The 56,999-nt window shown below is 62.6% G+C and carries 49 protein-coding genes and 1 tRNA gene (1 of these 50 running past the window's edge); 26 read left to right on the top strand and 24 right to left on the bottom strand.

The window, feature by feature from the left end:
* Nucleotides 1-84: 84 nt before the first annotated feature.
* Both AC0L3E_RS16930 and AC0L3E_RS16935 read right to left on the bottom strand, forming a co-directional pair.
* On the bottom strand, nt 85-591 hold the full coding sequence (locus AC0L3E_RS16930; RefSeq protein WP_127269415.1) for a DUF2380 domain-containing protein: 507 nt from the start codon (nt 589-591) through the stop codon (nt 85-87).
* A 154-nt stretch (nt 592-745) separates the two neighbouring features.
* Nucleotides 746-1,219, bottom strand: coding sequence for a MarR family winged helix-turn-helix transcriptional regulator (locus AC0L3E_RS16935; RefSeq protein WP_292334713.1), 474 nt, complete (start codon nt 1,217-1,219; stop codon nt 746-748).
* An 88-nt stretch (nt 1,220-1,307) separates the two neighbouring features.
* On the opposite strand from AC0L3E_RS16935, the gene hmgA reads away from it, so the two are divergent.
* The 5 genes from hmgA to AC0L3E_RS16960 all read left to right on the top strand — a co-directional run bounded on the left by hmgA (nt 1,308) and on the right by AC0L3E_RS16960 (nt 5,425).
* Entirely contained in the window at nt 1,308-2,621 is a 1,314-nt protein-coding gene (gene hmgA, locus AC0L3E_RS16940; protein ID WP_127269413.1) for a homogentisate 1,2-dioxygenase, read from the top strand.
* A gap of 11 nt (nt 2,622-2,632) precedes the next feature.
* Nucleotides 2,633-3,487, top strand: a complete 855-nt coding sequence (locus AC0L3E_RS16945; RefSeq protein ID WP_473605347.1) for an MBL fold metallo-hydrolase — start codon at nt 2,633-2,635, stop codon at nt 3,485-3,487.
* A gap of 91 nt (nt 3,488-3,578) precedes the next feature.
* On the top strand, nt 3,579-4,592 hold the full coding sequence (locus AC0L3E_RS16950) for a fumarylacetoacetate hydrolase family protein (protein WP_473605223.1): 1,014 nt from the start codon (nt 3,579-3,581) through the stop codon (nt 4,590-4,592).
* 4 nt (nt 4,593-4,596) lie between these two features.
* Nucleotides 4,597-4,884: a hypothetical protein gene (locus tag AC0L3E_RS16955; protein ID WP_128309104.1), complete on the top strand. Its 288-nt coding sequence runs from the start codon at nt 4,597-4,599 to the stop codon at nt 4,882-4,884.
* A gap of 4 nt (nt 4,885-4,888) precedes the next feature.
* Nucleotides 4,889-5,425, top strand: coding sequence for a DinB family protein (locus tag AC0L3E_RS16960; protein ID WP_473605224.1), 537 nt, complete (start codon nt 4,889-4,891; stop codon nt 5,423-5,425).
* Here AC0L3E_RS16960 and AC0L3E_RS16965 read toward each other — a convergent pair.
* Both AC0L3E_RS16965 and hppD read right to left on the bottom strand, forming a co-directional pair.
* On the bottom strand, nt 5,422-5,610 hold the full coding sequence (locus AC0L3E_RS16965; protein ID WP_127270132.1) for a type II toxin-antitoxin system Phd/YefM family antitoxin: 189 nt from the start codon (nt 5,608-5,610) through the stop codon (nt 5,422-5,424). The two genes, AC0L3E_RS16960 and AC0L3E_RS16965, sit on opposite strands and share 4 nt — an antisense overlap.
* 57 nt (nt 5,611-5,667) lie before the next feature.
* Complete coding sequence (gene hppD / locus AC0L3E_RS16970) at nt 5,668-6,783, bottom strand: 4-hydroxyphenylpyruvate dioxygenase (RefSeq protein WP_473605225.1); 1,116 nt, start codon at nt 6,781-6,783, stop codon at nt 5,668-5,670.
* 138 nt (nt 6,784-6,921) lie between these two features.
* Between hppD and AC0L3E_RS16975 the strand changes: the two genes are divergently transcribed.
* Complete coding sequence (locus AC0L3E_RS16975) at nt 6,922-7,389, top strand: Lrp/AsnC family transcriptional regulator (RefSeq protein WP_127270128.1); 468 nt, start codon at nt 6,922-6,924, stop codon at nt 7,387-7,389.
* Nucleotides 7,390-7,400: 11 nt separating this feature from the next.
* Here the strand turns inward: AC0L3E_RS16975 and AC0L3E_RS16980 are convergent, their stop codons facing one another.
* The 4 genes from AC0L3E_RS16980 to aztA all read right to left on the bottom strand — a co-directional run bounded on the left by AC0L3E_RS16980 (nt 7,401) and on the right by aztA (nt 10,540).
* Complete coding sequence (locus tag AC0L3E_RS16980) at nt 7,401-7,739, bottom strand: protein tyrosine phosphatase family protein (RefSeq protein ID WP_127321732.1); 339 nt, start codon at nt 7,737-7,739, stop codon at nt 7,401-7,403.
* A 151-nt stretch (nt 7,740-7,890) separates the two neighbouring features.
* Nucleotides 7,891-8,832, bottom strand: a complete 942-nt coding sequence (aztC, locus tag AC0L3E_RS16985) for a zinc ABC transporter substrate-binding protein AztC (RefSeq protein ID WP_127329847.1) — start codon at nt 8,830-8,832, stop codon at nt 7,891-7,893.
* A gap of 26 nt (nt 8,833-8,858) precedes the next feature.
* Nucleotides 8,859-9,734 carry a zinc ABC transporter permease AztB gene (gene aztB / locus AC0L3E_RS16990; protein ID WP_127322949.1) on the bottom strand — a complete coding sequence of 292 codons (876 nt, stop codon included), beginning with the start codon at nt 9,732-9,734 and terminating at the stop codon, nt 8,859-8,861.
* Entirely contained in the window at nt 9,734-10,540 is an 807-nt protein-coding gene (gene aztA / locus AC0L3E_RS16995; RefSeq protein ID WP_127273264.1) for a zinc ABC transporter ATP-binding protein AztA, read from the bottom strand. The genes aztB and aztA overlap by 1 nt, the downstream gene beginning before the upstream one ends.
* 226 nt (nt 10,541-10,766) lie before the next feature.
* On the opposite strand from aztA, the gene AC0L3E_RS17000 reads away from it, so the two are divergent.
* Nucleotides 10,767-11,111: a RidA family protein gene (locus AC0L3E_RS17000; RefSeq protein WP_127271894.1), complete on the top strand. Its 345-nt coding sequence runs from the start codon at nt 10,767-10,769 to the stop codon at nt 11,109-11,111.
* Between the two features lie 139 nt (nt 11,112-11,250).
* Here the strand turns inward: AC0L3E_RS17000 and hutC are convergent, their stop codons facing one another.
* Both hutC and AC0L3E_RS17010 read right to left on the bottom strand, forming a co-directional pair.
* On the bottom strand, nt 11,251-11,988 hold the full coding sequence (gene hutC / locus AC0L3E_RS17005; RefSeq protein ID WP_127329851.1) for a histidine utilization repressor: 738 nt from the start codon (nt 11,986-11,988) through the stop codon (nt 11,251-11,253).
* Nucleotides 11,985-13,337 (bottom strand): formimidoylglutamate deiminase, encoded by a 1,353-nt coding sequence (locus tag AC0L3E_RS17010; protein WP_473605227.1) that lies wholly within the window; start codon nt 13,335-13,337, stop codon nt 11,985-11,987. The genes hutC and AC0L3E_RS17010 overlap by 4 nt, the downstream gene beginning before the upstream one ends.
* A 98-nt stretch (nt 13,338-13,435) precedes the next feature.
* Here AC0L3E_RS17010 and hutI point away from each other — a divergent pair, with 98 nt between their 5' ends.
* The 8 genes from hutI (at nt 13,436) to AC0L3E_RS17050 (ending at nt 31,408) form a co-directional block, all read left to right on the top strand.
* On the top strand, nt 13,436-14,671 hold the full coding sequence (gene hutI / locus AC0L3E_RS17015) for an imidazolonepropionase (protein WP_256748364.1): 1,236 nt from the start codon (nt 13,436-13,438) through the stop codon (nt 14,669-14,671).
* Complete coding sequence (gene hutH / locus AC0L3E_RS17020; RefSeq protein ID WP_256748363.1) at nt 14,668-16,209, top strand: histidine ammonia-lyase; 1,542 nt, start codon at nt 14,668-14,670, stop codon at nt 16,207-16,209. Before hutI ends, hutH begins: the two co-directional genes overlap by 4 nt.
* Nucleotides 16,209-17,027 carry an N-formylglutamate deformylase gene (gene hutG, locus AC0L3E_RS17025; protein ID WP_256748362.1) on the top strand — a complete coding sequence of 273 codons (819 nt, stop codon included), beginning with the start codon at nt 16,209-16,211 and terminating at the stop codon, nt 17,025-17,027. Before hutH ends, hutG begins: the two co-directional genes overlap by 1 nt.
* A gap of 26 nt (nt 17,028-17,053) precedes the next feature.
* Nucleotides 17,054-18,724, top strand: a complete 1,671-nt coding sequence (gene hutU, locus AC0L3E_RS17030; protein WP_256748361.1) for a urocanate hydratase — start codon at nt 17,054-17,056, stop codon at nt 18,722-18,724.
* Nucleotides 18,725-18,736: 12 nt separating this feature from the next.
* Nucleotides 18,737-19,324: a HutD/Ves family protein gene (locus AC0L3E_RS17035; RefSeq protein ID WP_473605228.1), complete on the top strand. Its 588-nt coding sequence runs from the start codon at nt 18,737-18,739 to the stop codon at nt 19,322-19,324.
* Nucleotides 19,325-19,591: 267 nt separating this feature from the next.
* A complete protein-coding gene (locus AC0L3E_RS17040) occupies nt 19,592-28,174 on the top strand; it encodes a glycoside hydrolase family 94 protein (protein WP_473605229.1) in 8,583 nt (2,860 codons plus the stop codon).
* A gap of 510 nt (nt 28,175-28,684) precedes the next feature.
* Nucleotides 28,685-30,466, top strand: a complete 1,782-nt coding sequence (locus tag AC0L3E_RS17045) for a glucan ABC transporter ATP-binding protein/ permease (RefSeq protein WP_127267279.1) — start codon at nt 28,685-28,687, stop codon at nt 30,464-30,466.
* A gap of 138 nt (nt 30,467-30,604) precedes the next feature.
* Nucleotides 30,605-31,408 carry a heme ABC transporter permease gene (locus AC0L3E_RS17050; RefSeq protein WP_127322087.1) on the top strand — a complete coding sequence of 268 codons (804 nt, stop codon included), beginning with the start codon at nt 30,605-30,607 and terminating at the stop codon, nt 31,406-31,408.
* Between the two features lie 115 nt (nt 31,409-31,523).
* Here AC0L3E_RS17050 and AC0L3E_RS17055 read toward each other — a convergent pair whose 3' ends face one another.
* Nucleotides 31,524-32,582, bottom strand: a complete 1,059-nt coding sequence (locus tag AC0L3E_RS17055; RefSeq protein ID WP_473605348.1) for a D-TA family PLP-dependent enzyme — start codon at nt 32,580-32,582, stop codon at nt 31,524-31,526.
* A 190-nt stretch (nt 32,583-32,772) separates the two neighbouring features.
* On the opposite strand from AC0L3E_RS17055, the gene AC0L3E_RS17060 reads away from it, so the two are divergent.
* Nucleotides 32,773-33,459 (top strand): D-lyxose/D-mannose family sugar isomerase, encoded by a 687-nt coding sequence (locus AC0L3E_RS17060; RefSeq protein WP_127258087.1) that lies wholly within the window; start codon nt 32,773-32,775, stop codon nt 33,457-33,459.
* A 68-nt stretch (nt 33,460-33,527) separates the two neighbouring features.
* On the opposite strand, the gene AC0L3E_RS17065 is transcribed toward AC0L3E_RS17060, so the two are convergent.
* From AC0L3E_RS17065 to AC0L3E_RS17095, 7 genes are all read right to left on the bottom strand, one after another.
* On the bottom strand, nt 33,528-34,781 hold the full coding sequence (locus AC0L3E_RS17065) for a L,D-transpeptidase family protein (RefSeq protein WP_473605230.1): 1,254 nt from the start codon (nt 34,779-34,781) through the stop codon (nt 33,528-33,530).
* Between the two features lie 315 nt (nt 34,782-35,096).
* A complete protein-coding gene (locus tag AC0L3E_RS17070; RefSeq protein WP_473605231.1) occupies nt 35,097-36,776 on the bottom strand; it encodes a hypothetical protein in 1,680 nt (559 codons plus the stop codon).
* A 137-nt stretch (nt 36,777-36,913) separates the two neighbouring features.
* The gene (locus AC0L3E_RS17075; protein ID WP_473605232.1) at nt 36,914-37,546 is read right to left on the bottom strand and encodes a hypothetical protein; all 633 of its coding nucleotides are present in this window, start codon (nt 37,544-37,546) and stop codon (nt 36,914-36,916) included.
* Nucleotides 37,547-37,855: 309 nt separating this feature from the next.
* Entirely contained in the window at nt 37,856-38,635 is a 780-nt protein-coding gene (locus AC0L3E_RS17080) for a HEPN domain-containing protein (RefSeq protein WP_473605233.1), read from the bottom strand.
* Nucleotides 38,636-38,648: 13 nt separating this feature from the next.
* Nucleotides 38,649-39,848 (bottom strand): GmrSD restriction endonuclease domain-containing protein, encoded by a 1,200-nt coding sequence (locus AC0L3E_RS17085; RefSeq protein ID WP_473605234.1) that lies wholly within the window; start codon nt 39,846-39,848, stop codon nt 38,649-38,651.
* A gap of 428 nt (nt 39,849-40,276) precedes the next feature.
* Nucleotides 40,277-40,350, bottom strand: a tRNA-Gln gene (locus AC0L3E_RS17090).
* A gap of 176 nt (nt 40,351-40,526) precedes the next feature.
* Nucleotides 40,527-41,459, bottom strand: a complete 933-nt coding sequence (locus AC0L3E_RS17095) for a lysylphosphatidylglycerol synthase domain-containing protein (RefSeq protein WP_473605236.1) — start codon at nt 41,457-41,459, stop codon at nt 40,527-40,529.
* A 376-nt stretch (nt 41,460-41,835) separates the two neighbouring features.
* Between AC0L3E_RS17095 and AC0L3E_RS17100 the strand changes: the two genes are divergently transcribed.
* Nucleotides 41,836-43,194 (top strand): Ppx/GppA phosphatase family protein, encoded by a 1,359-nt coding sequence (locus AC0L3E_RS17100; RefSeq protein WP_292459018.1) that lies wholly within the window; start codon nt 41,836-41,838, stop codon nt 43,192-43,194.
* Between the two features lie 22 nt (nt 43,195-43,216).
* Complete coding sequence (locus AC0L3E_RS17105) at nt 43,217-44,014, top strand: RlmE family RNA methyltransferase (RefSeq protein WP_473605237.1); 798 nt, start codon at nt 43,217-43,219, stop codon at nt 44,012-44,014.
* A 69-nt stretch (nt 44,015-44,083) separates the two neighbouring features.
* Here AC0L3E_RS17105 and AC0L3E_RS17110 read toward each other — a convergent pair whose 3' ends face one another.
* The gene (locus tag AC0L3E_RS17110) at nt 44,084-45,505 is read right to left on the bottom strand and encodes an MFS transporter (protein WP_128363055.1); all 1,422 of its coding nucleotides are present in this window, start codon (nt 45,503-45,505) and stop codon (nt 44,084-44,086) included.
* A gap of 287 nt (nt 45,506-45,792) precedes the next feature.
* On the opposite strand from AC0L3E_RS17110, the gene AC0L3E_RS17115 reads away from it, so the two are divergent.
* The 5 genes from AC0L3E_RS17115 (at nt 45,793) to AC0L3E_RS17135 (ending at nt 49,180) form a co-directional block, all read left to right on the top strand.
* Nucleotides 45,793-46,038: a type II toxin-antitoxin system prevent-host-death family antitoxin gene (locus AC0L3E_RS17115; protein ID WP_127269485.1), complete on the top strand. Its 246-nt coding sequence runs from the start codon at nt 45,793-45,795 to the stop codon at nt 46,036-46,038.
* Nucleotides 46,035-46,490, top strand: coding sequence for a PIN domain-containing protein (locus AC0L3E_RS17120; RefSeq protein WP_473605238.1), 456 nt, complete (start codon nt 46,035-46,037; stop codon nt 46,488-46,490). The genes AC0L3E_RS17115 and AC0L3E_RS17120 overlap by 4 nt, the downstream gene beginning before the upstream one ends.
* 156 nt (nt 46,491-46,646) lie before the next feature.
* Nucleotides 46,647-48,149 (top strand): IMP dehydrogenase, encoded by a 1,503-nt coding sequence (guaB, locus tag AC0L3E_RS17125; RefSeq protein ID WP_127269487.1) that lies wholly within the window; start codon nt 46,647-46,649, stop codon nt 48,147-48,149.
* Entirely contained in the window at nt 48,100-48,723 is a 624-nt protein-coding gene (locus AC0L3E_RS17130) for a hypothetical protein (RefSeq protein ID WP_127269488.1), read from the top strand. The genes guaB and AC0L3E_RS17130 overlap by 50 nt, the downstream gene beginning before the upstream one ends.
* Nucleotides 48,724-48,760: 37 nt before the next feature.
* Complete coding sequence (locus tag AC0L3E_RS17135; protein ID WP_128309185.1) at nt 48,761-49,180, top strand: MAPEG family protein; 420 nt, start codon at nt 48,761-48,763, stop codon at nt 49,178-49,180.
* Nucleotides 49,181-49,229: 49 nt separating this feature from the next.
* On the opposite strand, the gene rnd is transcribed toward AC0L3E_RS17135, so the two are convergent.
* From rnd to AC0L3E_RS17150, 3 genes are all read right to left on the bottom strand, one after another.
* Nucleotides 49,230-50,381: a ribonuclease D gene (rnd, locus tag AC0L3E_RS17140; RefSeq protein WP_127272735.1), complete on the bottom strand. Its 1,152-nt coding sequence runs from the start codon at nt 50,379-50,381 to the stop codon at nt 49,230-49,232.
* Between the two features lie 78 nt (nt 50,382-50,459).
* The gene (locus AC0L3E_RS17145) at nt 50,460-51,701 is read right to left on the bottom strand and encodes an MFS transporter (RefSeq protein ID WP_127273376.1); all 1,242 of its coding nucleotides are present in this window, start codon (nt 51,699-51,701) and stop codon (nt 50,460-50,462) included.
* Nucleotides 51,702-51,835: 134 nt separating this feature from the next.
* The gene (locus tag AC0L3E_RS17150; protein ID WP_128309485.1) at nt 51,836-52,753 is read right to left on the bottom strand and encodes a DMT family transporter; all 918 of its coding nucleotides are present in this window, start codon (nt 52,751-52,753) and stop codon (nt 51,836-51,838) included.
* Nucleotides 52,754-52,845: 92 nt separating this feature from the next.
* On the opposite strand from AC0L3E_RS17150, the gene AC0L3E_RS17155 reads away from it, so the two are divergent.
* The gene (locus tag AC0L3E_RS17155; protein WP_128309484.1) at nt 52,846-53,712 is read left to right on the top strand and encodes a LysR substrate-binding domain-containing protein; all 867 of its coding nucleotides are present in this window, start codon (nt 52,846-52,848) and stop codon (nt 53,710-53,712) included.
* Here AC0L3E_RS17155 and AC0L3E_RS17160 read toward each other — a convergent pair.
* Both AC0L3E_RS17160 and AC0L3E_RS17165 read right to left on the bottom strand, forming a co-directional pair.
* Nucleotides 53,707-54,177, bottom strand: coding sequence for a hypothetical protein (locus tag AC0L3E_RS17160; RefSeq protein ID WP_127329893.1), 471 nt, complete (start codon nt 54,175-54,177; stop codon nt 53,707-53,709). The two genes, AC0L3E_RS17155 and AC0L3E_RS17160, sit on opposite strands and share 6 nt — an antisense overlap.
* A gap of 27 nt (nt 54,178-54,204) precedes the next feature.
* A complete protein-coding gene (locus AC0L3E_RS17165; protein WP_127271415.1) occupies nt 54,205-54,573 on the bottom strand; it encodes an antibiotic biosynthesis monooxygenase family protein in 369 nt (122 codons plus the stop codon).
* 95 nt (nt 54,574-54,668) lie between these two features.
* Here AC0L3E_RS17165 and AC0L3E_RS17170 point away from each other — a divergent pair, with 95 nt between their 5' ends.
* Together AC0L3E_RS17170 and aspS are read left to right on the top strand one after the other, a co-directional pair.
* Nucleotides 54,669-55,145, top strand: coding sequence for a MarR family winged helix-turn-helix transcriptional regulator (locus AC0L3E_RS17170; RefSeq protein ID WP_127271416.1), 477 nt, complete (start codon nt 54,669-54,671; stop codon nt 55,143-55,145).
* Nucleotides 55,146-55,359: 214 nt separating this feature from the next.
* A protein-coding gene (gene aspS / locus AC0L3E_RS17175) for an aspartate--tRNA ligase (protein ID WP_473605349.1) crosses the window boundary here: on the top strand, nt 55,360-56,999 show its 5' portion. It continues 247 nt past the right edge of the window; 1,640 of the gene's 1,887 nt are visible here — the first part of the coding sequence; its start codon is at nt 55,360-55,362; the stop codon falls past the right edge of the window.

The following is a 56,999-nucleotide window of genomic DNA, read 5'->3' on the forward strand; positions in this document are numbered from 1 at the left end:
TCGGCATCGACGATTTTCAGGCCGGCTTCGATGCGATGCGCAGCGGCAGTTCCGGCAAGGTGGTGATGGACTGGTAGATGCCGCCTAGCGCAGGATTCTGTTTTTCATCAGCCATTTCACGGAGCGGGGCCATGCGTGGTTCGCACCCATGCGAAGATCGGTAAACCCCTCCGAAACATGTCTCCCGGTTTCGGCGTCAAGGATGCGAATGAACATAGTATGTTCCGTTCGGTTGACGCGCGTTACGACGCCAAGCAAGGCAAGCGACGCGCCGTGCTCCTTGGCAATCGGTCCTTCACAACCAGCGCAGTTGCGCAATCCGTGCGGCGCAGCAGCCTGTGTATCCCTCGCCGGCACATCAATTACTGTAAAGCGCCCAGACTGGGAGAGCATGTCCTTTGCAACTTGTGCCGATTCCGACAGATAGCGCCTGTCATATTCATCTGGGGGAATTATTCCCGCCCCGGCGCTCTTGTCCTCCAATTCGAAAGGGAACACTTCGATCGACATCGGCTTTGTCTGCTGGGCCTGCGCAAATGTGCAGGTGCCTACAAGTAGCGTCACCAGGACACTTAATGCGCGAATGCTCATCGTAGTCCTCCCGTCGGTGTAATGGGCATTATACGCGGCCTGACAACGCAAATCACGATCAAATCGAAAGCAATGCTATGCTTTGGCTGCGGTGGGAGTTCCCACGCAGGTTCGCTCGAACTCCGTCGTTCAGAGTGATTGGCTTGATCTTGGACTAACCCATGCTCGGGACCAGACTGGTCTCCAATGCAGCCAGTCCGCTGGTGATCGCCGTGCGCTCTTCAGCGCTGAGCCTTGCCAGCAAATCCCGTTCGAACGCCTTGGCCAGCGGCACCATCTCGCGATAGGCGGCAAGTCCCGTTCCGGTCAGCGTCAGATGTTCGATACGGCGGTCTTTTTCGTCCGGTTTTCGCGTCAGCCAGCGCCGCCGTTCGAGCTCGGCGACAGCGCGCGAAACCTTTGTCTTGTGCATGGCCGATTGCTCACCGATTGCAGACGCCGTCATCGTTCCATGCTGCCCCAGCCCCGAAAGGGTGCGCCATTCCGGCCGCGTCAGGCCGTGGCTATCCTTGTAAATCCGCGAAAATTCGCGGCTGACGGCGTCGGCAAGCCGGTAGAGCCGGTAGGGCAGGAAATTTTCCAGATTGAGAATTTCAGGCGCGTCGGACGCTTCGCTCTTGATCGCCATTTTTCAAAGCCGCCATTGATGGTTACATTTTCAATGGTTACAAATGAAACCAGTTTGGTCAATTGAGATCCATTCCGGGGAGGAAGCAATGGCCTTTTCCTACATGCCGGGTTTCGGCAACGACTTCGAAACCGAGACGCTGCCCGGTTCGCTGCCACAAGGACGGAACTCCCCGCAGCGGCCGGCCTACGGCCTCTATGCCGAGCAGCTTTCGGGCTCGCCCTTCACCGCCCCGCGCGGCACCAATGAGCGCTCTTGGCTCTACCGGATCCGGCCGAGCGTCAAGCACACTGGCCGCTTCAAGCCTGCGAGCTATCCCTTGTGGAAGAGTGCGCCCAATGTCGGCGATCATGAGTTGGCGCTTGGCCAATACCGCTGGAATCCGGTGCCGATGCCGAAAGAGCCGACCGATTTTATCGCCGGCATGCGCAGCATCACCACATCAGGCGACGTGCTCGGCCAGACCGGCATGGCGGCACATGTCTATGTCGCCAACCGCTCGATGGTCGACGACCATTTCTTCAACTCCGACGGTGAATTGCTGGTCGTGCCGCAGGTCGGCGCATTGCGCTTCGTCACCGAGATGGGCGTCATTGAGCTGCGGCCCGGCGAGATCGCGGTGCTGCCACGCGGTCTGGTCTTCAAGGTCGAGCTGGTCGACAAGGAAGTGCGCGGCTACGTCTGCGAGAACTACGGCGCCAAGTTGACGCTGCCCGACCGCGGCCCGATCGGCGCCAACTGCCTGGCCAATCCGCGCGATTTCAAGACGCCTTGCGCCTGGTTCGAGGAGAAGGAAACGCCGTGCCGGCTGACGGTGAAATGGTGCGGCAATTTCCATGTCACCGAGATCGGCCATTCGCCGCTGGACGTCGTTGCCTGGCACGGCAATTACGCCCCCTACAAATATGATCTGGCTACCTTTTCGCCTGTCGGCGCGCTGCTGTTCGACCATCCCGACCCGTCCATCTTCACTGTGCTGACGGCACCCAGCGGCGAGGAGGGCACGGCCAATATCGACTTCGTCATCTTCCCGCCACGCTGGCTGGTGGCCGAAGACACGTTCCGGCCACCCTGGTACCACCGCAACATCATGAGCGAGTTCATGGGCCTGATCCATGGCCAGTACGATGCCAAGGAAGAGGGCTTTGTGCCCGGCGGCATCAGTCTGCACAATCTGATGCTGGCCCATGGACCGGATGCGCCTGGCTTCGAAAAGGCCTCGCGCGCGGACCTGAAACCGGTCAAGCTCGACAACACCATGGCGTTCATGTTCGAGACCCGATTTCCGCAAATGCTGACCCGCTACGGCGCCGAACTCGAAACCCGGCAGGACAATTACATCGACTGCTGGGCGGATCTGAAGAAGCGTTTCAATGGCACGCCCGAGGGCGACTGGTCTTGAGCACCGAGCCAATGCCGGATCGGCTGGTGCTTTTGGGCTCGAAGGGTGGCCCGGCATTGCGGCCGGGTGGTCCGTGGCCGAGTTCGTCGCTGCTGCAGATCGGAGGCCGCAGCATCGTCGTCGACTGCGGGCTTGGCGTGACGCGCGGTCTGGTCGACGCGGGCATCGGCCTGAAATCGCTCGATCTGATCTTCATCACGCATCTGCACTCCGACCATGTGCTGGAACTGGGGCCGTTGATCCACACCGCCTGGACGGCGGGTCTGGCCACGCCCGTCGGCGTCTTCGGTCCGCCCGGCACTGGCCACTACTGGCGGCGCTTTTGCCAGGCGATGGAGTTCGATATCGAAATCCGCATCGTCGATGAAGGCCGACCGGATATTCGCGACCTGGTTTCGATCAGCGAATTCGGCGAAGGCCAAGTGGTCGAACAGGGCGGCTTGACGGTTTCGGCGCTGCGCGTCGAGCATCCGCCGGTGACCGACTGTTTTGCCCTGCGCTTCGAACACGGCGGGAAAAGCGTGGTGTTCTCCGCTGACACGGCCTTCTTTCCGCCGCTCGCGGATTTTGCCCAAGGCGCCGATATCCTCGTCCACGAAGCCATGCTGGAAGAAGGCATCGAGCGGCTGGTGGCCAGGACCGGCAATGGCGCGCGGCTGAAAGACCACCTGCTCGCCAGCCACAGCTTTGCCGAAGAGGCCGGCAGCATCGCCAGCGATGCCGGCGTCAAGAGACTGGTGCTCAATCATCTCATTCCGGCCGACGATCCCGGGATCGGGGAGGCCGACTGGACTGCCGCTGTCAGGAAAACATGGGCCGGCGACTTGACGATCGCCCGCGACGGCCTTGTTGTGGAGCTAGCATGATCCCGAAAAGTGGGAACCGGTTTTCGGAAAAGATCATGCGTAAGATAAAAAACCAAAGCAGCGCCAAAGCTGCAGCAGGAGAGGAAACCGCATGAAGCTTGCCACATTGAAGGACGGGACGCGCGATAGAAAACTCGTCGTTGTCTCGCGCGACCTGACACGCTTCACCGACGCCTCGTTCCTGGTGCGCACGCTGCAGGCGGCGCTCGACGACTGGCGCCGCATCGCCCCGCATCTCGCGACAATAGCGGAATCGCTTGAGAACAATGCGGTGCCGGCGGAGCGCTTCCACGAGCATGACGCCCACTCGCCGCTGCCGCGCGCCTATCAATGGGCCGACGGCTCGGCTTATGTGAATCATGTCGAACTGGTGCGCAAAGCGCGCGGCGCCGAGATGCCTGCGAGCTTCTGGACCGACCCGCTGATCTACCAGGGCGGCTCAGATTCTTTCATTCCGCCACGCGATCCGATCCGCATGGCTGACGAAGCCTTCGGCATCGACATGGAAGGCGAAGTCGCCGTCATTGTCGACGACGTGCCGATGGGCGCCAGTGTCGATGAGGCGCGCGCGGCGATCCGGCTGGTCATGCTGGTCAATGACGTCACGCTGCGCGCTCTCACCGGACCGGAACTGGCCAAAGGTTTCGGGTTTTTCCAGTCAAAACCGTCCTCGGCGTTTTCGCCTGTCGCGGTCACGCCGGACGAACTGGGTGACGCCTGGGACGGCGGCAAGGTCAGCCTGCCGCTGCTCGCCGATCTCAACGGCAAGCCGTTCGGCCGGGCCAATGCCGGTATCGACATGACCTTCGATTTTCCGGCGCTGATCGTTCACGCAGCAAGGACACGGCCATTGGCGGCCGGCACGATCATCGGCTCGGGGACCGTCTCCAACAAGCTCGACGGCGGGCCGGGCAAGCCTGTTTCGGCCGGTGGCGCTGGCTATTCCTGCATCGCAGAAGTGCGCATGATCGAGACCATTGTGTCAGGCGAACCCAAAACGCCGTTCCTGCGCTTCGGCGACACGGTGCGCATCGAGATGAAGGACAAAACCGGGCATTCGATCTTCGGCGCCATTGAGCAGAAGGTCGAGAAATACGAGAGGTAAGGGCATGACGGGGGACTATCTTCTGGCCGGTGTCTGGGCACTCGCCATACTGGCGGTCTTCATCCAGGCGATCCGGCTGAGCTACCGCATTGAGGCGCGATCGCCCAGCCTGACCAACCGCAGCGGCTTTCCGCGCAAGGCGATGATGTTCCACACCATCACCAACATGAACGTCGCGCGCGACGAGGAAACGCAAGCCATGCGGCGGCGCATGAACCGGCTTCTGCTGATCGTTCTTGCCGGATTCGCGATCATGGGGGCAGGCTTGCATCTGATGCGGGCAGGGGGATGATCTCGTGAACCTGCTCGACCATCTGCGCCGTATGGCCGGCAACAATCTGTGGTCGAACGACCGGCTCTACCGCGCGGTGCTGTCGCTCCAGCCAGGCGAGTTCGAGGCCGAACGCACCAGCTTCTTTCCATCGATCAAGGCGACGCTCAACCAAATCCTTGCGGTCGATCTTCTCTACCTCGATTTTCTCGAAGAGGGTGGTCTCGGTGCTGCCGCCCATGACGACTTCGTGCCCCTCGACGAGCCGGGGGCGTTGTTTGCGGTGCAGGTCGCAGCCGACCGGCGGCTGATCGCCTTTTGCGATAGACTGTCGGCCGACGACCTCGATCGGCAGGTTATCACCGACCGGCGCGAGGACGGCATGATCCCCGAGCGCATCGGCGACATCCTCGCCCATGTCTTCCTGCACGACATCCATCATCGCGGCCAGGTGCACGCCATGCTTTCGGGGACGTCGGTCAAGCCGCCGCAACTGGATGAGTTTCTGCTCTATTATGATGCGAAGCTGAGGGAGAGAGAGGTCGAGCGGTTGGGGCTCTAATTAATCGTCAAGCCGCTCGGCCCTTTCAGAGCAGCGGTGGCGCCGATAGGTCTTTCCTTGCCGGGGGGCGGCAAGAGACGCGCTACGACCCTGCCGCGCCGGGTGATTACGATCTCCTCGCCGGCATTTGCACGCCTGACGAGTTCCGACAGTTTGGCTCTGGCTTCCGTAATAGAGACGTGCACGGCTCGACCTCGCTAGGCCCAACCTTAAGCCAAAGCCGGGCCGCAGCGAGAGTAACCTTACGCCGCTTTGCCGTCCACCTTGATCACGCCGCGCTTGATCTGGTCCTGCTCGATGGATTCGAACAGCGCGCGGAAGTTGCCCTCGCCAAAACCTTCGTCGCCCTTGCGCTGGATGAACTCGAAAAAGATCGGGCCGATCACGGTCTTCGAAAAGATCTGCAGCAGGATCTTGGTCGTGCCGCCATCGACGACGCCTTCGCCATCGATCAGGATGCCGTGCTTCTTCATCCGCTCGATCGGTTCGTCATGGCCGTTCACGCGGTCGTACGACATGTCGTAGTAGGTCTCCGGCGGGCCGGGCATGAACTTCAGCCCGTTCTCAGCCAGCCTGTCGGTGGCGGCATAGATCTCGTCGGTGCCGACAGCGATGTGCTGGATGCCCTCGCCATTGTATTTCTTCAGATATTCGGCGATCTGGCTGGTCTCGTCCTTGGACTCGTTGAGCGGAATGCGGATCTTGCCGCAGGGCGAGGTGATGGCGCGGCTCACCAGGCCGGTGATCTTGCCGTCGATGTCGAAGAAATGGATCTGCTTGAAGCCGAACAGATTGCGGTAGAAATCCCACCACTTGTCCATCTGGCCGCGATAGACATTGTGGGTCAGGTGATCGAGATAGTAGAAGCCGACGCCTTCCGGCCGTGGGTCGCGAGCGCCCAGCCATTCGAACTCGGCATCATAGGCCGAACCCTTCTTGCCGTAGGTCTCGATGAAGTAGAGCAGCGAGCCGCCAATGCCGACGATTGCCGGCACGTCGAGCGCCTTGTCGGCGCCTTCGTAAGGCGTGGCGCCCTTGGCAACGGCATGGTCGAAGGCGTGCTTGGCATCGACCACCCGCCAGGCCATAGACGCAGCACAGGGGCCGTGCTTGTCGACGAACTTCATCGCATGCGAGCCGGGCTCGGCATTGACGACATAGTTGATGTCGCCCTGCCGCCAGATGGTGACGTCTTTCGTGCGGTGCTTGGCCACCGCGACATAGCCCATACGGGTGAACAGTTGAGCCAGTTTTTCCGGTTCCGGATGCGCGAATTCGACAAACTCGAAACCGTCCGAGCCGGCGGGGTTGTCCTTGCTGATCGTGGCAGGCGGGGCGTCGTGCGGGAAGGGACCCATGATATTCCTCCGAAAGCTGGCCTGGCCTGAAAAGCCCATTTGACACGATCATAACGCGGAGGAGGCGCACGGTGCTTGCATTCAAACGCTTGAAATGATGATGTCATGCGTGAAGCGTGCGTGATGTGAGGAAAAACCATGGATGAGGCGCGTATTGACCAGTTTGACCGCAAGATAATGGCGCTGTTGCAGGGTGATGCGCGGCTGACCAACAACGACCTTTCGGAGCGGGTGAACCTGTCGGCGTCGCAATGCTCGCGCCGCCGCCAGCGGCTGGAGGAGGACGGCTTTATCAAGGGCTATCGCGCCGTTCTCGACCGCGACAAGCTCGGTTTTTCCCTGGTCAACGTCATCTCGGTGACGCTCGCCACGCACAACCGCGACAATGCGCGGCGCTTCGGCGAACTGGTGGCGCGGCTGCCTGAGGTGCAGGAAGCGCACGCGCTGACCGGCGAGATGGATTACATTTTGAAAGTGGTGACGCCCGACCTGAAGTCGCTGTCGGAATTCGTCAACGGCGTGCTCCTGCCACACGAATCCGTGCAGCACGTGAAGACGGCGATCGTGCTGGAGACGTTGAAGGAGACCGGCGCACTGCCGATTTAAGCCCTGGCCGTTCAGCCCTTCGACTGTTGGATCAGCCCATAGAGATTGGTGCAGCGGGCGCCGGAGCGGCAATAGGCGAAGACCGGGCCGTCGAGTTCGTTGAGCGCTTCGGCCTGATCCTCGACATTCTCGGCGGTGATCTGGCCGCTGATCACCGGAATGTAGCGGAAGGCGAGCCCTGCGGCTTCGACCGCTGCCTTGACGGTGTCGGCAGAAGGCTGGCCGGGCTGTTCGTCATCGGGCCGGTTGCAGATGACACTCTTGAAGCCGGCTTCCTTGATGGCGGCGACGTCCTCAGGCTGGATCTGGCCCGAAACCGAATAGTCCTCGCTGATTTCGCGGTATTCCATGGCAGCATCCTCGCAAACTGGTCAGGCGGCAGTCTTGCCACTCCCCGACATGGGCGGCAATCCGTACCGAAGGAATTCTCTGCCAAATAGACACTGCGTGCCGGAAAATCCAACCGGGCCGATGCGGCCCGGCTGGACGATCCCTTCATACTCAGCTGCCGAGAATGGCGCCTTTGATCTGACGGATGTTGTTGTGCATCATGTCGATATAGGTCGCGGCCGGGCCGTCGGGCTGCGACAGCGCATCCGAATAGAGCGTGCCGCCGACCTTGATGCCGGTTTCGCTGGCGATCTGTTCGATCAGGCGCGGGTTGGTGATGTTCTCGACGAAGATCGCAGCCGCCTTGTCCTGCTTCACCTGATTGACCAGTTTGGCGACGTCTGCGGCGGATGGCTCGGAGTCGGTCGAGATGCCTTGCGGAGCGAGGAAGGTCAGGCCGTATGCGTGTTCGAAATAGCCGAAGGCGTCATGCGAGGTGATGACGACGCGTTTGCTCTCCGGGATTGAGGCGATCGCCGCTTTCACTTCGCCTTCGACTGCGTCGAGCTTCTTCGTGTAGGCGGCGGCATTGGTCTGGTAGCTGACGCAGCCTTCCGCATCCGCCGCGCAGAAAGCCTCGGCGATGTTCTTCACGTAGATCCTGGCATTGGCGATCGACTGGAAGGCGTGCGGATCGGTGACCGTCTTGCCGCCGCCGGTGCCGGCACCTTCGGCCGCGTCGGCATCGGCGAATTCAGGTTTGAAATCGATCGGCGTCACGCCCGTGGTCAAGGTGATGATAGACGCCTTGGTGGCGCTGGCATCGACCAGCCGCTGCAGGAAACCTTCGAAATGCAGGCCGTTGACCAGCACGATGTCGGCCTTGGCCATGGCCACAGCATCGGCCGGGCTCGGCTCGTAGACATGGGCGTCGCCATCCGGCCCGACAATGGTGGTGACGTCGATGCGGTCGCCGCCGACATTTTTGGCGAAATCGGCAATGACGGTGAAGCTGGCGACCACTTTCAGCGGTGCGGCCAAGGCCGACGATGCGCCAAAAGCGGTTAATGTTATAACGCTCATCGCCAGGGCGGCATGGATCGATTTCAGCATAGACGGTCTCCTTCTAGGGGCGGGGATCAGGCCGTTCTGTGACGGTGATGGATGATGCGCGCGCGCAGAATGCCGCGCGTGCCAAACAGGATCGAGGCGAAATAGACCACGCCGGCCGAAAGGATGATGGCCGGGCCGGATGGCAGCGACGCGTGATAGGACAAAAGCAGCCCGGCGACGCAGGAGGCGAAGCCGATCAGCACCGCCAGCACGCACATCGGCTCGACGCGAGCTGTCCAGAAGCGAGCAGCTGCGGCCGGCAGCATCATCAGCCCAACCGACAGAAGCGTGCCGAGTGCCTGGAAGCCGCCGACAAGGTTGAGCACGACAAGGCCGAGGAAGATGAAATGCACCGGACTGCCGAGCCGGCTGACCGAGCGCAGGAACAGCGGGTCGAGGCATTCGGCGACCAGCGCCCGCCAGAAGATGGCGAGGCTGACCAGCGTCACCGCGACGATGCCGCCGATCAGCGTCAGGGCCTCATCGTTGAGCGCCAGCACGGTGCCGAACAGCACATGCATGAGATCGACGCTGGAACCGCGGATCGACACCATCAGCACGCCGATGGCGAGCGAAATCAGATAGAACGCCGCCATCGAGGCGTCCTCGCGCTGTATGGTGAAGCGCGAGACGGCGCCGGCGCCGAGCGCGACGATGACGCCGGCGATCAGGCCGCCGATGGTCATCGGCAGGATCTCCAGCCCATAGAACAGGAAGCCGGCGGCCGCACCGGGCAGGATTGCATGCGCCATCGCGTCGCCCGACAGGCTCATGCGCCGCAGCATCAGGAAGACGCCGATAGGGCAGGCGCCGAGCGACAGCATCAGCGAACCGATCAAAGCCCGCTGCATGAAGCCGAAATCGGCGAAGGGCGCGATGACAAGGCCGTAAAGCATGTCCATCAGGCAGCCCTCGGTCCGACGCCATGTTGGCGGTCGTGATCGTGGCCATGGTGATCGTCACCATGAGCGTCCTCGCCCGGCTCGCACCAGGGTGCATTTTCTTCCCAAGCTTCGTGGAAGCGGCGGGCGCGCAACAGGTTGTCAGGTTTCAGCGTTTCCCTGGTTTCGCCCCAGGCGATCGGCTGGCGGGCGAGAAGCAGCGTTTCGGGGAAATTCTGCCGCACCAGGTCCAGATCGTGGACGACAACCATGATGGTGCGTTCCTCGCCGTGCCAGTGCTTGATCAGGGCAATGAGGTCGCCGACCGTCTTGGCGTCGACGGCGTTGAAGGGTTCGTCGAGCAGGATGAGGTCGGCGTCCTGCAGCAGGACGCGCGCAAACAGCGTGCGCTGCAACTGGCCGCCCGACAGCGTGTCGATCGGGCGCTTTTCAAAGCCGCCGAGGCCGACCGCCATCAGCGCCTTGCTGACGTCATCGCGATCTTCCTTGGTGTAGCGGCCAAGCAGGCCGCGTCGTGGCCACAGGCCGAGCGAAACCAGATCGACCACGCGCGCTGGAAAAGAGCGGTCGAGCTCCGATTGCTGCGGCAGATAGGCGGCACGTACACCGGGCGCGCGGATAACCTCGCCGGCCATTGGCTTCAGGACGCCGACAATGCCTTTCATCAGCGTCGATTTGCCGGAGCCGTTGGCGCCGACCACAGCGGTCAGCGAGCCCTTGCGGATGGTGCCGTCGAGATGATGGATCGCCGGATGGCTGCCATAGCCAAGCGTCAGGTCGCGGAATGTCAGGCAGGTATTTGTCATTCTGCGATCCGTAGGCGGCGAAATCCGGCTGCTGGCAGCGGCCGATTGGATATGTGATGTTATTACATTAGTCAACAAGCCAATCCGGCGGAATTGCGGCCGCAGGGTCAACTTGCCGTGTGTGCATGCCATATGCCGTTGGCCCAAGGGGATTCGACCTGGCGACCTTGCCCCAAGCCGGCCGCGACTCTAAAGAAGCGCAACCGTCACAGGAAGGAACCATCCAATGAGCATTCGTCGCATCGATGTCGGCCCGCGCATGAGCCAGATCGTCATCCATGGCAATACCGTCTATCTGGCTGGTCAGGTCGGCCAGCCAACCGGCAACGTCGCTTCGCAGACCAGGGACATTCTGGCGGCTGTCGACGAATTGCTGGCCAAGGCTGGCTCCGACAAGACCAAGATCCTGCAGGCGATCATCTGGCTGGCCGACATGAGCACCTTTGCCGAGATGAACGCGGAATGGGACAAGTGGGTGCCGCAGGGCAACACGCCAGCCCGTGCCACCGGCGAAGCAAAGCTCGCCACCCCGGACTATCTGGTCGAGATCATTATTACCGCTGCGATTTGAGTTTTTACCCCCCTTGTGGGAGGGTCGCTGCGAAGCAACGGGGTGGGGGTGGCGCCGCTGCCCTCCGCTATGGCTCCGGGCGTTCGGCGTTCGAAAAGCCAAATCGTTGGCTTTTCGCCAGCCTGCGGCTGGACACGCCTCACCCCTGCGGCCTGAACCTTGCCACCAGCGTGTGGCTCTCGGCCGCGTAGGTAAAGCGCACATGGGTGACCGGATGTTCGGCGCTCCATGTCCGTCGCTCGACCACCAGGCACGGCGCGCCGGCTTCGATGTCGAGTGCGGCCGCTATATGTCTGTCGGCGGCGACAGCGCGAATCCGGTGCTCGGCTTCGCTCCACGGCACGCGGCCGATCAGCCATGGTCCTGGTGCGATGGCCACGAATTCCTCGTCTGCTGCCTCGGGTACGGCGGTGAGGTTGATCAGCCGCTGTTCATGCGCGAACGGCCGCTCGCCGGCGAAATGCCCGCATTCCAGCGCCAGAACCGGTCCGGCCAAGCCCAATTCCAGCAGGGCGCGATCCTCGGCGCTGCTGCGCCTTTTGTGCCGAGCGACGCGCTCGTAGCGGTAAGGCAGGCCGAGCGCTTCGACCTCGATGCGGATATCGTGGATTTCCAGCACCGCCGCTTGCGACTGCGGCCGGCGCACAAAGCTGCCTGAGCGGCGGCGACGTTCGATCAGCCCGGCCTTGGCAAGCTGTGATAGCGCCTTGTTCACCGTCATGCGCGAGCAATTGTATTGCACGCTCAGTTCGTGCTCGAACGGGATGCGATGGCCGGGCGCCCAGGCACCGGACGTGATCTTCTCACTGATGTCGGTCAGGATGCGCTGGTGCAGCGAGCCGCCACCGTCCGCTACCACTGTGCCGGCCATGCTCATGCCGAAAGCGCCGTCATCACGCTGCGAAACCGCTCGGCGATAGCCTCTCGCTTCACATGCCTGCCGCCGCTGACCTGCTTGAACCCATGCACCCAGACGCAGTCGACCTTGCCGCCATTGGCGAAGATCCAGGCGTCCAGGATCGCGTCGCCGCTCTTGCCGGCCAGCGAGGGATTTTTGGGATCGAGCGAGACGAGATCGGCGGATGCGCCGGCGGCGATCTGCGAGATGCCGGCGCCAAGGGCGACGCTGCCCCCGTCCAGCGCGGCATCGAACAGCGCCCGGCCGGTCGAGCCGCCCGCGACCGCCAGCACATTGCGGGCGCGGTGGGCGAGGCGCTGTGAATATTCGAGCTGGCGCAATTCGTCGGGCAGGCCGATGAGCACGTTGGAATCGGAGCCGACGCCATAGCGGCCGCCATGTTCCCTGAACAGCGGCGCGGCAAAAGTGCCGTCACCGAGATTGGCCTCGGTGATCGGGCAAAGACCGGCGATGGCACCGCTCCTGGCCATGGCAACGGTTTCCGCATCGGTCATGTGCGTGGCGTGGATCAGGCACCAGCGCTTGTCGACCTTGGCATTGGCGAGCAAAAACTCCACGGGCCTCCCGCCGGACCAGGCAAGACAGTCCTCGACCTCTTTCACTTGCTCGGCGATATGAATGTGAATCGGCCCCTCCGGCGCCAGCGCGGCGACTTCGGCTAGCTCCTGCGGCGTCGCGGCACGCAAACTGTGCGGAGCGACGCCGACGACAGCCTGATTCAACGCGCGAACCAATTCGCGGCATTTCTCAACAAGCCGCGAGAACCGATTCACATCGTTGATGAATCGCCGCTGGCCTTGGTTTGGCGCGGCGCCGCCGAAAGACGAGTGCGCATAAAACACCGGCAAAAGCGTCAGGCCGATACCTGTTTCGCCGGCCGCCGCCGCGATGCGCTCGGCCATCTCGGCAAGATTGGCGTAGGATTTTCCATCGCGGTCGTGATGCAGATAGTGAAACTCGCCGACGCGGGAAAACCCGGCCTCCAGCATCTCGACATAGAGTTGTGCTGCAACCGCCTCGACCTGATCGGGCGTCATCGACAGGGCAAAGCGGTACATCACCTCGCGCCAGCTCCAGAAACTGTCGGCGGAGGGGCCGCGAAGCTCGGCAAGGCCGGCCATGCCGCGCTGGAAGGCGTGGCTGTGCAAATTGGGCATGCCGGGCAACAGGATCGCGTGGCGTTCGTCGCCGGCTGCCGCTGCGGCGCCAGGCTGAACGGCTGTAATGCGTCCCTCGGCCAGGGTGAGCCGCACATTATCGCGCCAGCCATCGGGAAGGAGCGCCTGTTCCGCAAAGATCGCTGCCACTTTTCTCTCCGGTTCTCTGTCTCTCATGCGATGATGGCACTTGCAGTGCGTTTCAATATGTATATACATAATCGTCATCGATTGAAACGGAAAAGATGATGGCTGGACATAGCAAAAGCCGGGCAGGGGATCTTCGTCTGTGGCGCAATGCGCGGCTGGCGACAATGGCCGACGGGTCTGCCGGACTTGGCGTCGTCGAACATGGCGCGGTCGCTGCGCGTGACGGCCGCATTGTCTATGCCGGCCTCGAGTCGGAGCTGCCCCCAACACTTGCCCAGGGCGCCGAGACGGTCGATTGCGAGGGCCGCTGGATCACGCCTGGCCTGATCGACTGCCACACCCATCTGGTCCATGCCGGCAACCGCGCCAACGAATTCGAGATGCGGCTGGCCGGCGCCACCTATGAAGAGGTCGCCCGGGCCGGCGGCGGCATTGTTTCGTCGGTCAAATCCTTGCGCGCCGCCAGCGAAGATGAACTGGTCACTCAATCGCTGCCGCGCCTCGATGCGCTGATCGCCGAAGGCGTGACCACCGTCGAGATCAAGTCCGGCTATGGCCTCGATCTCGAAAACGAGAAGAAGTCGCTGCGTGCCGCACGGCAGTTGGGCAACCAGCGGCCGGTGACAATCCGCACCACCTTCCTCGGCGCTCACGCGCTGCCGCCGGAAGCCAAGGGCGACAAGGACGCCTTTATCGATCTGGTCGCCAATGAGATTCTTCCAAAGATTGCCGCCGAGGGGCTGGCCGATGCGGTCGACGGGTTTTGCGAGGGCATCGCCTTTTCGCCGGAACAGATGGCGCGCGTCTTCGATGCGGCCAAGGCAGCAGGCCTGCCGGTCAAGCTCCATGCCGACCAGCTGTCCAACCTGCATGGCGCCGAACTCGCCGCCCGTTACGGTGCGCTGTCGGCCGACCATCTCGAATACACCGATGATGCCGGTGCAGCGGCGATGGCCAAGGCCGGAACCGTGGCGACGATCCTGCCCGGCGCCTACTATTTCATCCGCGAAACCAAGAAGCCGCCGATCGGCCTGTTTCGCCAGCACGGCGTCAAGATGGCTGTCGCCACCGACAACAATCCCGGCACTTCGCCGCTGACCTCACTGCTTCTGACCATGAACATGGCCGCGACCCTGTTTGGCCTGACCGTCGATGAATGCCTTGCCGGCGTCACCCGGGAGGCCGCCCGCGCGCTTGGTTTGCTGGGAGAAACCGGCACGCTTGAGGTCGGAAAATCCGCCGACCTGGCGATCTGGAACATCGAGCGCCCCGCCGAACTCGTCTACCGCATGGGCTTCAACCCGCTGCATGCCCGCATCTGGAGAGGACAATGACCGAACTGACCCTGAAGCCCGGCAATGCGACGCTGGCCGACTGGCGCGTCATCTATCGTGGCGCCGTGCCCAAGCTGGACGATGCCTGCCGGCCGAAAATCAAGGCGAGCGCCGAGGCCGTCGCCAGGATCGTTGCCAAGGGCGAGCCGGTCTATGGCATCAACACCGGCTTCGGCAAACTGGCCAGCGTCCGCATCCCGGCCGAGGATCTCGAGACCTTGCAGCGCAACATCGTCCTGTCGCACGCCGCCGGCGTCGGCGAGCCGATGCCGGTTGCTGTCTGCAGGCTGATGATGGCGCTGAAGCTCGCCAGCCTGGCGCAGGGCGCGTCGGGTGTGCGGCCGCAGACCATCGAGCTGCTCGAAGCGATGCTGGCCAACGACGTCATCCCGGTGGTGCCGGCGCAAGGTTCCGTCGGCGCCTCCGGCGACCTCGCTCCGCTGTCGCACATGACGGCGGTGATGATCGGCGTCGGCGAGTGTTTTACCCCACATGGCCGTTTCCCGGCCAAGGTCGCCTTCGTCTCGCATGGCCTGGAACCGGTGACACTGGGCGCCAAGGAGGGCTTGGCGCTGCTCAACGGCACCCAGTTTTCGACCGCCTATGCGCTGGCCGCCTTGTTCGAGGCCGAAGTGCTCTACCAATCGGCGCTGGTCGCCGGTGCCCTGTCGACCGACGCGGCAAAAGGCTCCGACGCCCCCTTCGACCCGCGCATCCATGTGCTGAGAAAGCATCCCGGCCAGATCGAGACGGCCGACGCCCTGCGCAATCTGATGGCCGGCAGCGCCATCCGTGAATCGCATCGGGTTGGCGACGAACGTGTGCAGGACCCTTATTGCCTGCGCTGCCAGCCGCAGGTGATGGGCGCTGCACTCACCGTGCTGCGCCAGGCGGCCGACACGCTGGGCACCGAAGCCAATGGCGTCACCGACAATCCGCTGATCTTCGCCGAGGATGACACCGCGCTTTCCGGCGGCAATTTCCACGCCGAGCCGGTGGCCTTCGCCGCAGACATGATCGCGCTCGCCATCTGCGAAATCGGTTCGCTGTCGGAACGCCGCATCGCCATGCTTGTCGATCCGGCGCTGTCCGGCATGCCGGCCTTCCTGACGCCGAAGCCCGGTCTGAACTCCGGCTTCATGATCCCGCAGGTGACGGCGGCGGCCCTCGTTTCGGAGAACAAGCAGAAAGCCTATCCGGCCAGCGTCGATTCGATCCCCACCTCGGCAAACCAGGAAGACCATGTTTCGATGGCGGCGCACGGTGCGCGCCGGCTGATCGGGATGGTCGAGAACGCCACCGCCGTGATCGGCATCGAATTGCTGGCCGCGGCCCAAGGCTGCGATTTCCATGCGCCGCTGGCCTCGAGCGACGCCCTGGAGGCAGTGCGCAAGCTGGTCCGGGCCGAAGTGCCGCATCTCGACAATGATCGCCATTTCCACCCCGATATGGAAAAAGCCATCGCCATGGTGCGCAGCGGTGCGGCCATCGAGGCCGCCGGCGGCGTGGCTCTGCCGTCGGTTTCCGGAGCGATGTGATGGCAAACGCGCCCTGGCTGACGGTCATGCCCGGCACAGCGCCGTTGCTGGTGTCGATACCGCACACCGGCATCGACCTCGCCGGCCTTGAGAATCGGCTGGTCTCGCCCTGGCTCGGCCGCCGCGACTGCGATTGGTGGATCGACAATCTCTATGACTTTGCTGCCGGCCTCGGGGCGACGGTGGTGCACACCGCGATCTCGCGCACCGTCATCGACGTCAACCGAGATCCCTCCGGCGCCTCGCTTTACCCCGGCCAGGCGACGACCGGCCTTTGCCCGACCGAGACTTTCGATGGCGATCCGCTCTATCGCGAGGGCGAAGAACCGGGGCCGTCGGAGATCGACGAGCGTCGCGAGAAATTCTTCGTGCCCTACCATGCCGCCTTGCAGGTCGAAATCGACCGGTTGCGTGGCTTGCACGAAAAGATCGTCCTCTATGACTGCCACTCGATCCGTTCAGTGCTGCCGCGCCTGTTTGAAGGTACGCTGCCGGTTTTCAACCTCGGCACCAATGACGGTAGGAGCGCCGATCCGACGCTGCAGGCGATGGTCGGCCAGATCATGGCCGAAACCGGTGAAACCTTTGTCATCAACGGCCGCTTCAAGGGCGGCTGGATCACACGCCATTTCGGCCAGCCGCAACAAGGCGTGCATGCGCTGCAGATGGAACTCTCCAACCGCGGCTATATGCGCGAGCCAGATGGCAAGGGTACGCCGGACAATTGGCCGGTGCCCTATGACGCCGAGTTCGCAGCACCGATCCGCGCCACGCTGCGGAAAATCCTCGAGACCGCGACGTCCTGGGCGCGCGTCTGACATCAGGCCTTTTATGGAGTGACGCCATGAACAATCCTCGCCACAACATCCGCGAAGTCCGCAGCCCGCGCGGCACCGAAATCAGCGCGCGCTCCTGGCTGACGGAAGCGCCGCTGCGCATGCTGATGAACAATCTCGACCCGGATGTTGCTGAAAATCCCAACGAGCTGGTCGTCTATGGCGGCATCGGCCGGGCGGCGCGCACCTGGAACGACTTTGACCGCATCGTCGCCTCCTTGAGGACGCTGGCCGATGACGAGACTTTGCTGGTCCAGTCCGGCAAGCCGGTTGGCGTGTTCCGGACCCACCCGGACGCCCCGCGCGTGCTGATCGCCAACTCCAATTTGGTGCCGCACTGGGCGAATTGGGAAAAGTTCAACGAGCTCGATAAGAAGGGCCTGATGATGTACGGCCAGATGACGGCCGGCTCGTGGATCTACATCGGCACGCAAGGCATCGTGCAAGGCACCTACGAGACCTTCGTCGAGGCCGGCCGCCAGCACTATGGCGGCAATCTCAAGGGAAAATGGATACTGACCGGCGGTCTCGGCGGCATGGGTGGCGCCCAGCCGCTCGCCGCCGTCATGGCCGGCGCCTGCTGCCTGGCGATCGAATGCAACCCGGACTCGATCGATTTCCGCCTGCGCACCCGCTACGTCGACGAGCGCGCCGACACGCTCGACGAGGCGCTGGAAAAGATCGAACGCTGGACCAAGGCCGGCGAGGCGAAATCGGTCGGCCTGCTTGGCAATACGGCCGAGATCGTCCCGGAAATGTTCCGGCGTGGCATTCGCCCCGATATGGTCACCGACCAGACCTCGGCGCATGATCCCATCAACGGCTACCTGCCGAAGGGCTGGACGATGGCCGAGTGGCGCGAGAAGCGCGTCAGCGACCCCAAGCTGGTCGAGAAGGCGTCACGCGCTTCCATGCGCGAACATGTCGAGGCGATGGTGGCGTTCTGGAACGCCGGCGTGCCGACGCTCGACTACGGCAACAACATCCGCCAGGTGGCCAAGGAGGAGGGGTTCGAGAACGCCTTTGCCTTCCCCGGCTTCGTGCCGGCCTATATCCGTCCGCTGTTCTGCCGCGGCATCGGGCCGTTCCGCTGGGCAGCCCTTTCCGGCGATCCCGAGGATATATACAAGACCGACGCCAAGGTGCGGGAACTGACGCCCGGCAACACCCATCTGCACAACTGGCTCGACATGGCGCGCGAGCGCATCGCCTTTCAAGGGTTGCCGGCGCGCATCTGCTGGGTCGGCCTTGGCGACCGCCACAGGCTCGGCCTCGCCTTCAACGAAATGGTGGCCAAGGGCGAGCTGAAGGCGCCTGTCGTCATCGGCCGCGATCACCTCGATTCCGGCTCGGTCGCCTCGCCGAACCGCGAAACGGAATCCATGAAGGACGGCTCGGACGCTGTGTCCGATTGGCCGCTGCTCAACGCGTTGCTCAACACGGCGTCCGGCGCCACCTGGGTGTCGCTGCACCATGGCGGCGGCGTCGGCATGGGTTTCTCGCAGCACGCCGGCATGGTCATCGTCGCCGACGGTACGCGGGACGCCGCCAGGCGCCTGGAGCGGGTGTTGTGGAACGATCCGGCGACCGGTGTCATGCGCCACGCCGATGCCGGCTACGAAATCGCCGTCGAATGCGCCAAGGAGCACCAGCTCAATCTGCCCGGCATTCTCGGCTGATTGGCTGAGCCGATGCGCATCCTGCGGGCAGCCGAATACCGGTCGATGCCGTGGAAGAACGGCGGCGGCGTGACGACGGAAATCGCCGTTTCGCCCTCGGGTGCCGGTCTCGACGACTTCGACTGGCGCGTCTCGATGGCGCGCGTCGAACTGAGCGGTCCTTTCTCGCAATTTCCCGGGATCGATCGCACCCTTGCCGTGCTCGAAGGCGAGGGCATCGTCCTTGAGATTGCCGGCCACCCGCCGACATCCATAAACAGGACGACCGACCTGTTTTCTTTCCCTGCCGACGTGCAGACCTCGGCTGCGCTGATCGGCGGGCCGATCACCGATCTCAATGTCATGACCCGCCGAAGCCGGGTGACGCATTTGGTCGAACGCCTGGTGATTTCCGCCCCCGTGGAAATCCGGACTGAAGCCGGCACAACGCTCATCCTGTGCTTGGACGGCGACGTCAGCGTGCCCGCCGCTGAACCGGTTCGCCTCGGGCCGCTCGACACGCTGCTGTCCGGTCCGGTCAGCACCGGCCTGCTCGTCCAACCCGCCCATGAGGCAACGCTGTTCGTGATCCGGATAGGCTCTGTCGCCGGCAACGATTAACGCTTGTTTCCAAACATGATCGCGGCACCGGCGAAATATAGCGTAAGCTGCTGGCGGCATCACGAAAAAGCCTGAATCCTCTCCGCCGATCTGGCCTGGCGGGAAGTGGGGTGCTTGTCTTTGAGTTTTGCTGAGAGACGACGCCCTGTCGTGGTGCGGAAACAAACTTTCGGCAAGTGGGGTTTATGCAACCAATTGCATTTGAACCGGTTTTAGGGCCATTGCCGTGGCGGTGACGCCGCTCAGTGCCCGCTTACGGAATTTTCAATGAATATTCAGACGAATCCTGCCCAAATCGAGAAGACAAGCGCGAGCTTCCCGGCCATCACGGAAGAGCCGATTCGATCCAACTTTCTGCCCGAAGAGCGTCTTCGTGTGCTTGGCGAAAGCCTGGCAAAAGGCGACCTCACGGATCTGTTCGGCCTGACGCCCTTTGATTTTCAGGCCCGTATCCGGGACAGCGCCAAGAAGATCCTGGAAGTCTATCGGTCGACCAATGCGGCGCAGGCGAGGGGCGAGACGATCACGCCGGCGGCACAATGGCTGCTCGACAACAATTACCTGGTCGAAGAGACCATTTTCCAGGTCAAGCGCGACCTGCCGCGCCGCTTCTATCGCCAGTTGCCGACCTTGAAACTGCCTGACGGCGGCAGCGTGCCGCGCGCGCTGGCGCTGGCCTGGACCTATGTGGCGCATTCGGACAGTTCCGTTTCGGCGATGATGTTCAAGTCCATCGTCCAGGGTTTCCAGTCGGTCGAGCCGCTGAAGATCGGCGAACTCTGGGCGCTGCCTTCGCTGTTGCGCTTCGTCCTGATCGAAAATCTCCGCCGCCTGGCCGTCAGGGTCAATCGCACCCGCCAGATGCGCCAGATCGCCAACGATGTGGCCGACAAGGTCCTGGCGACCGACGACAGCGCCGACCGGCAGTCGATCCTGTCCAATTTCAGCGCGCATGCGCAGGACACCACCTTCGCCACCCAACTGCTCTACCGCCTGCGTGATGGATCGCAGAATGCCGGCAAGGCTCTGGAATGGCTGGAAGGCGAGCTCGAAAAGACCGGCTCCGATGCCGAGGAAATCATCATTTCCGAACATCACACGCTGTCCAGCGGCAATGTGACGACGGGCAACATCATCCGCGGCCTGCGCCTCATCAACGACGTCGACTGGACGGTGTGGTTCGAAGGCGTCAGCCGCATCGACACCGTGCTGCGCGAGCGCACCGATTTCGCCGCGCTCGACTTCTTCTCGCGCGATCAGTACCGGACCGCGATCGAGGAATTGGCGCGCCGCTCGAACCTTTCGGAATATCGCGTTGCCGAGAAGGCCATCGAATTGGCCGGCCACGCCGCCAGCGATGGCGACGGCGACGCCGTTTTAACCGGGTCCGCCCACACCGATGTCGGCTTCTTTCTCGTCGGCCCACGCCGGCTCGAGCTGGAGAAGGCGATCGGCTATCGACCCACCATCAGCCAGACAGTCAAGCGTGCCTTCCGCAAGACCGGGTGGCTCGGCATCGTCGTACCGGTGTTTGCGCTGACGGCGCTGCTTCTCGTTCTCTCAGGCAACGCGCTTGCCAATCTCGGCCTGTCGGTGCCCTCGATCGTCCTGATGCTGGCGCTTTTTGCCGTGCCAGCCAGCGAGGGCGCGCTCGCCTTCTTCAACACGGTCGTATCGCTGTTCCTGAAACCGACGCGTCTCGTCGGCTACGATTACCGACACGGCGTTCCGCCCGAGGCGCGCACGCTGGTGGTGGTGCCGTCGCTGATCGGCTCGCGCGACGACGTCGAGGAAAACATCCGCAATATCGAGGTGCATCATCTCGCCAACACGGCCGATGAAATCCATTTCGCGCTGCTGTCGGACTGGCCAGACTCGAAGACCGAGATCGATGCGGCGGACACCGAAATCCTCGAATTCGCCCGTGCCGAGATCGCCCGTCTCAACGCCCGCTATCCCTCCGAAGGCGCGCCCCGTTTCTACATCCTGCACCGGCGCCGGCTCTTCAACGCGGCGCAAGGGGCCTGGATGGGCTGGGAGCGCAAGCGCGGCAAGCTGCACGAGCTCGACCTTCTGCTGCGCGGCGACAGCGACACCACGTTCCTGCCGCTCGACGTGCCGCTGCCGGAGAACGTCGTCCATGTGATGACGCTCGATGCCGACACGCGCACCACCCGTGACGCGGTCGCCACCCTCGTAGGCAAGCTCTGCCACCCGCTCAACCGGCCGCATTTCGATGCCAGCAAGCGCGTCGTCACCGCCGGCTACGCGATCCTGCAGCCGCGCATCACCGCGTCGCTGACATCAGGCGACGATGCGTCGTTCTTCCAGCGGGTGTTTTCGGCCAATCGCGGCCTCGACCCTTATGTCTTTGCCGTGTCCGATCTCTATCAGGACGTCTTCGGCGACGGGTCCTTCACCGGCAAGGGCCTCTATCACGTCGACGCCTTCGAGGCGGCCCTGCAGGGCCGCATCGAGGAAAACACCATCCTCAGCCATGATCTGCTGGAAGGCGCGCTGGCGCGCGCGGCGCTGGTCACCGACGTCGAACTGGTTGAGGACTATCCGACCCGCTACTCGGTCGACGCCTCGCGCCACCATCGCTGGGCGCGCGGCGACTGGCAGTTGCTTGGCTTCATGCTCGATCCGCGCTCCGGCGTGCCGGCGCTGTCGCGCTGGAAGATGATCGACAATCTGCGCCGCTCGCTGACGCCGATCTTCTGGGTGATGGCGGCGATCGCCGGCTGGACGCTGCTGCCCTTCACGCAGGCCGCGCAATGGCAGGCCCTGCTGATCCTCAGCCTGTTCATGGCGCCGACATTCGATATCGTCAACGCCATCCTGCCCAAGAGCGGCGACCAGACGCCACGCGGCCATTTCTCGGCTCTGGCGCGCGACGTCGCCTTCGGCACCGCCATGGTGGCGCTGAAGATCGTGCTGATGGCGCACAATGCCTGGATGATGGGCGATGCCATCGTGCGTACGCTCTACCGGCTGTTCGTCAGCCGCCAGAACCTTTTGGAATGGCGCACCGCCTCGCAGGCGCACAAGGCAGGCGACAACGATGTCGGGTCGTATTACGGCATGATGTATGGCGCCGTGATCATTGGCTTCGTCGGCCTTGCCATTCCGGTGCTGGCCGATTCGACCGGCGCCTTCGTGGCTTTCTTCTTCGCCCTGTTCTGGATTGGCTCGCCCGCCATCGCCAGCTGGATCAGCCGTTCGGCTGAAACCGAGGATCGGCTGCGCATATCGCAGGCCGACATCCATACGTTGCGCACGGTGGCGCGGCGCACATGGCACTATTTCGAAAGCTTCGTAACGGCAGAGCATCACCATCTGCCGCCGGACAATTTCCAGGAAAGCCCGGCGCCGGTGGTGGCGCCGCGCACCTCGCCAACCAACATCGGCGTCTACCTGCTGTCCGTCGTTTCCGCCCGCGACTTCGGCTGGATCAGCCTGTCCGACGCCATCACCCGCATCGACGCCACCATGGCGACGATCGAGGGCATGCCGCGTGAGCGCGGTCACCTCTTCAACTGGTACGACACGACGACACTGAAGCCGCTCTATCCGCTCTACATCTCGGCTGTCGACAGCGGCAATCTCGCTGGCCATCTGGTGGCGGTGGCTGCGGCCTGCGCCGAATGGGCCGAAGCACCTTCCGTCCATCTCCAGGGCGATTTCGAAGGCATTCTCGACACGGTCACCATCCTCAGCGAAAGCCTCGATGATCTGCCCGACGACCGCCGTCAGTTGCGCCCGCTGCGTCAGCGTCTCGCCGACCGCCTCGACGGCATGCGGCGCGCTGTCGACACGATCAAGGCGCAGCCCGAAATGGCGTCGATCCGCACCATCAACCTGGCTGTGCTGGCCGGCGAGATCCGCAAATTGGCCACCGCCATCCATACCGAGGCGGTGTCGCCCCAGAGCGACGTCATCGTCGACTGGGCGGCAAGGCTGGAAGCCACCTGCGAAGCGCACGTCCATGACGCGCACAGCGACGACAATGCCGTCGAGGCGCTGCGTGCCAAGCTGCTCACCTTGCGCGAGCGCACGCGCCGTTACGCCTTCGAGATGGATTTCTCTTTCCTGATGCGGCCGGAGCGCAAGCTGTTGTCGATCGGCTACCGGGTCGAGGAACACCAACTCGACGAGAGCTGCTACGACCTTCTGGCTTCCGAAGCGCGGCTGACCAGCCTGTTCGCCATCGCCAAGGGCGACCTGCCGACCGAGCACTGGTTCCGGCTTGGCCGGCCGATCGTCGAAATCGGTTTCCAGGGCGCCCTGATGTCCTGGTCCGGCTCGATGTTCGAATATCTGATGCCGCCGCTGGTGATGAAGGAGCCGCAGGGCTCGATCCTCAACCAGACCAGCAAGCTGATCATCAAACGCCAGATCCAGTATGGCCGCCAGAAGAACGTGCCGTGGGGCATTTCGGAGGCCGCCTACAATGCGCGCGACCGAGAACTGACCTACCAATACACAAATTTCGGCGTTCCAGGCCTCGGGCTGAAGCGCGGCCTTGGCCAGAACACGGTGATCGCGCCTTACGCCACCATACTGGCGGCCCAGTTCAATCCGCGTGAAGCCGTGCTGAATCTCGCCCGATTGCGGGAGATCGGGGCGCTCGGCCGCCACGGCTACTACGACGCCGTCGACTTCACGCCGCAGCGCGTGCCGGAAGGCACGGATCATGTCGTCGTCCAGAACTACATGGCCCACCATTCGGGCATGTCGATCGCGGCGGTTGCCGACGCCATCTTCGAAGGTCGCATGCGCGACCGCTTCCACAGCGATCCGGTCATCGAATCGGCCGAACTCTTGCTGCAGGAGAGGGCGCCGCGCGACATCCCGACCGCGACCGTCAGGACCGAGGCCGACGAACGCTCCAAGGACGAGACCGAAGTCGACAGCCCCGACACCCGCATCGTGCTCAATCCGCTGCAGTCGCTGCGGTCGACCAACGTCATGTCGAACGGCCGCTATTCGGTGATGGTCACCGCGACCGGCTCGGGCTACAGCCGCTGGGGCGATCTCTCCGTCACACGCTGGCAGCCGGATCCGACCGAGGACCGGCTCGGCTCCTACATCTTCCTGCGTGACGCCGGTTCCGGCGACTGGTGGTCGGCTACGGCCGAGCCGAAGCGCGCCGCCGAGGAAAAGGCGCAGACCTTGTTCTCCGACGACAAGGCGAGCTTCGTCAAATCCGTGGGCACGTTGCGCTCCGAGGTCGAATGCATTGTCATCTCGGAAGGCAATGGCGAGGGCCGTCGGGTCACGCTCTACAATGACGGTCCGTCCGACCGTCACATCGAAGTGACCTCCTTTGCCGAACTGGTGCTCGGCCTGGAGGCGTCCGACAACGCGCATCCGGCCTTCTCGAAGATGTTCGTGGAAACCGAAATCTCTGCCAACAACGCGGCGATCTTCGCCACGCGGCGCAAGCGCGAGACCAGCGAGCCCGATATCGCCATGGTGCATTTCGTCACCGATCCGTCCGGATCGGCGCGCGATGCCGAGGCCGAGACCGACAGGCGCGCCTTTATCGGCCGTGGCCGTACCATCGTCGACGCAGCCGCTTTCGACCCGGGCGCCAGGCTGGGCGGCCACTCAGGCTTTACGCTCGATCCCGTCGCCTCGCTGCGTCGCCAGGTGCGCGTGCCGGCCAACAAGAAGATATCGCTGACCTTCTGGACCGTCGTCGGCGCTGGCCGCACCGAGCTGGACGAAGCCATCGCCCGCCTCGACCATCCGGAGAGCTTTGCCCGCCAGGCCATGCTTGCCTGGACGCGCAGCCAGGTGCAGACCCGCCATATGGGCCTCAGTCTGACCGATGCCGCCAATGTGCAGAAGCTGGCGCGCTATCTGATCTATCCGGATCCGTTCCTGCGTCTTCCCGCTGAATCCATCGCCTCGGGGCTGGGCAAGCAGTCGAGCCTTTGGCCGACAAGCATTTCCGGCGATTTCCCGATCTTCCTGGTCAGGATCGGCGACGTCGCCGATCTCGAAATCGTTGCCCAGGCGCTGCGTTTCCAGGAATATATGCGCACCCGCGGCATGATGATCGACTTCGTCGTCGTCAACGAGCAGGCGTCCTCCTATGTCCAGGACCTGCAGCGGGCGGTCGAGACGCTGTGCGAAAACAGCCGCCTGCGCGGCAAGGAACTCGGACCTCGCCAGCACATATTCGCGGTGCGCCGCGATCTCATGGACGAAACCACCTACAAGACGCTGCTCGCTGTCGCCCGGGTGGTCCTGCACACGCGCAACGGCACCATCTTCGACCAGATCGAGCGCGCCGAAGCCGCGGCTCTGCAGGCGCGCGACGCTCTGGCAGCATTGCCAATTCCGCGTGAGTTGCCGTCGCCGGCACCCACGACGCATACTCCTGCCTCGCAGGCAGTGGCCAATGTCAGCGCCGATGGAAGCGGTCTCAGCCAGTGGAACGGCTTTGGCGGTTTCGACGGCGACGGGCGGCATTATGTCGTGCGCCTGGCCGGCCGCCGCACGACGCCGCAGCCTTGGATCAACGTCGTCTCCAACGCCTCGTTCGGCTTCCATACCTCCGCCGAGGGCGCTGCCTTCACCTGGAGCCGAAACAGCCGCGACTACCAGTTGACGCCGTGGTCGAATGATCCGGTCTCGAACCGGCCGGGCGAGGGCCTCTATATCTACGATCAGGCCAGCGGCAAGGCATTCTCGCCGCTCGCCGCCATGGTGCGCGATCCCTCGATGACCTACGAGGCCTGGCACGGCCAGGGTTTCTCGACCTTCCGCTCGAAGCGCGGACCATTGTCGATGGATCTCACCCATGTCGTCGATCCGGTCGATCCGCTGAAGATCTCGCGGCTGCGCATCCAGAATTCCGGTTCGGTGCCGGCGCGGCTGCGTGTCTATGCCTATGCCGAATGGGTGCTCGGCGGGCACCGGTCGCGCACTGCGGCAACCATCGTCCCGTCGCGGGATGCCGCCAGCGGGGCGCTGCTGGCACAAAACCCCTACGGGCTGGATTTCGGCGAGCGCGTTGCATTCCTCGCGGCTGACGGCGGCGTGCATTCGGTGACGACAGACCGGACGGAGTTCCTGGGCCGGCATGGCTCCAGCGAGATGCCGCAGGCGGTGCTGAGTGGTGCGGCGCTGTCTGGCCGTGTCGAGGCCGGCGACGATCCATGCGCGGCGATTGCCCGCGACGTCGAGATCCCGGCTGGCGGCGACGTGACGCTGCTCTGGCTGCTCGGTGACGCCGAGTCCGCCGAGGAGGCGAGCGCGCTGGTGCAGGAGCATAAGGTCAAGGACTTCGACCAGCGGTTGGCCGACAATGAGCGCGAATGGCGCGGCTTCCTCGACACCATCCAGGTCGAGACGCCTGACAAGGCGCTCGACGCCATGGTCAATCACTGGCTGCCCTATCAGAGCCTGGCCTGCCGCATCCGTGCCCGCTCCGCCTTCTATCAGGCCAGCGGTGCCTTCGGATTCCGCGACCAGTTGCAGGATACGCTGGCGCTGCTGGCGCATGACCCGCAACTGGCGCGCGACCAGATCCTCAATGCGGCACGGCGGCAGTTCCCCGAAGGCGACGTGCAGCACTGGTGGCTGCCGCGCACGGGTGCTGGCGTACGCACGCTGATCTCCGATGACGTGGTCTGGCTTGCCCACGCCACGGCGCGCTATTTGCTGGTCACCGGCGATGCCACCATCCTCAAGGAGCAATTGGCGTTCATCGATGGACAGCCGCTGGGCGAGGGCGAACACGATGCCTTCTTCACCCCGGAAATCTCGAAGAAGACGGCGTCGCTCTACGACCATTGCGCGCGTGCGCTCGATCTCGCCATCAAGCGCAGCAGCCCCGCGGGCCTGCCGCTGATCCTCGGCGGCGACTGGAACGACGGCATGAACCGCGTTGGCGAGCACGGCAAGGGCGAGAGCGTCTGGCTCGGCTGGTTCCTGCTGAAGACGCTGGGCGATTTCGCCCCCGTCGCCAAGGCCGAGGGCGATGCCAAGCGAGCACAGGCCTGGGCAAAGCATGCCGATGTGCTGAAGCGGGCGCTTGAGAGCACCGCATGGGACGGCGAATGGTACCGGCGCGGCAGTTTCGACGACGGCACCCCTTTGGGGTCTCGCAACTCGCAGGAGTGCAAGATCGACTCGATCGCCCAGTCCTGGAGCGTGCTTTCGGGAGAGGGCGATCCGGCACGGTCGACCACCGCGATGGAGCAAGCAACGAAGCTGCTTGTGGACGACAAGCTGAAGATCGTCAAACTGTTCACGCCGCCCTTCTCGAAGACGGAGAAGGACCCGGGTTACATCAAGAGCTATCCGCCCGGCGTGCGCGAGAATGGCGGCCAGTACACCCATGCCGCCACATGGTTCGTCATCGCGCTCGCCGAGATGGGGCAGGTCGACGAGGCCTATCGCTGTTTCTCGATGCTGAACCCCGTCAACCATGCGACCGACGAGGCCACGGCCGAGCACTATCGTGTCGAGCCCTATGTCGTGGCGGCCGATATCTATGCCGGGGACGACACTGCCGGCAACGGCAAGGGCGGCCGTGGCGGCTGGACCTGGTACACCGGCTCTGCCGGCTGGCTCTACAGGGCTGCTGTCGAAGGCATCCTGGGCATCGAGCGGCGCGGCAAGCGTGTCCAGTTCAAGCCGAAGCTGCCGAGCCACTGGGACGGCTACTCGGCAAATCTCAAAATGCTGGGGGCGGAACTCAAGGTTCGCGTCATCCGCGACAATAAGGCCAAGGCCGTGTCGCTGGAGGTGAATGGGACAAAGGCCAAGGGTTCGGCAGTCGAACTGAAGGACGGCGAAGTTGCCGAGGTGGTCATCCGGATCCCGGCTTGATGCATGTGCTCAAAAACTATGCGCTCGGGCCTGGGATCCGGGGCGCGACTTTTGCCGCCACGGCGGGATGAGAGGCACCGTCCCGCCTGGCGTTGCCGCCTGCCGATTGAAGGACATGCCACCGAGGAGTGCATGAAATCAAAGGCTTGGGGCGTCCGATAGGGGGCGCCACGAGCAGTGAGAGTTGGCCCTTCCTTCGCCTGGAGGGGCGTCATGCAGCTTTGTTTCGTTCTATACTTCATTGAAGGCGATTTCGGCTTAGTCATCCGTCCGACATTGTTGCTGACTAAAATTGTGGCAGCACGTGCCAACTGCCATGATTTCGCCGCATGCCTGACATTTTACCTGTCTTCTCAAACCGTTAGGTGATCACGGCAGATTTCGGAACGTCGCCATCTTTTGTTCGCTCTAAGGGAACTGAAGGGGTACACGGCCATTGTTTTGCGACGTATCAACCGGTACGAATAAAATGATGCAGTGCACAATAAACAGCGTGGCGGAGTAACTGGGGTGACCCTTCTGCAAATCTACTGGCGAGCTCTCGGTTATCTGGCCGCGGACAGGAAACGCGTTGCGTTGATCTGTTCGGCCAACGTGGCTCTCGCCATCGTAGCGCTTCTCGAGCCGATTATGTTCGGTCGCGTCATCGGCGCCATCTCCGAGCGTGGCTCTGTCTTCACCACGCTGGTCATGTGGGCCGGTCTCGGCGCCTTCAACATCGTTGCTTTCGTCATGGTGGCGCGCGGCGCTGACCGTTTTGCCCATGCCCGGCGCAGCGAAGTGCTTTGCGAGTCCTTCGAGCGCGTGATCACCATGCCGCTCGCCTGGCACCATCAGCACGGCACCTCCAATGCGCTGCATACGATGCTGCGCGCCGTCGAAACCCTGTTCAGCCTTTGGCTCGAATTCATGCGCCAGCATCTGTCCACGGCTGTCGCCCTCGTACTGCTGGTTCCGACCGCGATCAGCATGGACCTGCGCATGTCGCTGGTGCTGCTTGGCCTCGGGCTGCTCTATGTCGGCATCGGCCGGATGGTCATGCGCCGCACCAAGGCGGGCCAGGCCGCGGTCGAGCGCCACTACCACAAGGTGTTCGCGCATGTGACCGACTCGGTCAGCAACGTTGCGGTGCTGCAGAGCTATAATCGCCTCGGCCACGAGGCCGATACGCTGCGCCGCTACGTTAAGAACCTGCTCGACGCGCAGAACCCTGTTCTCGACTGGTGGGCGCTGGCCAATGCCTTGCACCGTCTGTCATCGGCAATCTCGATGCTGATCGTGTTGTCGATCGGCTCCTATCTCGTCACTCGTGGTCAGTTGGGTGTCGGCGACGTCATTGCCTTCACCGGTTTTGCCACGATGCTGATCGCTCGCCTCGACCAGATGTCGGCTTTCGCAAACCAGATTTCCGAGGCCCGTGCCAAGCTCGAGGATTTCTACCATCTCGAGGACTCCGCGGCTGATGCCGCCGAGCCGGACGGCCTGCGCGATCTTGCCAACGTCACCGGCCATGTCCGCTTCGAGAATGTCGGCTTCGAATTCGCCAATTCCGGCCAAGGCATCGACGACGTGTCCTTCGAGGTGCAGGCCGGCCAGACCGTCGCCATCGTTGGCCCGACGGGCGCGGGCAAGACCACGCTCATCAACCTGCTGCAGCGTGTCTTCTCGCCGTCCCATGGCCGCATCCTGATCGACGGCATCGACACCCGCACCGTGACCCGCAAGTCGGTGCGCCATTCGATCGCCACCGTGTTCCAGGATGCCGGGCTGCTCAACCGCTCGATCGAGGACAACATCCGTGTTGGCCGCGCCGATGCAAGCAATGACGAGATCCATGCCGCCGCCAATGCGGCTGCCGCACAGGACTTCATCCTGTCCAAGAGCAATGGCTACGACACGGTGGTTGGCGAACGTGGCGGGCAGCTCTCGGGTGGCGAACGTCAGCGCATCGCCATTGCCCGCGCCGTGCTGAAGGACGCACCGATCCTGGTGCTCGACGAGGCGACCAGCGCGCTGGACGTCGAGACCGAGGACCGCGTCAAGGAAGCGATCGACGAGCTGCGCCGCGACCGCACGACCTTCATCATCGCCCACCGCCTGACCACCGTTCGCGACGCCGATCTGGTCGTGTTCATGGACAAGGGCAGGGTGGTCGAGATGGGCGGCTTCACCGAGCTGTCGCTGCGCAATGGCCGCTTCGCCAGCCTGCTGCGCGCCGGCGGCCTGCTCAACGACGAGGAGGTTCGCCGCCTCAGCCGCACAGTGCAGCAACAGCAGGAAGCGGCTGCCTGAGCCTCTTTCTTTTACCTCCCCCTTGTGGGGAGGTCGGACCGTAGGTCCGGGTGAGAGTACAGGCACGGCCGCCCCAATTGCGTCTGCGACACCACCGCTCGATTGCCCCAAACGCGTTGGCGGTTTATGTAGAACCGCATGAGCGATACGACTTCACGCCTGACCGGCTGGATGGACCTCGCCAACCCGACGCGCTTCGTCGGGCTGGCGGACAAGGTCGTGCCATGGCTGGCCACGATCGCCACACTCATCCTCGCCGTGGGGCTCTATATGAGCTTCGCCGCGCCTGAGGATTTCCAGCAGGGCATCACCGTCCGCATCATGTACATCCACGTGCCTTTCGCCTGGCTGGCCATGATGTGCTACACGCTGATGGCGGTCTCGGCACTCGGCACGCTCGTCTGGCGGCATCCGTTGGCCGATGTCGCGCTGAAATCAGCCGCACCCATCGGCGCCGTCTTCACCGCGCTGGCGCTGATCACCGGTTCGATCTGGGGCAAGCCGATGTGGGGCACCTGGTGGGTCTGGGATGCTCGGCTGACCTCGGTGTTCGTGCTGCTCCTGATGTATCTCGGCATCATCGCGCTGACCCGCGCGCTCGACGATGCCAGCCGCGCCGCCTGGGCCGCGGCCATCATCACGCTGGTCGGCTTCATCAACATCCCGATCATCAAGTTCTCGGTCGACTGGTGGAACACGCTGCATCAGCCGGCCTCGGTGTTCCGCATGGGCGGCTCCACCATCGACCCCAGCCTGCTATGGCCGCTGCTGGTGATGGCGCTCGGCTTTACCGTGCTGTTCTTCGCGCTGCACCTGATGGCGATGCGCACCGAAATCCGCCGCCGCCGGGTGATTGCCATGAGGCGGGTCGCGGCTCGGCAGGCCGAGCGCTCTCCCCCTTCTCCCCTTGTGGGAGAAGGTGTCGCCGAAGGCGACGGATGAGGGGTGTTCCAGGGAACGCCAACGTCTCATTCCGCTGGAACACCCCTCATCCGTCTCGGCGCTGCGCGCCGATCCACCTTCTCCCACAGGGGGAGAAGGCAAGACGCTTCTTAGTTCACCCCATCCTTCCGCGCGCCGCCACCGGCAGCGTTTCCAGCACCTTGTCGCCGTCGACCAGATTGACCTCGTTGAACAAATTGGTGACGACGCAGCAATGGTCGGGTACGACACGCACGCGCTCGCCGATGCGCAGCTTGCCGTCGCCCGAAAGCGTGACGGTGCCGTGCTCCTCGCTCAGACTGGTCACCCGCGCTCCCGACACGCCGAGCAACTCGCCGAAATCGGCGAGACCCAGCGTGTCGCTGGACAGCGCCTTGCTGCCGGCATCGAGGATAGCGCGCGTCGCTGTGGGATGGCTGACCACCGTCGACAGCACCGTCAGTGCGCAGTCGTCGAGGCCGCCGACGCCTTTGGCGACTTGATAGCGGTCGAGATAGATGTAGGTGCCTGGACGATACTCGGTGACAACGGATGTATCGCTGGAGCGCCACATATCCGGCGTGCCGCCGCTGGAGATGCGGTCGCAGGCGAGGCCCGACGCGGCAAGTACCTGCTTGGCCCCGGCGAGCCAGGCTTCGGCCTCCGCTGCCCGCCCGGCGGCCGGGTAGGTCATCAGTCCTCCGAAGGTGAGGCCACCGGCTCTGTCGATCTGTCTTGCCAGCGCAACCGCTTCATCAGCCGACTGCACGCCGCAGCGTCCCATGCCGGTGTCGCATTCGACCAGCACCGGCAGTCGATGGCCGGCATCGGTGAAGGTGGTTGCCAGCCCTTCGAGCGTTTCCATGCTGTCCGCTGTCACCGACAGGGTGACGCGCCCGTGCAGCGCCAGAAGGCGTTCCAGCTTGGCGCGCCCAAGGATGTTGTAGGGAAGAAAAATATCGGTCAGCCCGGCATCGGCCATCACCTCGGCCTCGCCGATCTTCTGGCAGGTGATGCCGACGGCGCCGGCCGCTATCTGCTTCTTCGCCCAGTAGGGCAATTTGTGCGTCTTGATATGCGGCCTGAGCTTCAGCCCGTTCTTGTCGGCATGCGCCTGGGCGCGGGCAATGTTGGCTTCCGCGCGCGCGGCGTCGATCAGGATGGATGGCGTATCGAGATCGTGGACGGTCGGCATCATCTTTTACCCCATGAGGAATCCGCGGGTTTTATGGCCCTGAAAATCCGTGATGTCACGCGGCCAGGCAAGCGGATCTGTGGTCCATACGCCCTGCGCAACGCCGGGCAGGGCGGCAAGATGGATCGACACCGCATCGGCGTTCGGCTATGCGATTTGCCAGACAAATCGATACGAAGGGATCATGATCATGAAGCGCTCCGCCATCAACGACATCATCCGCGAAGCCGACGCTTTCATCCGCTCGTTCGGCTACATCATGCCGCCCTTCGCCTATTGGTCGCCGCAGGAGGCGAAGGCGCGTCAGGTCGACTCGTCGGCCGTATTCACCTCGCGGCTCGGCTGGGACATCACCGATTACGGGCAAGAGAAATTCAGGGAACTCGGCCTGTTCCTGTTCACCGTTCGCAATGGCCGCTACGAGGACATGAAGAAGGGCATGGGCATGCTCTATGCCGAGAAGATCATGATCTCGCGCAAGGATCAGCTGTCGCCGATGCACCGCCACAACATCAAGGCCGAGGACATCATCAACCGTGGCGGCGGCAAGCTGGTGCTGGAACTGTTCATGCATGACCGCGACGGCGGCATCGATCCCAAGGCGGAGGTTTCGGTGCCTGTCGACGGAACCATCCACAGACTGCCTGCGGGCGGGCTCCTGAAGCTCGACCCGGGCCAGAGCGTCACGCTGCTGCCCGGCGTCTGGCATGCCTTCTGGGCCGAGGGCAAGGACGTGCTGATCGGCGAGGTCTCGACCGTCAATGACGATCTCACCGACAATGTGTTTCGCGAACCGATCGGGCGTTTTTCCAACATCGACGAAGACGTTGCCCCGGTCCATCTGCTGGTGTCCGACTACGAGAAGTGGCTGGGGTAAGGGGCGCCGCCCAACGCCCTCGGTGACGCCAGTCACACGGTCGAAAGTGGGTAGGCCGTAGCGCCTGCCTACTGCGATCCTTGTTCGACCGATCCTGCCGCTTCCTCCTTGAAGACGACCTTTGTGCCTTTTTGCACTTCGGAGGCGAGGTCTTCGGCATCCCAGTTGGTCAGCCTGATGCAACCATGCGAGAAGGTCTTTCCGATCTTGCCTGGGTCCGGAGTCCCGTGAATGCCATAACTGTCGATGGACAAATCGATCCAGACCGATCCCACCGGATTGTTTGGCCCGGCAGCGATCGTGAAGGGGCGCTTCGTCTTCACCCCCTTGAAGGCAAACTCGGGATCGTAGTGATAGGTTGGGTGGCGCACCACGCGTTTGACCTCTGCCTCGCCACTCGGCGCGGGCTTCTCCTGGCTCCCGATCGAGGCGGGGTACGTCGCAAGCACTTTGCCGGAAGGGTCGAGCACGCGAACCTGGCGAGCGCTCTTGTCGACCTCGACGTTCCCAATGTCTTGCGGCGGATCACCTCGGGTTACAGCTGGCACCAGCAGCTTTTGCCCCGCCTTCCTGAAGCCGATGCCGGGATTGAGCCGTTCAAGCAGTTCCTCGCTGCTGTGGAAGCGCTCCGCCATCTTTTCCAGGGCATTGTGATAGGCGAGCCGGGGCAGGCGGGCCATCCTCTCCATGCGCGCCGGAATTCGCCTGGTGAACGGTCCACGCACATCCTTGCGCGTCAACTCGTAGGTCTCAAGCGCCGGGCGCGAGGAGGTCGCGACCAGCTTGTCCCATGTCTCGCGGGTAAGCTTGCCGTCGGCAGGCAATCCGTTGGCCGCTTGAAACGCACTGACTGCCCGGGCGAAGTTCTCCGCTGGGCGGCCGTCGATCAGGCCTGGCGAGAAGCGCGCACGATCCAGGAGGATTTGCGCCTTCAGAACGGTCGCACTGACGCCTTTCGCTTCGCTGCCGTCAAATTGGGCGTTGTTGACAGTGGCCGCGTCCAGTTTTGCCGCCGCCGTTGCATCCCATGCCATGACGAGCATGGCGGCAGCGGCAAGAACGAGCCTGATCATGGAGGTCACACTCCTGTATGAGCACCTGCTTCTATGACGTCGCACGGCCGATCTGGTTCCATTCCCCTGGCTGCGTCCGACTGCCGAGTGCCGATGCGCCGCAGCGAACCCGGACCAGGGAGCACCCGGCGGTGGCGCGGGTGCATTGTTGATAAGGGTCCGCCATCCTCCAGATGGATGGCGACTCTCGCCAGCGCATGTGTTGGCTTCAAGTCGAAGCGCAGCTCGGTGACCGAGGAGAGCCAGCATGCAATTTCCTGCCCAGAAGGACAGAAGACCGGCAGCCGAGGACGAGCGCCAGGCCCGGCTTGAGAAAACAGCCAGGCTCAAGCAGCTTCGGTCCTATGCTTCCTGGCTTTCGTCCGACCCAAACGCCCAACTTCACGATGAGATAGACTGCTCGGTGCTGATCGAGGGAGGCGTGATACGAGACAAAGCGTGGAGCCTGGGCTGATCGGCAGGTGACACGACCGGGCGGCGAGGGTTCCACCGCCAACGATGATCGGCCGACAATTTGTTTGGCGAGCCGATCGGCCGCAACAGTGGCGGCAGGCTGACTTCGCGTCAGTGACAGCAGCCTTGCTGCGCGCTCGTCCTGCACAGGCAGGACGAGGTGATCGGCACATCCGCCCTGGCCAGCGCCGCGGCAAGGCTTGTCTGCAATATCGGCAATTCATCAGTCTCGCCGCGCCGTTTCAGGCATTCCACCAGCCCGTGCAATGCCCAGACATTGTTCGGATGCTGGCCGCAGCGCTGCACCGTGCCGCTCAGGCCGAGGTCGTCGCGATAGACCTGTTCTGCTTCCTGTGCGTGGCCCTGGTCCAGAAGCAGCGCCGCCAGCGCGTGGCGCGGCGGGTGCATCCAGGCCCACGGCTCGGTGTAGGACAAATTGTCGTCAAGCTCGACCGCATGCCGCAAATGGCCATACGCCTCCTCATGCCGGCCCCGGTGGTACGCCAACTCGCCGTCGAGCAGGGCGGCGCCGACAGCCAGCGAAGCCCGCGTCGGGTTGCTGAGGAAGCGCCGCTCGGGCGCAATGCCTTTCAGATGCCGATAGAACGCTTCGCGCTCGCGCTCGGCTTCAGCAAATTGCCTGAGCGTCGCATGGGCGACACCCTTGGCGTAGTGCTGCATGGCCGCCGTCAGCACATAGAGGCCTTGCTCCGCGGTCGCCGGTTCGTTGATGATCTCCTGCCAGCGGCCGAAGCGCACCTGAACATGCGATTTCATCGCATGGTAGCCTTCCACCGTCTGCGTGAGCTTGGGCCGGCCCTGGATGGCGACCACGTCGCGCCCGACCAGGCTGCGCACCCTGTCGGCGGCCCACAGTGCAGGCTGGTACTGGCCCGATAACATGCAGGTGAACATCATCAGGTGCAGATCGTGGCAGCAGCCGAGCAAATAGTAGGTCGGCTCGTCCGCATAGGCCAGATAGAGGTCGTTGGCGCGTACCGCCTTTTCGCTGGCACGTTTTGCTTTCTCATACTCGCCGCACAGCACATAAATGTGCCCCGGCATGTGGTTCATGTGCCCGGCATCGGGGCACATCTCGCCGAGCAGATCCGCCGACCGCATGCCGCGCTCCGGCATGGTGGACATTTCCAGGAGATGGATGTGCAGGTGGACGATCGCCGGATGTTGTGCTGCGCCGGCCTCATCGGCAAGCCGGATCGACCGCTCGCAGACGTCGAGCGCCTCGACGACATCGGAATTCGGCGCCGGCGCGCCGGTTTTGAGGTTCCACAGCCGCCGCACCGTGCGCATCATCAGCGCTTCGACCAGCAGTACCATCACATCATGGTCGTCGGGAAAGTCCCGATACACAAGCCGCATCGCGGCGGCATAGGCGTCATCCCACCGTTCGAATTCCTCCGGGCTCACCCGGTGCGGCTTCTGAAAGCGGGCGGCCAGCGCTTCGATCAGGCGCTTCTCGATCTTGTTGGCGGAAGCCGCATTGGCCCGCGCAAGCTGGACATGCTCGAAGCAGCGCTTCGTCGCGCTGTCGGCCTCGGCCTCGCCATGTTCCTTCCAGGTCAGATTGTAGAAAGGTCCGGCGGCATAGGCGATGCCCCAATGGATCATCGGACATTCAGGATCTGTTTCGAGCGCCTTCTCAAAACACTTGATGCCTTCCTCATGGTTGAAGCCGTAGCACCAGTTGAGGCCGATATCGAACCAACGCTGGGTTTCCGTGGAGCGAGTGGAGATGGGGCGGCGGTAGGCGCCGAGGTTGAAGCGGTCCATGTCGTCTCATTTCAATTCTGATTGCCAGCGAGCCAGCTCTGGTCAGACTACCTTCGCCATCAATGTGTGCCGAAACTGGCAGGCATGGCAAACGCAACGAGTGCCATCGCTGCTTGCATTGGAGACTATCGCCGCCCTTAGCCGGTCTCTTCGGGCACCGTTTCGTCTTGCCAGCCGGCGAGCTCAGGCAGGTCGTCAAGCCAGCTTTTCTCGGTCACCAAGGCATCGCCGGCCTGCGGAGCAGCCTCGGTGGCGTTTTGAATGAGCCAGTCCATCCACTTCCGATAGGCAGCCGGAGACAACTCGGGCGGCAGCACCTTGGCCTTGGCCAGCATGCGTTTGCGGAAACTCACCTGCCTGCGGAGTTTCGTCGTCGTGAACTTGATGGCCTTGCCCTGGTATTCGACCGTCCAGCGCCCATCCCCATGGCTGGTGAGCCTGTCGATGGCGAAACCGGCATCGACCGGTCTATCGTGCCAGGGAAGCTCGACGGCATTCCTTCTCAGGTCGAGTGCCCATCGCCTGTAGTCGGACCCGAGACGCTGGGGCGGCAGCACACCAGCCTGTTCGAGTATCTTCCTGCGGAAGGTCGGCTGCTTCTTGAGCTGGCCTGTCGTCAGCTCGATGCGATGCCCACGGAATTCGACATGCCAGCGGATCCTCCCATTGCCGAAATACTTGACCAGCCGGTCGATGACGAACTCGTCGTCGGAGAGCGTCACGCAGCCTTGGCTGATGCGTTCGAGAATGTACTGGCTATCAGTGAGCATGACGCGGCCTCATGGAGGAACCTTCACGGAGCTTAGCCAGTAGCGCGTACCGGCGGCCAACAATCTTTTTTGCTCTGGGAATCTCGCCTGCCACAATCAGCCCAAAAGTGATGCGCGAGGTGCGACTGATACGCAAGGCGGTGGCAAGCTCGACGAGCGAGTTCATGGGATGAACATCACAGGCGGTGCGCGGTAATATTCTGGCTGGGGAACCTGGATTGATTCAGACTTGCGAACCAAGAAAATGAATATTTTCAATCGCCTAGGGGAACTTTCATTGGCAGTGTGGGTGTGCCCTTTGTGGGGTTGTCACGTTTCGTCTGCGCTAGCGCTGGAGGCTCGTAGCAGTCTCTGATCGGAGTTTTTCGCCAATTCGAAGACAAAGCTATTGCAGTCCGCTGCTAGGCATTCCGCCAGTCGCGAGACCACTAGGTAGCTCAGGTCAATCGCCTGTCGAATCCGTTCCGGGCCCCAGCCGCTCGCTTGAGACACTCGATGAACCACGAGGTCTCTTTCGTCGAATATCTCGTTCCATTTTGCAATTAATACAGTCACGCGCGTCTCAATCTTTGACGCACCTGTGAATTGTTCAACAAGGTGGGAGTTTGCCAATTTTTCCCATATCTTCTCCAGTCCTATAGACTTGGACGCGTCGGTGAATTGCTGGGACCGAAAATTTCCTTGGTTGTATGTAATATTCACCTTGTGAAGGTAATATCCTGCCGACCCGTCAAGGCAATTAGAAAGATTCTTAGAGCATTGAGAAGCTAGGTTGTGATCATTGGATTTGCGTGCATTCTTTATTATGTATATCGCGCTATCGATGTTAGACTGCTGGATATTCGCCCGAAGTTTCCTAAAATCACCTATGTTCTCCTCCAGTAATGACAGGTATTCTTGGGAAATCAGCCGTATCGACTCCTCAATCCAAGCTGTGAGGCCGACAATCGTATTATTGAATATCACCACACGAAGACTGCCGGACGGTCTGCTCGACTCAGTAAAATCAAGAACCGACCGGAGAGTATCGATGGCTTTCCGAAAGTCGGATACAATGGCTTCAAGGCGACCTGACGATATATCGGGCACCAACGATTCGGCGCTAGGCGGGGATTGCATCAAGGAGGCTGCCGACATGCTTGATGCGCTCTCTGACGGACTCCGCGGTATTAGCTTTTCCCGTAAGTAACTCCAGGTTTTGTGCAAGCGACTGATTAATTGCATCGTGAACCTGCTGCTTCTTATCGATGAATGTTTGAATACGCTGCTCACGCCTAGCGATGGCGACTGTGAATGCGTCAAAAAGCGCGATAGAAATTCTTCGGATACCCTTTTCATCAGGTGGAAGCAGAAATGCTTCATTGCCAAATATTTTGGCGGATGCCTCGATAGTCCGTTCAAAAAGCGACCGGTGTGCCTGCAACTCCTGAGTCGAAGCAGCCATATTGCGCTTCATGCAATTATCCAGCATCGATCTCATTGATCCGATGATATATTTCTCATCTAGAAGGGTAAAAAAGCGCAGGACGATCTGACAGTCGGCCATCTTGCTGTAAAGTGAGTTGTTCTGCCGATCTGGGTTCTCATAATATTCGTTTTCGTCTGTTTCTGTATATTTAGGAATACCAAATATCGTGCAAAAGTTGTCGTTTCTAGCCATTTTAACGATGAGATTATTAAAGTCACTACGGTAAATACTATTTCTTAGTTCCTGAGGGTTAAGCTTTTCTCCACCAGTATTCAGCCGTTCAAACACGTATCGTCGAACAAGGTACGGATCATCGGTATCCGATCTAGTTTCCTGAAGAAGTACAATTGCACTGACGCTTGAGCGGTCCAACCCGCGCCGGACTAGCGGTGGGAGCTGTTTGTATCTGCGACCGTTCAAGAAACCTAGTTTTTCCAAACCGTTGAGTGAGAAATCATTCTCAATAAACTCGTGGATGGCATTCAATCGTTGCTGTCCATCCATAACTTCGTAGCGGGCTAGATCACTCTCGAAAAGGTATATCGGTGGTATAGGAATATTTAGTAGTAGAGATTCGATCAGAAGGGATTTTTTCTGGCGAGACCAGCGCAGTCTACGCTGATATTCCGGGCGTAGATTGATTACCTCGCGTCCGTTTATTAATTGACTAATTTGTGGAAGAAAAAAGTTGTTCGACTGGTATACGACGCGAAAGGAAATGTCTGCATACGCTTTCTCAATCTCGTTGTCAGATTTGGGAAGCGAACTCGCAGTTGTTGGAACCGTTTCTTGTTCCGTGAGAATTTCGTCCACATCTTCTTCAAAATCAGGCATAAATTGATCCTCAACGCTTTGAGTGGCACCGTGCAGGGTTATTGGTCGATTTGCAACAGCACAACTGTATGGGAAGCATGGGCGGACACATGGGTTCTAAAATCTATCGGTTTGGCAGTGTTGTCGTATGGCCGGAGGCGAGCCGCGGGATTCCCTCATGGTTCTGAAGATATCCAAGTGTCCCGCCGTCGACCGCCCGTCCGAGCCTCCCCTGCCAATCTTTATGTGGCAGCCAAAAACGCGTCGCTGCGCTGCTGGGCCGTTCTTATCACCCAGGTTCTAAAAGTTGCAGTAGATCTCCTTGCAGCCCATCCGGCTTTCAAGGTGTTCCGGCACAAGTCTACGAAAGAGGAACTGGTTGTCTTCCGACATCGCGCGCCCGTTTGTGCGGGTATAGGCAAATTCGCGCCATTGAAAAAACAAGGTTCTGGCTGGGGAACCTGGATTCGAACCAGGACTAACGGAGTCAGAGTCCGTGGGTCTACCGTTAACCTATTCCCCAGCAGGCGCGGTCATGAACCGTGCGGGCCGAGCGGGCAAGCCGCTGTGAGCGCTGCCTTGTAGCCGCCAGCGGAAAATAGTCAAGCCTGCTCTGTGGTTCAATGGCACGTTTCGTCAGGCGATTTCAGAAGCCACACTTCAGATGCGGGCGCGCGGCTCTAAGTCCAATCCCGCTCCTCAAGGCTCCGTCCGGCTGAACTGCGAGCGTTCGAAGAACAGCACGACGCCCAGGCCCAGAATCAACGGGATGATCAGGTAGAACAGCCGGAACACCAGCAGCGCCGCCAGCACGCCGACCGGATCCATGTCCGACAGGCCGGCGAGAAACACCACCTCGAACACGCCGAGCCCGCCCGGCGCATGCGAGATCTGCGCGATCGAGAAGGAGACGAGGAAGACGCCCAGTATGACGAAGTAGCCGGGATTTTGGGCTGCGGGCAGGGCGAAGAAGATGATCGCGGCGGCGGCCAGCAACTCGATCGGGCCGATCAGCAATTGCCGCGCGACGATCGGCAGCGCCGGATAATGCAGCTGAAAGCTGGCGATCTTCAGCGGGCGCAGATGCAGCCAGCTGCCGAAGACATAGGCGGCGACGAGCAGCAGCATCGCGATGCCGGCCGCTTCCGACAGGCCATGATGGGCGATGCCGGAAAACCGGTCGAGTATCTCAGGCTCGAACACCAGAACCAGGCCCGAGGCCAAAATCGTCGACAGCACGAAGGTGATCCAGCAGACCGCCACCAGCACGCCGACATCCTGTCCGGTCAGGCCCCTGGTACCATAGGCGCGGTAGCGGATGACGGCGCCGGAAAACACCGAACCGCCAATGTTGTGCGACAGCGCATAGGTGGTGAAGGAGCACAGCGTGACGAACAGCCACGACACGCGCTTGCCGATATGCAGGAGCGCGATGTGATCGTAGCCGGCAAGCGAGGCATAGGCGATGATCGAACTCAGCGCGGCAAGAACCCAACCCCGGGTCGGAATGGCCGTGATACCGTCCCAGACGTCGTCGAGCGAAACGCCGCGCAGTTCGTGCCAGAGCAGCAGCAGCGAGAAGATCACGGCAGCGATGCCGACAACCGGCCAGAAATAGCGTCTCCAGTTCATTGCCTGACTGCCATGCGTTGCGGGTCCGCTTCCTTTTCGTGGCTGGTGGGAGGCCGGCTTTGCCGGATTCTTCCGCTCATTTCAGAAATGCCTCATCGAAGCCGGCTATTCAACCGCGAACCCTTGTCGCAGCGTCGGCCGGCTAGATTTGCCGCAGTGAGCGGCCGAAAGAGGTGCCGGCAGGCGTAGCGCCGGCAACTGCGGCGTGCGGGTTCATTACGCGGCCGCCCCGGAACGGCGGTTTGCGGCCTGCCGGCAAAATTCGGCACGCGGCTCTTGGTGATCGGGCGCGGCGCTGTTAGTCTGGCGGCAACTTAAAACACTGAAGCGCCTGCTGCGTCCATCATAGGTTCGCGCGGCGCCGGAAGGAACGACAGTGGAAGACCACGACACCGGCGCCAGCGCGCCGGAGGTGGGCGTGTCCAGCGCTTCCCGGCGGTCGGCTGGCCCGGGGAATGCAAGCTGGCAGCAACGCCGCCCGACGGAGCTCCGCTCCGCGGACGGGCAGGCGGGCGACGCACCCCACAAAGGCAAGCCCAAGAAGCGGCGCAAGCGAAGGCGCGGGCGCAAGGTTTTTGCGCGCGACGAAGTGCGTCCCGCGGAGAATCGATCGCCGGCGCCAGGCAAAACCGGTGCCCCGGCGGCGGAGGCCCACAGACCGTCGGAATCGGTGGCCTCGCCCGCCGCTGTAGTGCCACGGCCGGAACAGAGCGCCCGTCGGCCGCCGGTCCAGGAGCTTCCGGTGTTTGCGGCTCTTGACCTCGGCACCAACAATTGCCGGCTGTTGGTCGCCGTGCCGACGCGGCATGGCCAGTTCCGCGTCATCGACGCCTTTTCGCGCATCGTCCGGCTGGGCGAGGGGCTCACCGCCAATGGCCGGCTCGGCCAGCCGGCGATGGACCGCGCGGTCGAGGCGCTGAAAATCTGCGGCGACAAATTGCGCAACCGCAAGATCAGAAAAGCCCGGCTGATCGCCACCGAGGCCTGCCGCACGGCCGAAAACGGCGTCGAGTTCATCGACCGCGTCGAACGCGAGGCCGGCCTGAAGCTTGAGATCATCGACCGCCAGACCGAGGCGCGGCTGGCGGTGTCCGGCTGCGGCTCGCTGGTCGAGCGCGACACCCAAGGCGTCGTCCTGTTCGATATTGGCGGTGGTTCGTCGGAAATCGCGCTCATCGATCTCGCTGGCCGCCGTTCGCCAAGGCTGGCCAATCATATCGTGTCGTGGACGTCGCTGCCGGTCGGCGTCGTCTCGCTGGCCGAGCGCTTTGGTGGCCGCACGGTGACGCGCGAGATCTTCGCCGCCATGGTCGACGACGTTGCCGGCCGGCTGGCCAGCTTCGACGGTCGCGATCGGCTGAGCCATCTCAAGGCCAGTCCGAATTTCCATCTGCTGGGCACGTCCGGAACCGTGACGACGCTGGCCGGTGTCCACCTTGAGCTCGAGCGCTACGATCGCCGCCGTGTCGATGGGCTGTGGATGGACCGCGACAGCGTCGACCGCATGGTCGAACGGCTGGTTGGCTGGGATTTCCAGCAGCGCTGCGCCAATCCTTGCATCGGTGCCGATCGCGCCGATCTGGTGCTGGCCGGCTGTGCTATCCTCGAGGCGATCCGCGCCGTGTGGCCATCCGAGCGGCTGCGAGTCGCCGATCGTGGCCTGCGCGAAGGTATTTTGAGCGAACTGATGGCCGATGATGGCGTCTGGCGCAACGATGGGCGTGGCAGAGCGTGAGCCCGAACCGAAGAAATAAGCAATGACCAAGAAACCGGAAAAACCAGGATCAGCCAGCATTCGTGTGCTGAAGACGCGGATCAAGAAGAAGAGCGGGCTGAAGGAATCGTCGCGCCGCTGGCTGCAGCGCCACATCAACGATCCCTATGTCCAGCGCTCCAAGGCTGACGGCTATCGCTCGCGCGCGGCCTACAAGCTGATCGAGATCGACGACAAGCATCATCTCCTGAAACCCGGCATGAAGGTGATCGATCTCGGCGCCGCCCCCGGCGGCTGGTGCCAGGTCGCCGCCGCGCGGACGAAATCGACGGCCGACAAGCCGCATGTCATCGGCATCGACTATCTGGAAATGGACGCCGTGCCAGGCGCCCCGGTGCTGCTGATGGATTTCCTCGATCCGGCAGCACCGCAAAAGCTGGCCGAGGCGCTGGGCGGCGATCCCGATATCGTGTTGTCCGACATGGCGGCACCGACCACCGGCCACAAGCGGACCGACCATATCCGCACCATGCATCTGTGCGAGGTGGCGGCCGATTTTGCGCTGTCGGTGCTGAAGCCGGGTGGGCATTTCCTCGCCAAGACCTTCCAGGGCGGCGCCGAAAACGAGCTGCTCTCGATGCTCAAGAAGAACTTCCGCTCCGTCCATCACGTCAAGCCGCCGGCGTCGCGGGATGAATCGGTCGAGCTCTATTTGCTGGCCAAGGACTTCAAGGGGCGAGAGGCCGGTCCGCCGTCAGGCGGATCGGAACGTCCAGTGGACGTTCCGAAGGCCTCGAGCGCCCGGAGCCATAGCGAAGGGCCGGGGGGCGCCGACGACTGACAGGGCACCGCCGGTCCGCCGTCGGGCGAATCGGGCCGTCCAGAAGGCGAGGCCGAAGCGTAGCTGCCATCAGTTGCCGGGTGGGCTTACCGTCTCCAGCGTCTTCGGTGTTGTCAGCCGGCCGTGACCGGAGATGGCGTTGCCGGCGTCGGGTGCCAGCCGGACGAAGGATAGCGATGCCGCCGCCGAGACCGCTGCAACGATGAAGAAGGCAATGTGGAAGTCGTCCAGCGACAGCGGGCCGCCATGGATTGACGTCGATACTTCCAGGATTCCGCCGGCCAGCGCCACGCCGAGCGCGACCGACAACTGCTGGAACACCGCTGTAATCGGCGTCGCCTTGCTGGTGTCTTCAGCCGAAACCTCGGCATAGGCGAGCGCATTGACGCCAGTGAAGAACATCGATCGGATGAAGCCGCCGACGAGCAGCATGGCCAGCATCAGGAGATAAGGTGTGTCGGGTGTGAACAGCCCGTTGATGGCGATCGATGCGGCGGCGACCAGCGAACCGATAACCAGAACGCGGCGGAAGCCGGCGACGCGGAAGATCAGCGCGGTGACGAATTTCATGCCGATGGCGCCGATTGCAGAGACGAAGGTGATCATGCCGGACTGGAATGGCGTCAGCCCAAAGCCGATCTGGAACATCAGCGGCAACAGGAACGGCACAGCCCCAATGCCGATGCGGAACAGTCCGCCGCCAAGCACCGAGGAGCGGAACACCTGGTTGCGGAACAGTTCGAGCGCCAGCAGCGGGTTTTTGGCGTGGCGCGCATGCAGCAGATAGAGCGCGCCCGACAGTAGGCCGACCGCTACGGTGGTGACACCGACGATTGGCGGCAGATATGGCAAGCTGACCACCGACAGGCCGAACACCACGCCGGATGCCGCCAGCCCGCTCAGCACGAAGCCGATGAAATCAAGTGGCGGGGTCTGCGCGGGTTCGGTCTCCGGCAGGAAACGTGTTGCCAGCCAGATGCCGACCACGCCGATCGGCACATTGATCAGGAAAATCCAATGCCAGGTGAAATAGGTGGTGATGAAGCCACCGACCGGCGGTCCGACCAGCGGCCCGACCAGCGCCGGAACGGTCAGCCAGGACATCGCCGCGACGAGTTCGCTTTTCGGTGTCGCGCGCACCAGCACCAGACGCCCAACCGGCGTCATCATGGCGCCGCCGATGCCTTGCAGGAAGCGCGACACCACGAAAGCCGGCAGCGAGCCGGAGAGGGCGCAAGCGATCGACCCGACGATGAAGACCGCGATCGCGGCGCGAAAGATATTCTTGGCGCCGAAACGGTCTGCCATCCAGCCGCTGATCGGAATGAAGATCGCCAGCGACACCAGATAGGCAGTCAGCGCCAGCTTGAGCGCGATCGGACTGGTGTGGATGTCGACGGCGATCGCCGGCAGCGATGTCGCAATGACGGTCGAATCCATGTTTTCCATGAAAAGGGCGACCGCCAGGATGAGCGGGATGGTGCGGTTCACAAAACGCGTCCGACTTGATTCTTTTACGGTTGACCGGGAGGCAAGCCAACATGCAGGGCGGTTATCATGGGCCGGCTCTGATGTCGCATTAATTTGCTGTCACTTTTGTGCGACTGCGGGGAGACAGGCAGTTCGCTTGGCCTGCCGCCGTGCCTAAATCAGAACTGCCGGGACGGCCAAGGTCTTCTCGTTCCGTCTCCAGGCGCTGGCCAAGCAGCAAAGAATAGCTTGCGAATGGCGATGTGTCACATTATTGTAGTGTATATAACTACTATATGGACTTTGTCATGGAAGAAGCCGTTTCGGCAGCCGATGCCAACCGCAAGTTCTCTCTCATCCTGCGCGGTGTTCGCGAAGGACAGAGCTACGTCGTGACCAGTCACGGACGCCCGGTCGCGCGAATAGTGCCCGCCGATCGACAGCAGGGTGTGGCTTCCCGCTCGCGCGTAGCGTTGTTGTCGCGCCTCGAGCGCCAGCCTGTTTTGGATGTCGGGCGCTGGACCCGTGGCGAGCTCTACGAGGACGAGCGATGAAGGTTGCGCTCGACACCAATGTCCTTGCCTGCGCGGAAGGGGTCAACGGTGCCGAGAAGCGCGATATTGTTCTTGAACTGCTGCGCAACCTACCGCAAGAGGCTGCTGTTATTCCTGTTCAGGTCCTTGGTGAGCTGTACAACGTTCTCGTCCGCAAGGCCGGAAGACCGCCTGTAGAAGCCCGGGATGCCCTTCTGGGCTGGCGCGACGCGTTTCCAGTTGCCGCGACAGTGCAAGACGTAATGAAGATGGCGGCTGATCTGGCTACGGACCACCACTTCAGCATTTGGGACGCGGTCATTCTGTCCACCGCTTCCCAAACCGGTTGTCGGATGCTCCTTTCGGAAGACCTGCAAGATGGCTTCACATGGGGTGGGGTAACTGTCGTCAGCCCTTTCGCATCGCCGCGTCACGTTCTGCTCAATGCTCTCTTGGGGGAGTCTTCTGGATAGAACGCGAAACACCGAGACGATCGGCTTTTCATCGGCGCTTGGACGTGGTACCAGCCAGCGCCAATCCTGAAAGGGAAGAAACGAGTCGGCGCTGTCCATTCCGGTCCAGCGCTTTTTTGTATTCCCCCACCGCGTTTTATATTCAAGGGACTGGCCATGGCAAAAATCATCGAAACGTCCACCGGCGCATTGGCGCTGACCTTTGACGACGTGCTGCTGCAGCCCGGCCATTCCGAGGTCATGCCCGGCGAGACCGATGTCCGCACCCGCATCGCCGGCGACATCGACCTCAACGTGCCGATCCTCTCGGCGGCGATGGACACCGTCACCGAGGCCAGGCTCGCCATCGCCATGGCCCAAGCCGGCGGCATTGGCGTCATCCACCGCAATTTCTCGCCGGCCGAACAGGCCGAGCAGGTGCGGCAGGTCAAGAAATTCGAATCCGGCATGGTGGTCAATCCTGTCACCATCGGCCCCGACGCGACGCTCGCCGACGCGCTGGGCCTGATGCGCAGCTATTCGATCTCGGGCATTCCGGTGGTCGAGAATGGTGGCACTGGCGGCCACAAGGTCGGGCGGCTGATCGGCATCCTGACCAATCGCGACGTGCGCTTTGCCTCCGATCCGGCGCAGAAGGTCCATGAGCTGATGACCCGTGACAACCTGATCACGGTCAAGGAGAACGTCGACCAGGACGAGGCCAAGCGGCTTCTGCATCAGCACCGCATCGAAAAGCTGGTTGTCGTCGACAGGCAGGGCAACTGCGTCGGATTGATCACCGTCAAGGACATCGAGAAGTCGCAGCTCAACCCGCACGCCAGCAAGGACGCACAGGGCCGCTTGCGCGCCGCCGCGGCCACCAGCGTCGGCGATGACGGCTATGAACGCGCCGAACGTCTCATCGATGCCGGCGTCGACCTTCTGGTGATCGACACCGCGCATGGCCACTCGCAACGCGTGCTCGACGCGGTGACGCGCGCCAAGAAACTCTCCAACTCGGTTCGCATCCTGGCCGGCAACGTCGCCACCGCCGCGGGCACGCAGGCGCTGATCGACGCCGGTGCCGACGCCGTCAAGGTCGGCATCGGTCCGGGCTCCATCTGCACCACCCGCATCGTCGCCGGCGTCGGCGTGCCGCAGCTCTCGGCGATCATGTCGGCGGTCGAGACGGCGCACAAATCCGGCGTCTCGGTTATCGCCGATGGCGGTATCAAATATTCCGGCGATCTCGCCAAGGCGCTCGCCGCCGGCGCAAGTGCCGCCATGATCGGCTCGCTGCTGGCTGGGACCGACGAAAGCCCCGGCGAGGTCTATCTGCACCAGGGCCGCTCCTTCAAGGCGTATCGCGGCATGGGCTCGGTTGGCGCGATGGCCCGCGGCTCCGCCGATCGCTACTTCCAGGCCGAGGTGCGCGACACGCTGAAACTGGTTCCGGAAGGCATCGAAGGGCAGGTTCCCTACAAGGGACCTGTGTCTGGCGTGCTGCACCAGCTTGCGGGCGGCTTGAAAGCCGCTATGGGTTATGTTGGTGGCCGCGACCTTGCCGATTTCCGCGAGCGCGCCACTTTTGTGCGCATATCCAATGCCGGACTTCGTGAAAGCCACGCCCATGACGTCACGATTACCCGCGAAAGCCCGAACTATCCCGGTGGAGCCTGACCAGTACGGGCTCGGGCGGAACCTGACGGCAACGATCCTGCGGCTGTCTCGCCACGCAGGCGCGCTCTGTTTCCTGTCGGCGGTGGTTTTCATCGCCATGACGGCTCTGGAATTCTTCTATTTCCGCCAGTTGAGCGGCGGCTTGCCGTCGCTCGACATGCGCATTTTAGGGTTTACGCCGGACGAAGGCATGGCCTGGCTGACAGCGCTCGGCCGGCGCGGCGGCGAGATCATTCTCGTCTGGCACTATCTGACCTTCGACCTGTTGTTCCCGGCGCTGCTGTCGGTCACGCTGGTCAGCCTCATCCTGGCCACCGGCCGGCGATTGAAGGCTTTCCGCGTGCTGCCGGCGCAGCTGCAGTCGATTTTCGCGTTGGTCCTGGTGCTTCCCTACACGCTTGCACATTACGTTCAGAACTTTGCGGTGGCGCGGCTTCTGTCCGATTTCCTGTCGGCCAACCCGGACTCGCTGTCTTTCGCCTCGGCGCTCACCGTCACCAAATTCGCGCTTTTCGCCATACCGGTGATCGTCATCGCGGCCTTCTGGCTGGCGGGCCAGAAACGCCAGGCCTGATGCCGCACGCGAAGGCCAACCGGGCAGGGGGCACTTGATGAACCAGACCACGATCTTCTGGCCCGTTCTCGCGCATGTGCTGCTGATCTACATCGTCTACTGCGTCCTGGGTCGTCGCAGATACGGCGCAATAAGGTCAGGCGAGGCGAAGGCCGGTCAGTTCAAGGTGCGTTCGGCCGAACCGGCCTCCAGCGTCACCGTTGCCGCCAATCTCACCAACCAGTTCGAACTGCCGGTGCTGTTTTACGTGCTGTGCCTGACGCTGCACCTGACCAACGGCGTCAACTATCTGACCTTGGCGCTGATGTGGATCTTCGTCGCGTCCCGCTATTTCCATGCCTGGATTCACCTGACCAGCAACAATCTGCTGCTGCGCAGCCGGTCATTCTTCGTCAGTGCGGTGATTCTCCTGCTGGGATGGATCTGGTTCGCGCTGCACCTGCTCGGCGCGGTCTGAGCAGAGCGCTTCTGCCTTCTCCCACAGGGGAGAAGGGAAGTCCGTTCGCCTAAAGGTCGAACACCGCGATCTTGCGCTTGTCGAACTTGATGCCGATCTCGCCGCGTACCAGCTTGAGCGCGGCCTCGCCGAACACCGCGCGCCGCCAGCCTTGCAGCGCCGGTACGTCGGCTTCCTCGCCCTCGGCGGCGATACGGTCGATGTCGTCGCTGGAGGCCAGCACCTTGGAAGCGACGCCCTCCTTTTCGGCAACGATCCGCAGCAGCACCTTCAACAGTTCCGCCGCGGCGCTCGAGCCCTCGGGCGGCTGGAAACTCTTTGGCAGTTTCGGCATCTCTTCCTTGGGCAAGGCAAGCGCGGTGTTGACCGCGCCAAGCAGCGCCGTTGCCGTCGACGAGCGCTCCCAGCCCTTCGGCGTCGTGCGCAGCTTGCCGAGGGCTGCCGCGTCGCGCGGCGCCTGCTGCGCCACCTCGTAGATCGCGTCGTCTTTCAGAACGCGGCCGCGCGGCACGTCGCGTTCGCGCGCCTCGCGCTCGCGCCACGCCGCAACGCCCTGCACGATCGCCAGTTCCTGCGGTTTGCGCAGCCGCATCTTCAGCCGCTTCCAGGCGTCCTCGGGATGCGGATCATAGGTTTCGCGTGAGGTCAGCACCTCCATCTCCTCGTTGAGCCAATGGGCGCGGTTTTCCCGCTCCAATTCGGCGCTGAGGTGCTGATAGACCTCGATGAGATGCGTGACGTCGGCCAGCGCGTAGTCGAGCTGCTTGTCGGAAAGCGGCCGATGGCGCCAGTCGGTGAAACGCGATGACTTGTCGAGCCGCGCACCGGTGATGCGCTGCACGAGCTGATCGTAGGAAACACTGTCGCCGAAGCCGCAGACCATCGCCGCCACTTGCGTGTCGAACACCGGATGCGGAACCAGATCGCCGAGGTGGACGATGATTTCGATATCCTGCCGCGCGGCGTGGAAGACTTTGACCACCGCCTCGTTGGCCATCAGCCTGAAGAACGGCTTCAGGTCGATATCGGGAGCCAGCGGATCGATCAACGCCGTCACGCCGGGTGCGGCCATCTGTATGAGGCACAGGATCGGCCAAAACGTCGTTTCTCGTATGAATTCGGTGTCGACGGTGACGAAATCCGACTTTTCGAAAGCGGCGAGAACGGTCTCGAGTTCTTTCTGGGTGGTGATGACGTGCATCAAATCGCTTTTGACAGGAGTAAGGTCTTCCTAGATTTCAGCCGCCGGGGCTTTCGTCAAGCTTTGGCACCGCCATCATCAGGTTCCCGGACCATCGGAATCGTCGTTTCTCCTGGCCAGCCGCGCGAAAACCGTCGAAGTGCGCAGAAGCGCGGTGAAGCGGCCGCGCCTGCCTGCCGGCACACCGGACCGGGCCTGCATGCGGTAAAGGATGACGGCGATGAAGATCGCATAGACCACCGCGCTGAATACAAACAGGGCGCCCGGTCCGAAATATTGCATCGCCGTCGAGGCGGCGAACGGGCCGCCAATGGCGCCGAAGGAATAGAACAGCATCAGCGCCGCATTGATCAGCACGAACTCGCCCGTGTCGGCGCGATCGTTCGAATGCGCCGCCGACAGCGAATAGAGCGGCATGGCGAAACAGCCGAAGATGAAGATGAGGATGAAGTTGAGCGCCGGATTGCTGCCGGCGATGAACACCAGCGCCAGCGCCGAAAGCATCGCGCAGCAGGTCGTGATCAAGAGCACGCGGCGCCGGTCCCAGCGGTCGGAGAGGTAGCCAAGCGGATACTGGATGATGGCGCCGCCAAAGATGCCGACGCTGACGAAGGTGACGACATCGGCGACCGACATGCCGATCTGCTCGGCATAGACCGGCGACAAGGTGCGAAAGGCGCTGTTGGTGACGCCGACGGCGATGCAGCCGAAGCAGCCCAGCGGCGAAATCCGCCAGACGCGCGCCAGGTCGAGCTTGACCTCTTCGGGTGGTGCCGGGTTGGAGCGGTCGCCGAGCGACACCGGCACCAGCGACAAGGTGATCATCATCGACATGATGGCGAAGATGGCGAAACCGCCGGCGCCGAAGACCGGGATCAGGAACTGGGCTGATGTCACCGAACCGATGTCGACCATCCGGTAGATCGCCAGCACGCGTGCCCGGTCGTGATTGCCGACGCCGGAATTCAGCCAGCTTTCGACGATGGTGAACAGCCCGGCGAAGCAGAAGCCGCCAGCAAGGCGCACCGCGCACCACATCACCGGATCGATGACCAGCACCAGGAGCAAGGTGCCGACCGAGGCGATTGCCGCCAGCGCCGAAAATGCCCTGATATGGCCGACCGCCTTCATGATGCGGGTGATGGCCAGGCAGCCGAGCAGGAAGCCGGCGAAGTAGAAGGTGCCCATCAGGCCGATGTCGGAAGCCGAAAACCCTTCCTGCGCGCCGCGCAGCGCGATCAGCGTGCTCTGCAGCCCATTGCCGCCGAGCAGGATGCCGGCGGCGAGAAGAAGCGGGATCATCGGGCGGATGGAGGACATGAAGAGGCGATCACGTGTCGGTGATCCCTTCTTGGACCATCGCCCTGGCCAACGCCAGCAGCAATTCCCTGCGCCAACAGGGATGATCGCTGTATTCGCCTGGATTCGTTTCCCCCGTTTTGCTTGGTCAGCGCTCAGGGCTGCCTTCGACGTGACTGCCGATCGTCGGGCCACAGGCCAAGCCGCTCGGCTGCTCCCGTTGCGACGCCTATTCCTGCGAGGACTGCCATCAGTCCGACAATCAGGTTCGCGCTCACTTGTTCGCCCAAGAAGACAACACCGAAGATCGATGCCGTCACCGGATTCACCGCAACGGAGACGGCAACCAGTGTCGGCGGCGCGCGCTCGAGCGCGAATGCCCAAAGGAAGAAAATGAAGGCGCCGCAAATTATGGCCAGATAAGCGCTCGCGATCCACTGAGGTGCGCTGAGCGTGGCAAGTCGCGCGAAGCCTCCGCTCGAAACCACCAGGACCGATAGGCAGACCGCGCCCACGCCCATGCCAAACGCCACGAACGGGATTGGCGCGGTGCGGGATAGAAATGGTCTCGACCAGACGTTGTAGAGCGCCATGCAGAAAGCGGCCGCGACCATGAGAAGATCTCCGCGCCAGGCATCTGGGGGAGCAGTCGTCAGGCTCGTGCCGAGCGCTACGGCCACTCCTGCCATTGCGATCAGGACACCGACGATCTTGCGGATGGTCGGCGGCTCGATCTTCAGAACTGCCGCGGCAAGCATCGTGAGCAGAGGCAGTGTCGAAAGCGCAAGCGCACCTCGCGCGGCCGTCGTGTAGACAAGGGCTCCATTGAAGAGCACCGGAAACAGCCCGAAGAACAGAAGACCCAATGCACCGGTGCCGAGCCAGTCGCTCTTCGGCGGCCACCTGTCTCGCCGCCAGAGAGCGACGGCGGCCAAAACCAGAAAGCCGCCGCCGAACCGGACGGCACCGATAGCCAGAGGATCGAGCGTGCCCGCGAGATATCGCGTTGCGCCAACGGCGGTGCCCCCGAAAGCGCTGGAGAGAATCGCGGCGAGCACTCCTGTGACTTCCATGGTTCCCGACCTTGCTGGCTCGGAACCGGGGGTATCGGGAAGGCGGGCCATAAGGAATCGAATAAGCTCAATGAGTTTGATAACATTCCACTATGAGTATCCCGAATCTCGATCCGGACCTTCTGCGGGCCTTTGTCGTCGTTGCCGAGCGACTCTCGTTCACGCGAGCCGCCGAGCAGCTCAATAGAACGCAGGCGGCCGTCAGCTTGCAGGTGAAACGTCTTGAGGAGCGCATCGAGACCATCTTGTTCCGGCGCTCGACAGCCCGCGTTGAACTCACCGCCGCCGGGGAGGGCTTTCTGATCGATGCCCGCCGCATACTTGCTCTCAATGAGCAGGCGATTGCGCGTGTTTCCGGTCAGCAGGTGGCCGGACAGGTTCGCATCGGGGTCATGGAAGATTATGGCACCAAGATCCTGCCGCGCCTCCTTGCCGGCATCGCCGAGCGATTTCCGTTGGTGCAGGTCGAAATGGAGATTGGTCTCACCGCCCGGCTTCTGAAACGGCTTGGGTCCTCGTTCGACGCCGTCATCGCCATGCACCCGGAAGGTACGACCGAGGGAGATTTGATATGCCGCGAAAGGGCGATTTGGGCAGCGGCGGCGACGCGAGCCGTCGAGGAACTCGATCCGCTGCCCGTCGCTCTGTCGAGCCCCGATTGCCTGTTTCGTTCCTGGGCAATTGAGGCGCTCAACAAGGCAGGCCGGCCATGGCGATTGGCCTATGTCAGCCCGAGCCTCTCAGCCACGGAGGCAATTGTTGAACAGGGCCTGGCGGTCACCGTGGTCAAAGGCAGCATGCTTGCGCCTGGCCTGCGCGGCGTCCATCCAGGCCGCCATGTGCCGCCGCTGCCCGGGGCGGAGATTCGTCTTCACCGGGCGGAGACCTCTTCCGCCAACGCTTTACTGGTCGTCGATCACCTTGCCCATCGCCTCCGGCTGTCGGCGCTTGGCTCATAGAGGTGATGCTTTGACGGGCCGAGCGGGCCGACGGCGGAGCCGGCCCTTCATTTTGAACCCGTCGCGCATGTTGAGGCCGAGTAGCGTGATGTTCGTCGCGCCGGCGGCCAATTCGAGCGCCTGCACGGCGTAGAAGCTGGTGTCGAACTCGCTGGCTCTCGCCTTGGATGCGAGGAAGAGTGCGGAGGGGATGAGAACCAGGAGACCATTGGCGGCTATCCATGGCATGCGCTTGATCTTCGCGCCGATCAGCCCGGCCTGCCGGCCCTTGGCCGCCGCAAAGCCCGAACCTCCCGCCGCCGCCAGCGCTGGAACGAGCAACAGAAAGCTCCACGGTATGGCCATCTTGACGGCGGCTATCGCCACCTGGGAGGCAAACATCTCACTGAGGACCGTCGACAGCCAGAGGCTTGCGATCGTCAGCATCGCGACCGTACCGGCGACTGGATGAATGACCTTGATCATGGCTTTCCCACCGTTCTTGCAACCCGTCTACGCCAGGCAGATGCCCGGCACCGCCACCTTTTGGAACAGATGCGGAGAGGCGACGGCCGAGGACGGATAGGCCGAGAGCTTCGCCCTGAACTCGGGATGCGAGAACGCGGCCCGGAAGTCAGCCATCGTTTCCCATATGGCATAATTGAAATAGGCCGGACTTTCGCCGATTGCGCGGTGAAGCTGGGTCGAGATGAAGCCGGGCTGCTGCTTCATGAAGACCGCATCATCCTGCCATGCATGGAGGAAGGTCTGCTCGTCGGCCTTGTCGAGCGTGAAGACGTTGACCAGCACGACGGAGGTAGCATCGATCGCGATCTGGCGGTCGATCGGGAAAGCGGGGTTCAGTGGGCGCATGAGCGACATGATAAGCTCCGTTAATTGGTGTTATGGTGCCAATCTGTTACCTTGATTACATATCTATTTGACAACATAATGTCAATAGCAATATAGGATGTCATATGCCTGATGCCAAGCGAACACCTGCCGGCAATGCCTTGACCGATCTCATTCTCGACCTGTTCAGGCTCAACAGCCGAATGCTCACATCGGGTGACAGGCTGGTCGCCGACCTCGGTTTGACGAGCGCCCGCTGGCAGGTTCTCGGCGCTGTCGTGACCGCCGAACGCCCTCAGCCGGTCGCGTGGCTGGCGCGCGATCTGGGAGCCAGCCGCCAGAATGTCCAACGGATCGTCAACGACCTGCATAGGGAAGGGCTCGTCGCCTTCGAGGCCAACCCGCATCATCAGCGTGCGCAGCTTGTCGTTTTGACTGACAAGGGAAGACAGACTTTCGATGCCGCGATGCATTTGCAGGCGCCCTGGATCGAAAACCTCGCGGATGGCCTGCTGGTCGAGGACATCAACACCACGCACAGGGTCATGACGGCGCTGCGGAAAAAACTGGAAGGCAACGATGAAGCTGAAGAGCAAGCCTGACGGTTGTGGCCCTGTGGCGGTTTCCTTCACAGGCTGAGCGCCGCGCTGATCCTCGCGCTGCCTCGCTGCGGCTACCGGGCGGCGAACACCATGGACACGGAAGTCCGCTTGCCTTGACAAATCCGGCCTCCCATGCGCTTTTCGCGCAAATTTTCAGGGCCGGGCCGCGATGCCTTGGCCGGCAACTAGAGCACCCCGGACTTTACCAATGACAATGCACCGTTACCGCAGCCATACCTGTGCCCAGTTGAGGAAGAGCGACGTCGGCTCGACCGTTCGCCTGTCGGGCTGGGTGCATCGCGTGCGCGATCATGGCGGCCTGCTCTTCATCGACCTGCGCGACAATTATGGCCTGACCCAGATCGTCGCCGATCCGGATTCGCCTGCCTTCAAGGTCGCCGAGACCGTGCGCGGCGAGTGGGTCATTCGGGTCGACGGCGAGGTCAAGGCGCGCTTGCCCGAGACCACCAACGCCAATTTGCCGACCGGCGAGATCGAGATCTTCGCCCGCGAGATCGAGGTGCTGTCGGCGGCCAAGGAATTGCCGCTGCCGGTGTTCGGCGAGCCGGATTATCCCGAGGATATCAGGCTGAAATACCGCTTCCTCGATCTGCGCCGCGAGACGCTGCACAAGAACATCATTGCGCGTACAAAAATCATCGCGGAAATGCGCAAGCGCATGAGCGAGGTCGGCTTCACCGAATTCTCGACGCCGATCCTCACCGCGTCGTCGCCCGAGGGCGCGCGCGACTTCCTGGTGCCGTCGCGCATCCATCCCGGCACCTTCTACGCGCTGCCGCAGGCGCCGCAGCAGTACAAGCAGCTGATCATGGTGTCGGGCTTCGACCGCTACTTCCAGATCGCGCCCTGCTTCCGCGACGAGGACCCGCGCGCCGATCGTCTCCCTGGTGAGTTCTACCAGCTCGACCTTGAAATGAGCTTCGTCGAGCAGGACGACGTGCTTTCGACCATGGAACCTGTCATGCGCGGGGTCTTCGAGACCTTCGCCAACGGCAAGCCGGTGACGCAGAATTTCCAGCGCATCCCCTATGATGTGGCCATGCGCAAATACGGTTCCGACAAGCCGGACCTGCGCAACCCGATCGAAATGCAGGCCGTTTCCGACCATTTTCGCGATTCCGGCTTCAAGGTGTTCGCCAACATCCTGGCCAACGATCCGAAGGCCGAGGTGTGGGGCATTCCGGCAAAGACCGGCGGCAGCCGCGCCTTCTGCGACCGCATGAATTCCTGGGCGCAGGGCGAGGGCCAGCCGGGGCTGGGCTACATTTTCTGGCGCAAGCCGGAAAACCCGCTTGCAATCACAAACGAAGAATTCAACAGCTTTGAAAGTAATGACGAGTTCGCTGTGGCGAAGCGGCAGGAAGAACTCGCTGCTAAGAGTTTGCCGCAATTCGAGGGGGCCGGTCCTCTCGCGAAAAATATTGGTCCTGAACGCACTGAAGCCATCCGCCAGCAGCTCGGCCTTGCCGATGGCGACGCCGCCTTCTTCGTTGCAGGCGACCCGAAGAAGTTCGTCTCCTTCGCGGGGGCTGCGCGCACCCGTGCCGGCGAGGAGCTGAACCTTGTCGACCGCGAGCGTTTCGAACTGTGCTGGATCGTCGACTTCCCGTTCTTCGAGTGGAACGAGGAAGAGAAGAAGATCGACTTCGCCCACAACCCGTTCTCGATGCCGCAAGGTGGCATCGATGCGCTGAATGGCGAGGACCTGCTCGGCATCAAGGCGTTCCAGTACGACATGGTCTGCAACGGGTTCGAGATCGCCAGCGGCGGTATCCGCAACCATCTGCCCGAAACCATGGTCAAGGCATTCGAGACGGTCGGGCTGGATCGCGC

The organism is Mesorhizobium sp. WSM4822 (assembly GCF_055811155.1).

Bases quoted from the DNA above. Each gene is read 5' to 3' on its own strand.
- AC0L3E_RS17160 (WP_127329893.1), bottom strand. From the start codon at position 54,177: ATGATCAAGGTCATTCATCCAGTCGCCGGTACGGTCGCGATGCTGACG.
- AC0L3E_RS17055 (WP_473605348.1), bottom strand. From the start codon at position 32,582: ATGCCGACCGTCCACGATCTCGATACGCCATCCATCCTGATCGACGCC.
- AC0L3E_RS16980 (WP_127321732.1), bottom strand. From the start codon at position 7,739: ATGGAATACCGCGAAATCAGCGAGGACTATTCGGTTTCGGGCCAGATC.
- aztA (WP_127273264.1), bottom strand. From the start codon at position 10,540: ATGACAAATACCTGCCTGACATTCCGCGACCTGACGCTTGGCTATGGC.
- rnd (WP_127272735.1), bottom strand. From the start codon at position 50,381: ATGCACGTCATCACCACCCAGAAAGAACTCGAGACCGTTCTCGCCGCT.
- AC0L3E_RS17095 (WP_473605236.1), bottom strand. From the start codon at position 41,459: ATGAACTGGAGACGCTATTTCTGGCCGGTTGTCGGCATCGCTGCCGTG.
- AC0L3E_RS17065 (WP_473605230.1), bottom strand. From the start codon at position 34,781: ATGCTGGCTCTCCTCGGTCACCGAGCTGCGCTTCGACTTGAAGCCAAC.
- AC0L3E_RS17085 (WP_473605234.1), bottom strand. From the start codon at position 39,848: ATGCCTGATTTTGAAGAAGATGTGGACGAAATTCTCACGGAACAAGAA.
- AC0L3E_RS17170 (WP_127271416.1), top strand. From the start codon at position 54,669: ATGCCTGATGCCAAGCGAACACCTGCCGGCAATGCCTTGACCGATCTC.
- AC0L3E_RS17035 (WP_473605228.1), top strand. From the start codon at position 18,737: ATGCGCATCCTGCGGGCAGCCGAATACCGGTCGATGCCGTGGAAGAAC.
- AC0L3E_RS16955 (WP_128309104.1), top strand. From the start codon at position 4,597: ATGACGGGGGACTATCTTCTGGCCGGTGTCTGGGCACTCGCCATACTG.
- AC0L3E_RS17150 (WP_128309485.1), bottom strand. From the start codon at position 52,753: ATGGAAGTCACAGGAGTGCTCGCCGCGATTCTCTCCAGCGCTTTCGGG.
- AC0L3E_RS17135 (WP_128309185.1), top strand. From the start codon at position 48,761: ATGAACCAGACCACGATCTTCTGGCCCGTTCTCGCGCATGTGCTGCTG.
- AC0L3E_RS17060 (WP_127258087.1), top strand. From the start codon at position 32,773: ATGAAGCGCTCCGCCATCAACGACATCATCCGCGAAGCCGACGCTTTC.
- AC0L3E_RS17165 (WP_127271415.1), bottom strand. From the start codon at position 54,573: ATGTCGCTCATGCGCCCACTGAACCCCGCTTTCCCGATCGACCGCCAG.
- AC0L3E_RS17050 (WP_127322087.1), top strand. From the start codon at position 30,605: ATGAGCGATACGACTTCACGCCTGACCGGCTGGATGGACCTCGCCAAC.
- AC0L3E_RS16975 (WP_127270128.1), top strand. From the start codon at position 6,922: ATGGATGAGGCGCGTATTGACCAGTTTGACCGCAAGATAATGGCGCTG.
- hutH (WP_256748363.1), top strand. From the start codon at position 14,668: ATGACCGAACTGACCCTGAAGCCCGGCAATGCGACGCTGGCCGACTGG.
- AC0L3E_RS17145 (WP_127273376.1), bottom strand. From the start codon at position 51,701: ATGTCCTCCATCCGCCCGATGATCCCGCTTCTTCTCGCCGCCGGCATC.
- hutU (WP_256748361.1), top strand. From the start codon at position 17,054: ATGAACAATCCTCGCCACAACATCCGCGAAGTCCGCAGCCCGCGCGGC.
- AC0L3E_RS17040 (WP_473605229.1), top strand. From the start codon at position 19,592: ATGAATATTCAGACGAATCCTGCCCAAATCGAGAAGACAAGCGCGAGC.
- AC0L3E_RS16930 (WP_127269415.1), bottom strand. From the start codon at position 591: ATGAGCATTCGCGCATTAAGTGTCCTGGTGACGCTACTTGTAGGCACC.
- AC0L3E_RS17115 (WP_127269485.1), top strand. From the start codon at position 45,793: ATGGAAGAAGCCGTTTCGGCAGCCGATGCCAACCGCAAGTTCTCTCTC.
- AC0L3E_RS16935 (WP_292334713.1), bottom strand. From the start codon at position 1,219: ATGGCGATCAAGAGCGAAGCGTCCGACGCGCCTGAAATTCTCAATCTG.
- hppD (WP_473605225.1), bottom strand. From the start codon at position 6,783: ATGGGTCCCTTCCCGCACGACGCCCCGCCTGCCACGATCAGCAAGGAC.
- hutG (WP_256748362.1), top strand. From the start codon at position 16,209: ATGGCAAACGCGCCCTGGCTGACGGTCATGCCCGGCACAGCGCCGTTG.
- AC0L3E_RS17120 (WP_473605238.1), top strand. From the start codon at position 46,035: ATGAAGGTTGCGCTCGACACCAATGTCCTTGCCTGCGCGGAAGGGGTC.
- hutC (WP_127329851.1), bottom strand. From the start codon at position 11,988: ATGAGCATGGCCGGCACAGTGGTAGCGGACGGTGGCGGCTCGCTGCAC.
- guaB (WP_127269487.1), top strand. From the start codon at position 46,647: ATGGCAAAAATCATCGAAACGTCCACCGGCGCATTGGCGCTGACCTTT.
- hutI (WP_256748364.1), top strand. From the start codon at position 13,436: ATGGCTGGACATAGCAAAAGCCGGGCAGGGGATCTTCGTCTGTGGCGC.
- AC0L3E_RS17155 (WP_128309484.1), top strand. From the start codon at position 52,846: ATGAGTATCCCGAATCTCGATCCGGACCTTCTGCGGGCCTTTGTCGTC.
- AC0L3E_RS16945 (WP_473605347.1), top strand. From the start codon at position 2,633: ATGCCGGATCGGCTGGTGCTTTTGGGCTCGAAGGGTGGCCCGGCATTG.
- hmgA (WP_127269413.1), top strand. From the start codon at position 1,308: ATGGCCTTTTCCTACATGCCGGGTTTCGGCAACGACTTCGAAACCGAG.
- AC0L3E_RS16950 (WP_473605223.1), top strand. From the start codon at position 3,579: ATGAAGCTTGCCACATTGAAGGACGGGACGCGCGATAGAAAACTCGTC.
- aztB (WP_127322949.1), bottom strand. From the start codon at position 9,734: ATGGACATGCTTTACGGCCTTGTCATCGCGCCCTTCGCCGATTTCGGC.
- AC0L3E_RS17105 (WP_473605237.1), top strand. From the start codon at position 43,217: ATGACCAAGAAACCGGAAAAACCAGGATCAGCCAGCATTCGTGTGCTG.
- AC0L3E_RS17070 (WP_473605231.1), bottom strand. From the start codon at position 36,776: ATGGACCGCTTCAACCTCGGCGCCTACCGCCGCCCCATCTCCACTCGC.
- AC0L3E_RS17075 (WP_473605232.1), bottom strand. From the start codon at position 37,546: ATGCTCACTGATAGCCAGTACATTCTCGAACGCATCAGCCAAGGCTGC.
- AC0L3E_RS17130 (WP_127269488.1), top strand. From the start codon at position 48,100: ATGACGTCACGATTACCCGCGAAAGCCCGAACTATCCCGGTGGAGCCT.
- aztC (WP_127329847.1), bottom strand. From the start codon at position 8,832: ATGCTGAAATCGATCCATGCCGCCCTGGCGATGAGCGTTATAACATTA.
- AC0L3E_RS17000 (WP_127271894.1), top strand. From the start codon at position 10,767: ATGAGCATTCGTCGCATCGATGTCGGCCCGCGCATGAGCCAGATCGTC.